Source organism: Amycolatopsis sp. NPDC006125, assembly GCF_040614195.1.
Classification (GTDB): domain Bacteria; phylum Actinomycetota; class Actinomycetes; order Mycobacteriales; family Pseudonocardiaceae; genus Amycolatopsis_E; species Amycolatopsis_E tucumanensis.
On sequence record NZ_JBEXTZ010000021.1, the window covers coordinates 56,043 to 97,108 of the forward strand.

Annotated in this window: 40 protein-coding genes (1 of these 40 only partly in view); 30 read left to right on the top strand and 10 right to left on the bottom strand. The window is 71.4% G+C overall.

Going from position 1 to position 41,066, the window contains the following annotated elements; genetic code table 11:
* From ABZ193_RS13505 to nuoN, 8 genes are all read left to right on the top strand, one after another.
* Positions 1-315, top strand: the end of a protein-coding gene (locus ABZ193_RS13505; protein ID WP_354710052.1) for an NADH-quinone oxidoreductase subunit G. 2,154 nt of this gene lie to the left of the window's left edge; 315 of the gene's 2,469 nt are visible here — the last part of the coding sequence; its start codon lies beyond the left edge, outside the window; it ends in the stop codon at positions 313-315.
* Positions 312-1,652 (top strand): NADH-quinone oxidoreductase subunit NuoH, encoded by a 1,341-nt coding sequence (nuoH, locus tag ABZ193_RS13510; RefSeq protein ID WP_020417421.1) that lies wholly within the window; start codon positions 312-314, stop codon positions 1,650-1,652. Before ABZ193_RS13505 ends, nuoH begins: the two co-directional genes overlap by 4 nt.
* Positions 1,639-2,205 carry an NADH-quinone oxidoreductase subunit NuoI gene (nuoI, locus tag ABZ193_RS13515; RefSeq protein ID WP_020417422.1) on the top strand — a complete coding sequence of 189 codons (567 nt, stop codon included), beginning with the start codon at positions 1,639-1,641 and terminating at the stop codon, positions 2,203-2,205. The genes nuoH and nuoI overlap by 14 nt, the downstream gene beginning before the upstream one ends.
* Positions 2,206-2,713: 508 nt before the next feature.
* Positions 2,714-3,511, top strand: a complete 798-nt coding sequence (locus ABZ193_RS13520) for an NADH-quinone oxidoreductase subunit J (RefSeq protein ID WP_354710053.1) — start codon at positions 2,714-2,716, stop codon at positions 3,509-3,511.
* The gene (gene nuoK / locus ABZ193_RS13525) at positions 3,508-3,807 is read left to right on the top strand and encodes an NADH-quinone oxidoreductase subunit NuoK (protein WP_094003768.1); all 300 of its coding nucleotides are present in this window, start codon (positions 3,508-3,510) and stop codon (positions 3,805-3,807) included. The genes ABZ193_RS13520 and nuoK overlap by 4 nt, the downstream gene beginning before the upstream one ends.
* Positions 3,808-3,817: 10 nt before the next feature.
* The gene (nuoL, locus tag ABZ193_RS13530) at positions 3,818-5,713 is read left to right on the top strand and encodes an NADH-quinone oxidoreductase subunit L (protein WP_191245418.1); all 1,896 of its coding nucleotides are present in this window, start codon (positions 3,818-3,820) and stop codon (positions 5,711-5,713) included.
* Positions 5,710-7,260, top strand: a complete 1,551-nt coding sequence (locus ABZ193_RS13535) for an NADH-quinone oxidoreductase subunit M (RefSeq protein WP_354710055.1) — start codon at positions 5,710-5,712, stop codon at positions 7,258-7,260. The genes nuoL and ABZ193_RS13535 overlap by 4 nt, the downstream gene beginning before the upstream one ends.
* Before the next feature lies 1 nt (position 7,261).
* A complete protein-coding gene (gene nuoN / locus ABZ193_RS13540; protein ID WP_020417427.1) occupies positions 7,262-8,824 on the top strand; it encodes an NADH-quinone oxidoreductase subunit NuoN in 1,563 nt (520 codons plus the stop codon).
* Between the two features lie 61 nt (positions 8,825-8,885).
* On the opposite strand, the gene ABZ193_RS13545 is transcribed toward nuoN, so the two are convergent.
* On the bottom strand, positions 8,886-9,089 hold the full coding sequence (locus ABZ193_RS13545) for a hypothetical protein (RefSeq protein WP_354710057.1): 204 nt from the start codon (positions 9,087-9,089) through the stop codon (positions 8,886-8,888).
* A 151-nt stretch (positions 9,090-9,240) separates the two neighbouring features.
* Positions 9,241-11,109 carry an MDR family MFS transporter gene (locus tag ABZ193_RS13550; protein ID WP_354710085.1) on the bottom strand — a complete coding sequence of 623 codons (1,869 nt, stop codon included), beginning with the start codon at positions 11,107-11,109 and terminating at the stop codon, positions 9,241-9,243.
* A gap of 220 nt (positions 11,110-11,329) precedes the next feature.
* On the opposite strand from ABZ193_RS13550, the gene ABZ193_RS13555 reads away from it, so the two are divergent.
* Entirely contained in the window at positions 11,330-12,349 is a 1,020-nt protein-coding gene (locus ABZ193_RS13555) for a polyprenyl synthetase family protein (protein ID WP_020417430.1), read from the top strand.
* 76 nt (positions 12,350-12,425) lie between these two features.
* Entirely contained in the window at positions 12,426-13,976 is a 1,551-nt protein-coding gene (locus ABZ193_RS13560; protein WP_354710059.1) for a hypothetical protein, read from the top strand.
* A 51-nt stretch (positions 13,977-14,027) separates the two neighbouring features.
* Here the strand turns inward: ABZ193_RS13560 and ABZ193_RS13565 are convergent, their stop codons facing one another.
* From ABZ193_RS13565 to ABZ193_RS13580, 4 genes are all read right to left on the bottom strand, one after another.
* A complete protein-coding gene (locus ABZ193_RS13565; RefSeq protein WP_237336213.1) occupies positions 14,028-15,092 on the bottom strand; it encodes a 2-oxoacid:ferredoxin oxidoreductase subunit beta in 1,065 nt (354 codons plus the stop codon).
* Complete coding sequence (locus ABZ193_RS13570) at positions 15,089-16,990, bottom strand: 2-oxoacid:acceptor oxidoreductase subunit alpha (RefSeq protein ID WP_237336212.1); 1,902 nt, start codon at positions 16,988-16,990, stop codon at positions 15,089-15,091. The genes ABZ193_RS13565 and ABZ193_RS13570 overlap by 4 nt, the downstream gene beginning before the upstream one ends.
* A gap of 148 nt (positions 16,991-17,138) precedes the next feature.
* Complete coding sequence (locus ABZ193_RS13575; protein WP_237336211.1) at positions 17,139-17,903, bottom strand: enoyl-CoA hydratase; 765 nt, start codon at positions 17,901-17,903, stop codon at positions 17,139-17,141.
* A gap of 8 nt (positions 17,904-17,911) precedes the next feature.
* Entirely contained in the window at positions 17,912-18,358 is a 447-nt protein-coding gene (locus ABZ193_RS13580) for an Lrp/AsnC family transcriptional regulator (RefSeq protein ID WP_020417436.1), read from the bottom strand.
* 73 nt (positions 18,359-18,431) lie between these two features.
* On the opposite strand from ABZ193_RS13580, the gene ddaH reads away from it, so the two are divergent.
* The 11 genes from ddaH (at position 18,432) to ABZ193_RS13635 (ending at position 29,471) form a co-directional block, all read left to right on the top strand.
* Entirely contained in the window at positions 18,432-19,262 is an 831-nt protein-coding gene (gene ddaH / locus ABZ193_RS13585; protein ID WP_235716088.1) for a dimethylargininase, read from the top strand.
* Positions 19,263-19,346: 84 nt separating this feature from the next.
* Positions 19,347-20,585 (top strand): class I SAM-dependent methyltransferase, encoded by a 1,239-nt coding sequence (locus ABZ193_RS13590; RefSeq protein ID WP_354710062.1) that lies wholly within the window; start codon positions 19,347-19,349, stop codon positions 20,583-20,585.
* Entirely contained in the window at positions 20,582-21,370 is a 789-nt protein-coding gene (locus tag ABZ193_RS13595) for a sugar phosphate nucleotidyltransferase (RefSeq protein WP_354710063.1), read from the top strand. Before ABZ193_RS13590 ends, ABZ193_RS13595 begins: the two co-directional genes overlap by 4 nt.
* Positions 21,367-22,008 (top strand): PIG-L deacetylase family protein, encoded by a 642-nt coding sequence (locus ABZ193_RS13600; protein WP_020417440.1) that lies wholly within the window; start codon positions 21,367-21,369, stop codon positions 22,006-22,008. Before ABZ193_RS13595 ends, ABZ193_RS13600 begins: the two co-directional genes overlap by 4 nt.
* Before the next feature lie 3 nt (positions 22,009-22,011).
* The gene (locus ABZ193_RS13605; RefSeq protein ID WP_237336209.1) at positions 22,012-23,034 is read left to right on the top strand and encodes an NAD(P)-dependent oxidoreductase; all 1,023 of its coding nucleotides are present in this window, start codon (positions 22,012-22,014) and stop codon (positions 23,032-23,034) included.
* Complete coding sequence (locus ABZ193_RS13610) at positions 23,034-24,287, top strand: DUF4910 domain-containing protein (RefSeq protein ID WP_354710065.1); 1,254 nt, start codon at positions 23,034-23,036, stop codon at positions 24,285-24,287. The genes ABZ193_RS13605 and ABZ193_RS13610 overlap by 1 nt, the downstream gene beginning before the upstream one ends.
* A 4-nt stretch (positions 24,288-24,291) precedes the next feature.
* Positions 24,292-25,578, top strand: a complete 1,287-nt coding sequence (locus ABZ193_RS13615; protein WP_237336207.1) for a hypothetical protein — start codon at positions 24,292-24,294, stop codon at positions 25,576-25,578.
* Complete coding sequence (locus ABZ193_RS13620; protein ID WP_354710067.1) at positions 25,575-26,432, top strand: glycosyltransferase family 2 protein; 858 nt, start codon at positions 25,575-25,577, stop codon at positions 26,430-26,432. Before ABZ193_RS13615 ends, ABZ193_RS13620 begins: the two co-directional genes overlap by 4 nt.
* Entirely contained in the window at positions 26,429-27,607 is a 1,179-nt protein-coding gene (locus tag ABZ193_RS13625) for a polysaccharide pyruvyl transferase family protein (RefSeq protein ID WP_354710069.1), read from the top strand. Before ABZ193_RS13620 ends, ABZ193_RS13625 begins: the two co-directional genes overlap by 4 nt.
* Positions 27,604-28,152: a dTDP-4-dehydrorhamnose 3,5-epimerase family protein gene (locus tag ABZ193_RS13630; protein WP_020417446.1), complete on the top strand. Its 549-nt coding sequence runs from the start codon at positions 27,604-27,606 to the stop codon at positions 28,150-28,152. The genes ABZ193_RS13625 and ABZ193_RS13630 overlap by 4 nt, the downstream gene beginning before the upstream one ends.
* A 5-nt stretch (positions 28,153-28,157) precedes the next feature.
* Positions 28,158-29,471, top strand: a complete 1,314-nt coding sequence (locus tag ABZ193_RS13635; protein ID WP_020417447.1) for a glutamate-1-semialdehyde 2,1-aminomutase — start codon at positions 28,158-28,160, stop codon at positions 29,469-29,471.
* Here ABZ193_RS13635 and ABZ193_RS13640 read toward each other — a convergent pair.
* A complete protein-coding gene (locus ABZ193_RS13640; RefSeq protein WP_354710072.1) occupies positions 29,443-30,111 on the bottom strand; it encodes a phosphatase PAP2 family protein in 669 nt (222 codons plus the stop codon). The two genes, ABZ193_RS13635 and ABZ193_RS13640, sit on opposite strands and share 29 nt — an antisense overlap.
* A gap of 98 nt (positions 30,112-30,209) precedes the next feature.
* On the opposite strand from ABZ193_RS13640, the gene ABZ193_RS13645 reads away from it, so the two are divergent.
* Genes ABZ193_RS13645 through ABZ193_RS13660 form a run of 4 tightly spaced genes read left to right on the top strand, consistent with a single transcriptional unit; the run spans position 30,210 to position 32,884 of the window.
* Positions 30,210-30,461, top strand: coding sequence for a PqqD family protein (locus ABZ193_RS13645; RefSeq protein ID WP_237336203.1), 252 nt, complete (start codon positions 30,210-30,212; stop codon positions 30,459-30,461).
* 34 nt (positions 30,462-30,495) lie between these two features.
* A complete protein-coding gene (locus ABZ193_RS13650; RefSeq protein WP_354710074.1) occupies positions 30,496-31,554 on the top strand; it encodes an asparagine synthase-related protein in 1,059 nt (352 codons plus the stop codon).
* Entirely contained in the window at positions 31,551-31,961 is a 411-nt protein-coding gene (locus tag ABZ193_RS13655; protein WP_235716089.1) for a lasso peptide biosynthesis B2 protein, read from the top strand. Before ABZ193_RS13650 ends, ABZ193_RS13655 begins: the two co-directional genes overlap by 4 nt.
* A gap of 5 nt (positions 31,962-31,966) precedes the next feature.
* Positions 31,967-32,884 (top strand): hypothetical protein, encoded by a 918-nt coding sequence (locus ABZ193_RS13660; RefSeq protein ID WP_039791374.1) that lies wholly within the window; start codon positions 31,967-31,969, stop codon positions 32,882-32,884.
* Here ABZ193_RS13660 and ABZ193_RS13665 read toward each other — a convergent pair.
* Entirely contained in the window at positions 32,867-34,645 is a 1,779-nt protein-coding gene (locus ABZ193_RS13665; protein ID WP_354710076.1) for an ATP-binding cassette domain-containing protein, read from the bottom strand. The two genes, ABZ193_RS13660 and ABZ193_RS13665, sit on opposite strands and share 18 nt — an antisense overlap.
* Before the next feature lie 168 nt (positions 34,646-34,813).
* Between ABZ193_RS13665 and ABZ193_RS13670 the strand changes: the two genes are divergently transcribed.
* From ABZ193_RS13670 to ABZ193_RS13690, 5 genes are all read left to right on the top strand, one after another.
* Positions 34,814-34,951 carry a lasso RiPP family leader peptide-containing protein gene (locus ABZ193_RS13670; protein ID WP_020417455.1) on the top strand — a complete coding sequence of 46 codons (138 nt, stop codon included), beginning with the start codon at positions 34,814-34,816 and terminating at the stop codon, positions 34,949-34,951.
* 44 nt (positions 34,952-34,995) lie between these two features.
* Positions 34,996-35,136, top strand: a complete 141-nt coding sequence (locus tag ABZ193_RS13675; RefSeq protein ID WP_017986482.1) for a hypothetical protein — start codon at positions 34,996-34,998, stop codon at positions 35,134-35,136.
* Between the two features lie 103 nt (positions 35,137-35,239).
* On the top strand, positions 35,240-36,355 hold the full coding sequence (locus tag ABZ193_RS13680; protein ID WP_354710078.1) for an asparagine synthase-related protein: 1,116 nt from the start codon (positions 35,240-35,242) through the stop codon (positions 36,353-36,355).
* A 393-nt stretch (positions 36,356-36,748) separates the two neighbouring features.
* Positions 36,749-37,600: a helix-turn-helix transcriptional regulator gene (locus ABZ193_RS13685; RefSeq protein ID WP_354710079.1), complete on the top strand. Its 852-nt coding sequence runs from the start codon at positions 36,749-36,751 to the stop codon at positions 37,598-37,600.
* Positions 37,597-38,523, top strand: coding sequence for a hypothetical protein (locus ABZ193_RS13690; RefSeq protein ID WP_354710080.1), 927 nt, complete (start codon positions 37,597-37,599; stop codon positions 38,521-38,523). The genes ABZ193_RS13685 and ABZ193_RS13690 overlap by 4 nt, the downstream gene beginning before the upstream one ends.
* 3 nt (positions 38,524-38,526) lie before the next feature.
* Here the strand turns inward: ABZ193_RS13690 and ABZ193_RS13695 are convergent, their stop codons facing one another.
* The gene (locus tag ABZ193_RS13695; RefSeq protein WP_354710081.1) at positions 38,527-39,654 is read right to left on the bottom strand and encodes a nucleotidyltransferase family protein; all 1,128 of its coding nucleotides are present in this window, start codon (positions 39,652-39,654) and stop codon (positions 38,527-38,529) included.
* Positions 39,655-39,665: 11 nt separating this feature from the next.
* The coding region (locus ABZ193_RS13700; RefSeq protein ID WP_354710082.1) for a right-handed parallel beta-helix repeat-containing protein at positions 39,666-41,066 on the bottom strand (1,401 nt) is incomplete at its 5' end.

Here is a 41,066-nt window from a genome sequence, read left to right on the forward strand (position 1 = left end):
GAGGTCGGGCCGGGGCAGGCGCGGCTGGCGAGCTGGCGGCAGCTGCTCGACGAGGGCTCGCTGCAGGTGGACGAGCCGCACCTGGCGGGCACCGCGCGGCGCGTGGTGGCCAGGGTGTCGGCGAAGACCGCGGCGGAGCTCGGTGACGAGGTGACCGTGTCGACCGAGCGGGGCGCGATCACGCTGCCCGTCGAGGTCGCCGACCTGCCTGACGACGTCGTGTGGCTGCCCGGCAACTCCGAGGGCTCGCGGCTGCGCAGAACGCTCGCCGCCGGGCACGGGGCGGTAGTCAACATCGAGGGAGCGCGGCGATGACACCGTTTTTCGCGCAGCAGGCCGCGGATCAGATGACGCGGGCCGAGCTGCTGGCGGACGACCCGTGGTGGCTGATCCTGCTCAAGACCGTCGTGGTGCTGCTGATCGGGCCGCTCCTGACGATCTTCCTCATCGTGTGGGAGCGCAAGGCGATCGGCCGGATGCAGAACCGGCCCGGCCCGAACCGCGTCGGCCCCGGCGGCTACTTCCAGTCGCTGGCGGACGCGATCAAGCTGCCGTTCAAGGAGCAGATCATCCCGGACGGCGCGGACCGGAAGGTGTATTTCCTGGCGCCGGTGCTGTCCGCGGTGCCCGCGTTGATCGCGCTGGCCGCGATCCCGTTCGGGCCGCGGGTGTCGATCTTCGGTGAGCAGACCGTGCTGCAGCTGGTCGATCTGCCGGTCGGCGTGCTGGTGATCCTGGCCTGCTCGTCGGTCGGCGTGTACGGGATCGTGCTGGCCGGGTGGTCGTCCGGGTCGCCGTACCCGCTGCTCGGCGGGCTGCGGTCGGCGGCGCAGGTGATCTCGTACGAGATCGCGATGGGCCTGTCGATCGTCGGGGTGGTGCTGTACTCGCAGTCGATGGCGACCGGCGCGATCGTCGACGCGCAGGCCCGCGGCTGGTACTTCTACCTGCTGCTGCCCAGTTTCGTGATCTACCTGATCTCGATGGTCGGCGAGACGAACCGGGCGCCGTTCGACCTGCCGGAGGCCGAGTCGGAGCTGGTCGGCGGGTTCCACACCGAGTACTCGTCGATGAAGTTCGCGATGTTCTTCCTCGCCGAGTACGTGAACATGGTGATCGTCTCGGCGTTCGCGACGACGTTGTTCCTCGGCGGCTGGATGTTCCCGTTCGTCGGGCTGGACTCGCCGCTGAACCAGGGGTGGCTGCCGCTGATCTGGTTCGCGGTGAAGCTGTTCGCGTTGCTGTTCGGGTTCATCTGGCTGCGCGGGACGCTGCCGCGGTTCCGGTACGACCAGTTCATGAAGCTGGGCTGGAAGGTCCTGGTGCCCGCCAACCTGGTGTGGATCGTGATCATCTCGTCGATCCGCGCGATCCGGAACAACGGTGGCCTGACGACGGGCCAGATCCTGATCGGCGGTGCGGTCGTGGTGGTGGTCGCGGTGGCGATCGCGTTGCTGGTGCCGGAGAAGAAGCAGGCCGACAGCGATTCGGTGCCGGTCACCGGCGGCGGTTTCCCGTTGCCGCCGCTGGATCTGCGCGTGCCCGAGGTGCCCGAGCGGGGCGCCGGGAAGCGCCGTCGCCGGGTGGCGGGACGTACTTCGGAGCCTGCCCAGGTGGGCGCCGGGAAGGAGGGTTCCGATGGGACTGTTTGACCCCATCAAGGGTTTCGGCGTCACTTTCGGCACGATGTTCAAGAAGGTGGCGACGGAGGAGTACCCGGAGATCGGCGCCCCCGCCGCGCCCCGGTACCACGGGCGGCACCAGCTCAACCGGCACCCGGACGGGCTGGAGAAGTGCGTCGGCTGCGAGTTGTGCGCGTGGGCCTGCCCGGCGGACGCGATCTTCGTCGAGGGCGGCGACAACACCGAGGACGCCCGGTACTCGCCCGGCGAGCGGTACGGCAAGGACTACCAGATCAACTACCTGAGGTGCATCGGCTGCGGCCTGTGCGTCGAAGCCTGCCCCACCCGCTCCCTGACGATGATCAACTTCTACGAAATGGCGGACGACGACCGCCAGAAGCTGATCTGGACCAAGGAGGACCTGCTGGCGCCGCTGCTGCCGGGCATGGAGCAACCCCCGCACCCGATGCGCCTGGGCGACGACGAGCAGGACTACTACGTGCACGGCCCCGAACTGGCCCGCGGCCGCGGCATCCCGACGGGCGAAACGGTGGAAACCTCCCGCGAGGAGGCAATCCAATGAGGACGCTGACGTTGCCGGCCTTCGGCGCGGTAGCCGCCCCCGGCGGGGCTCCGGCCGCGGCGGCCCGCTGCTCTGATCCCGCGATCGCGCTTGGTGGGACTCCGGCTGCGGTGGCCCGCTGCTCTGGTCCCGCGATCGCGCTTGGTGGGGCTCCGGCTGCGGTGGCCCGCTGCTCTGGTCCCGCGATCGCGCTTGGTGGGGCTCCGGCTGCGGTGGCCCGCGGCATTGATCCCGCGGCCGCGCTCGGTGGGGCTCCGGCTGCGGCAGCGCGAGGCGCTGCCCCGGTGGCGGGTTTTGGGTTCGGTTCGGTGGCTGCCGGTCGGGCTGCGGTTGCAGTGGCGCGAGGTGCCGCACCGTTGGCAGCTTTCAGGGTTGGTTCGGTGGCCGCGCTCGGTGGGGCCGCGGGTGCGGTGGCGCGAGGCGCTGCCCCGTTGGCGCCCGGTGCTACCGGGTTCGTTGCGCGCGGGTTCCGTCCGGCGGGCGGCGCTCGTCGAGGGGAGGTGCGGTGATGGTGCTGGCACAGGCCGCCGGGGCGGTGTCCACCGGGGAGGCCATCGCGTTCTGGATCCTCGGTCCGATCGCCCTGCTGGGCGCCCTCGGGCTGATCTTCGCCCGCAACGCCGTCCACTCGGCGCTCTTCCTGGCCCTCACGATGTTCTCGCTGGGCATCCTCTACATGGTCCAGCAGGCGCCGTTCCTCGGGTTCACCCAGATCATCGTCTACACCGGCGCGATCATGATGCTGTTCCTGTTCGTGCTGATGCTCGTCGGGCGGGAGAGTTCCGACTCGGTCGTCGAGGTGCTGCGCGGGCAGCGCCTGTGGGGCGGCATCCTCGGCATCGGCATCGCCGGTCTGATGGCCACCGCGCTCACCCGGGCGCTCGCCAACGTCACCCCGGCTCCCGCGCCGGACGGGACCGCCGGCGGGCTCGGACGCCTCATCTTCACCGACTACCTGTTCCCGTTCGAGCTCACCTCGGCGCTGCTGATCACCGCCGCGCTCGGGGCGATGGTGCTGGCCTTCACCGAGAAACGCGGCCGCCGCACGCAGAAGGAACTCGTCGAAGCCCGGTTCCGCGGCGAGTACGAACGCATCTCGCCCAAGCCGGGGCCCGGCGTGTTCGCCACGTCCCACTCGGTCACGACCCCCGCGATCCTGCCCGACGGCACGGTCGCGCCCGAGTCGCTGTCCACCATCATCGAGTCCACGCCCACGGCGCGGCTCGAAGCCGAGCGCAAGCAGGTCGAGGGCACCGAGCCGCAGCCCGACGCCCACGCGCTCGTCGGGAAGGGTGACGAGGAATGACCCCCACCTACTACCTGCTGCTGTCGGCCCTGCTGTTCGCCATCGGCGCGGTCGGCGTGCTGGTGCGGCGCAACGCCATCGTCGTGTTCATGTGCATCGAGCTGATGCTCAACGCCGTGAACCTCTCCCTGGTCACCTTCTCCCGCATCAACGGCGGGCTCGACGGCCAGGTCATGGCGTTCTTCGTGATGGTCGTCGCCGCCGCCGAGGTCGTCGTCGGCCTGGCGATCATCATGGCCATCTTCCGCACCCGCCGCTCGGCCTCGGTCGACGACACCAACCTGCTCAAGTACTAGGAGCTCGAGAGTGATCGCATCATCGTGGCTGCTGGTCGCGTTCCCGGCCCTCGGCGCGCTCGTCCTGCTGGCCGGGGGACGGCGCACCGACCGCTGGGGTCACCTCCTCGGGTGTGCGACGGTCATCGCGTCGTTCGTCTACGGCCTGGTGCTGTTCTTCGGCAGCGACGGGCACGTGACCGACACCAGGATGTTCACCTGGATCGGCGTCGGTGACCTCCAGATCGACTTCGGACTCCGCATCGACGCGCTCTCGCTCGTCTTCATCCTGCTGATCACCGGTGTGGGCGCGCTGATCCACATCTACTCGATCGGCTACATGGCGGAGGACCGCAACCGGCGGCGATTCTTCGGGTACCTGAACCTCTTCGTGGCCTCCATGCTGGTTCTGGTGCTGGGCAACAACTTCGTGACGCTCTACCTCGGCTGGGAGGGCGTCGGCCTGGCCTCGTACCTGCTCATCGGCTGGTACTCGGACCGCCCGTCCGCGGCGACCGCCGCGAAGAAGGCGTTCCTGATGAACCGCGTCGGCGACGTCGGCCTCGCGCTCGCGATCTTCCTGATGTTCAAGTACCTCGGCACGGTCACCTACGCGGGCGTGTTCGACCGCATCGGCGACGCCCCGCCCGCCGTGATCACCGCGATCGCGATCCTGCTGCTGCTCGGCGCGTGCGGTAAGTCCGGCCAGTTCCCGCTGCAGGCATGGCTCCCGGACGCGATGGAAGGCCCCACCCCGGTGTCGGCCCTCATCCACGCGGCCACCATGGTCACCGCCGGCGTGTACCTGGTGGCGCGCGCCAACCCGATCTACAACGAGACCGAGACGGGCAGGCTGATCGTCACCCTTGTCGGCGCGATAACCCTGCTGATCGGGTGCATCATCGGCTGCGCCTACGACGACATCAAGAAGGTGCTCGCGTACTCGACGGTCAGCCAGATCGGCTACATGATGCTCGCCGTCGGGCTCGGGCCGTTCGGCTACGCGCTCGGCATCATGCACCTCCTCACGCACGGCTTCTTCAAGGCCGGGCTGTTCCTCGGCGCCGGTTCGGTCATGCACGGCATGAACGACGAGGTCGACATGCGCAAGTTCGGCGGCCTGTACCGGCACATGCCGATCACGTTCGTCACGTTCGGGCTCGGCTACCTGGCGCTCATCGGGTTCCCCTTCCTGTCGGGCTACTTCTCCAAGGACGCGATCATCGAGGCCGCCTTCGGCCAGGAGGGCTGGCGCGGCTGGGTGTTCGGCCTCGCCGCCATGCTCGGCGCCGCGCTGACCGCCTTCTACATGACCCGCCTGATGCTGCTCACCTTCTTCGGCAAGGAACGCTGGCGGGACCTGCGCACCGCCGAGGGCAAGGAGTTCCACCCGCACGAGTCGCCGCCGGTGATGACCGCGCCGATGATCGTGCTGGCCATCGGCTCGCTCGGCGCCGGTGCGTTCTTCGCCCTCGGCGACCGCCTGTCCGAGTGGCTCGCCCCGGCGCTGGGTGAGCTCGGCGAGGCCGAGCACACCGCGATCCCGCACTCGCTGATCCCGTGGATCACGGTCGCCCTGTCCGCGCTCGGCGTGCTGCTCGCCTGGCTCGTCGTCGGGCGCCGGGACACCCCGGTCGAGCGGCCGGAGAACGTCTCCGCCGTCGTCAAGGCGGCCCGCAAGGACCTGTACGGCAACGCGGTCAACGAGGCACTGGTCGCGACCCCGGGCATGTGGCTCACCCGGTTCTCGGTCTACCTCGACAGCCGTGGCGTCGACGGCGCGGTCAACGGACTGGCCGCCGCCCTCGGTGGCGGATCCGGGCGATTGCGCAGACTGCAGACCGGCTTCGTCCGCTCGTACGCCCTGTCGATGCTGGCCGGCTCGTTCGTCCTCGTCGCCGCACTGCTGATGGTGAGGTTCTCATGACCTGGGTACTGGCCCTCATCCTCTGGCCGCTGGTCGGCGCGTGCGTCGTCACCGGGCTGCGCCGCAACGACCGGCTCGCCACCCTCGCCGCGGTGGCGTTCGCCCTCGTCGAGCTGGCGATGATCATCCCGACGTGGGCGACCTACGAACCGAACGGCGCCCGCCTGCAGCACACCAGCTCGATGGACTGGATCCCGAGCTTCGGCGTGCACATCTCCTTCGGCATCGACGGCATCGCGCTGGTGATGATCGCCGTGATCGCGTTCCTGGTGCCGATCGTCATCGGCGCACTGGGCACGGCGGACAAGCTGCCGCAGGACCGCAGCGCGGGTGGTTTCCTCGCGTTGATCCTGGTGCAGGAGGCCATCACCATCGCGGTGTTCGCCGCGACCGACGTGTTCCTGTTCTACGTGCTGTTCGAGATCATGCTGATCCCGATGTACTTCCTCATCGGCGGCTACGGCGGCGCGAACCGGCAGTACGCGGCGGTCAAGTTCTTCCTGTACTCCTTCCTCGGCGGTCTGATCATGCTGGCCTCGGCGATCGGGGCCTACTCGCTCGCCGCCGACGAGCTGGGCAACGGCACCTTCGACTGGGCGACGCTGGTCACGGTGGTCCGGGACGCGCCGGCGAGCACCCAGATCTGGCTGTTCCTCGGGTTCTTCCTGGCGTTCGCCATCAAGGCGCCGCTCGTGCCGTTCCACACCTGGCTGCCCGACGCCGCCGGCGAGGCGCCCATCGGCGTCGCCGTGCTGCTGGTCGGCGTGCTGGACAAGGTCGGCACGTTCGGTTTCCTGCGCTACTGCCTGCCGATGTTCCCGGAAGCCAGCAAGGACCTGGCGCCGCTGGTGCTGGTGCTGGCGGTGATCGGCGTGCTCTACGGCTCGATCCTCGCCGCCGGGCAACAGGACATGAAACGGTTCGTCGCCTACGTCTCGATCGCGCACTTCGGGTTCATCGCGCTGGGCATCTTCGCCTTCACCCAGCAGGCCGGGGTCGGCGCGGTGACCTACATGCTCAACCACAGCCTCGCGACCGGCATGCTGATCGTGGTGCTGGGCCTGGTGATCGCGCGCGGCGGCTCCACGCGGATCTCCGACTACGGCGGCATGTTCAAGCTGACGCCGCTGCTCGGCGGGATGCTGCTCATCGCCGGTCTGTCCACTTTGTCGCTCCCGGGTACCAACTCGTTCGTCAGTGAGTTCCTGGTGCTGCTGGGCGCTTTCGAGACCCAGCCGGTGTACGCGATCCTCGCCACCGTCGGCATGGTGCTCGCCGCGGCCTACGTGCTGTGGCTGTACCAGCGCCTGATGACCGGCCCGGTGCGGGGGACCGCGCTGGTCGGCGCCGGGGGCGGCCCGGGCACCGCGATCGCCCCCGAGCTGGGCGCCCGCAAGACGATCCGGGACCTGGGCGGCCGGGAGCTGGCGATCCTGGTGCCCATGGTGGTGCTGATCATCGGGCTCGGCTTCTACCCCCAACCCGTGCTGGACACGGTGACCCCGTCGGTCGACGCGACGCTTTCCGCACTCAACGGAGGCCAGTGAAATGCTCGGGATTCTGGCCCAGCAAGGGCAAATCTCCGCCCCGGAGATCGCGTACGACGCGATCCTGCCGGTGCTGATCGTGCTCGGCGCGGCGTGCGTCAGCGTGTTGTTCGAGGCGTTCCTGCCCCGGCACATGCGGTGGCCGTCGCAGGTGCTGCTCAGCCTGACCGGTCTGGCCGCCGCCGGTGTCGCGCTGGCCGTGTACGTCAGCGGTTCGCCGGTCAAGGGCCTGACCACCCTCAGCGGCGCCGTGTCGGTGGACAAGCCCGCCCTGTTCCTGTGGGGCACGCTCCTCGCTCTCGCGCTGCCCGCGATCCTGCTGATCGCGGACCGCTCGGTCGAGCCGGGTGGCGCCTTCGTCGCGCAGGCCGCGATCCGGCCGGGCACCGTGCAGGACCGGGCCCAGGTCGGCTCGACGGGCATGCAGACCGAGGTCTTCCCGCTGGCGTTGTTCGCGCTGGGCGGGATGATGACGTTCTGCGCGGCCAACGACCTGCTCACCATGTTCATCGCGCTCGAGGTGCTGAGCCTGCCGCTGTACCTGATGTGCGGCCTGGCCCGGCGCCGGCGCCTGCTGTCGCAAGAGGCGGCGGTCAAGTACTTCCTCCTCGGGGCCTTCTCGTCGGCGTTCTTCCTCTACGGTCTGGCGCTGCTCTACGGCTACGCGGGCTCGGTCAAGCTGGCCGACATCGCGGGCGCCGCGGCCGGCTCGGACCGGTCGGACATGCTGTTGTTCGCGGGCATGGGTCTCCTCGTGGTCGGGTTGCTGTTCAAGGGTTCGGTCGGCCCGTTCCACACCTGGACGCCGGACGTCTACCAGGGCGCGCCGACCCCAGTCACCGGGTTCATGGCGGCCTGCACCAAGGTCGCCGCGTTCGGCGGCATCCTGCGGGTGCTGACCGTCGGGTTCGAGTCGACCAGCTGGGAGTGGCGCGGCGTGCTGTGGGCCGTCGCGATCATCTCCATGGCGATCGGCGCCGTGCTCGGCCTGACCCAGACCGACGTCAAGCGCATGATCGCCTACTCGTCCGTCGCGCACGCCGGCTTCCTGCTCGTCGGCACGCTCGCGATGACCGATCAGGGCCTGTCCGGGACCCTGTTCTACCTGCTGGCCTATGGCTTCACGACGCTCGCCGCGTTCGGCGTGGTCTCGCTCGTGCGTGACGCCAAGGGCGAGGCCACGCACCTGTCGGCGTGGGCCGGCCTGGCCAAGCGGTCGCCCGTGCTGGCCGGGGTGTTCACCTTCCTCCTGCTCGCTCTGGCCGGGATCCCGCTCACCAGCGGGTTCGTCGGCAAGTTCGTCGTGTTCTCGGCGGCGCTGCGGGACGGCATGGCGCCGCTGGTGGTGATCGCGCTGGTGTTCAGCGCCGTCGCGGCGTTCTTCTACCTGCGGGTGGTCGTGCTGATGTACTTCTCCAAGCCGGCTCCCGAGGGCCCGACCGTGACGGTGCCGGGCGCGTTCACCACGGCGGCGATCACGCTCGGCGTGATCATCACCCTGCTGCTCGGCGTCGCCCCCGCCTTCGCCCTCGACTGGGCAGGAGCGGGCGCCTTCGCCTTCTGACGACCGCGCCACCGGAAGTGCCCTCCGCCCGCCAGGGCGGGGGGCACTTCCGCGTGCGGGGTCAGGTCGGATCGAGCGCGCGCACCACGTCGGGATAGGCACACGCGTGCCGGTGCACGTCGCCGCACCGGCAGGGCTGCTCGCGCGCCAGCCGCATCAGCTTGCGCAGGTGCCGCTGGGCGAGCCCGCGCTCGCGCGCCTCGCCCATGACGGGCCGGAGGGCCTGGTTGCGGGTGCGGCGGCCGGGGAGGGTCTGCTCGGTCATTTCTCGAGGCTCCTTTCGGGAGGGATGTCTCGAGCATGCCCGGTGTGGCGGCGGAGTGGGAAACAGAACGGGATTCTGTGGATGGCTGAGGGCGATGTGGACAAGTCGCGCCGTTTCGCCGGTGTGGCGCCGTTTTTGTCGGTCGGGTGTGCTAGCCGACCGGCGTCGCGTGCCTGTCCGGCGGTGTCAGCGCGCGGCTGTTGCTGATCAGCTGCGTCGCGATCTCGTCCACGCAGGCCGTGAAATCCCGGCCCGCCGCGGCCTCCGAGCCCGTCACGTTGTCCAGCACCCACAACCGCCACGCGCCGACCAGCCGGGCGAACGTGTCGCTGCCGTGCCCGGTGAACGTGAAGTGCCCGTCGGCCTCGGCGAGCTGCCCGGCCGCCACCAGCTGCCGCGCGGTGGGTTCGAAGATGCCCGCCGGAACACCTGTCTGCACGGCGATTTCCTGCAGGGTGGCGTCGCCGTCGTCGACGCTGTTGCGGTAGATCTGCGCGATCAGCCACGCCTGCGCGTAGCTCAGCGGCACGCCGGAGCGGGCCAGGATCTCCGGCCCCGGATCGGTCTTCTGCTTCGACCACACCGTCGCCACGACCTTCTCCAGCTCCTGCCGCGAATCCCCGGAGCCCGGCACCGCGAAGCCCTCGCCGACCCCGCTGTTGCCCGACGCCAGCGCCTTCGACGTGTCCCGCAGCGGAACCTCCTTGAGGAACAACGCGACCACCAGCGCGAGCAACCCGATCGGCGAGGCGATCAGGAACATCGTCCCGATGGCGTCCACATAGGACTCCGTGGACGGCTGCGGTGGCAGGTTGTTCGCGTAGATGGAGCCGAACACCGCGACCCCGAAGGAACTCCCCAGTGTGCGCAGGAAACTCACGCCGGACGTCGCCACCCCGAGGTCGGCGTAGTCCGCGGTGTTCTGCACGACGATCGTGGGCACCTGCATGGTGCAGCCGAGCCCGAGGCCCAGCACGACCATGTACGCCGAGGTGACCCAGAAGCTCGTGGTGGCATCCAGGTGCGACAGCAGGTACAGGCCCAGCGCCAGCACGAGCGAACCGGCGATCGGGAAGGCCCGGTACCGCCCGGTGCGGCTGATCACCATGCCGCTGACCAGCGAGGTGATCATGATCCCGACCACCAGCGGCAGCATGCGCAGCCCGGACTCGGTCGCGCTCGCGCCCTGCACGCGCTGCAGGTACGTCGGCAGGTAGGTGATGCCGCCGAGCATCGCGAACCCGACGACGAAGCTCAGGATGCCCGCCACCGAGAACACCCGGCCGCGGAACAGCCGCATCGGCAGCATCGGCTCCGCGGCCCGCAGCTCGACCAGCACGAACGCCACCAGCAGCACGACCGAGCCGACGGCCATCGTGATGATCACCGGCGACGCCCAGGGGTACTCGGTGCCGCCCCAGCTGGTCACCAGGGTCAGCCCGGTCGAGGCGAGCGCGATGAGGACGATGCCGAGGTAGTCGATGCGGGGTTTAACCGCCGCCTTGACCGTGGGCAGCGCGAACACCGCCACGAGGACCACCAGCACCCCGAGCGGCACGTTCACGTAGAACGCCCACCGCCAGCTCAGGTGGTCCACGAACAGGCCGCCGAGCAGCGGACCGGCCACCGTCGAGACGCCGAACACCGCACCGATCGCGCCCTGGTACTTGCCGCGTTCGCGCAGCGGCACGACGTCGGCGATGACCGCGGCCGAGGTCACCATCAACCCGCCCGCGCCGAGGCCCTGGAGCGCGCGGAACGCGACGAGCATGGCCATCGAGTCGGCCCACCCGCACAGGAACGACCCGGCGAGGAACAGGACCACGCTGGCCAGGAACGCCCGCTTGCGCCCGTACAGGTCGCCGAACTTGCCGATCAGCACCGTCATGATCGTCTCGGCGAGCAGGTACGACGTGACCACCCACGACAGGTGGTTCGCGCCGCCGAGGTCCGCCACGATGGTGGGCAGGGCGGTGGACACGATCGTCTGGTCCAGCGCCGCAAGCAGCATCCCGAGCATGATCGCCGCGACGATGGTGTTCTGCGCCCTCCTGCTGGTCACCTCGCGAACGTTAGTGCTGGTCAGAAGGGCCTGCGGGGCAGCTCACCCGATGGTGTGGGCACCCGTTGTCACGCGCATCACCAGGGTGGTTCGCAGAGGGCCCACGAACACCCCGGGTGCAGCCATTACGCTGGTGAGGACCGGTCAGTGAAGTGCGGAGAGGGCGGACAACGTGTCAGTGCGGCACCGGGGTAGCACGATCGAGGAGCTGCGCGGGAGCGTGGGCCTGCGGATCGCCGACGAGCAGCTGCTGCGCACGCTGGCCGCTGGACTGGACGACGTCGAGAAGCTGCTGCGCGACACCGCGCGCAGCGAGGTGCAGGCCGTCCACGACGCCGCGTCGCACCTGGTCGAGGCGGGTGGCAAACGTTTTCGCCCGCTGATGACCCTGCTGGCGGGTGAGTTCGGCGAGGGCAACCACTCCGACGTCGTGATCGCCGCGGCGGCCGTCGAGCTGGTCCACCTGGCCACGCTGTACCACGACGACGTGATGGACGAGGCGACGATGCGGCGCGGCGCGCCCAGCGTCAACGCCCGCTGGACCAACAGCATCGCGATCCTCACCGGCGACTTCCTGTTCGCGCACGCCTCCCGGCTGGTGTCCGACCTGGGCACCGACGCCGCCCGCATCCTCGCCGAGACGTTCAGCGAACTGGTCACCGGTCAGATGCGGGAGACCGTCGGGCCGGGCGAGGGTGAGGACCCGGTCGACCACTACCTCACCGTCATCGCGCAGAAGACCGGCTCGCTGATCGCCACCTCAGGCCGGTTCGGCGCGATGGTCTCCGGCGCCAAGCCGGACGCGATCCGGGCGATGCAGCGGTTCGGCGAGATCATCGGCACCGCGTTCCAGATCTCCGACGACATCATCGACATCGCCTCGCCGTCGCACGAGTCCGGCAAGACGCCGGGCACCGACCTGCGGGAAGGCGTGCGCACGCTGCCGATGCTGTACGCGCTGGCCGACCCGGACACCGACCCGCGGCTGGTCGAGCTGCTGGCGGGCCCGATCACCGACGACGAGCTGGTCGAGGAGGCCCTGACCCTGCTGCGGGCGTCCACCGGGCTGGACCGCGCCATGGTCACCCTGTCGGACTACGCTCAGCGGGCGAGGACGGAGCTGGCCCCCCTGCCGGCCGGGCCCGCGAGGGACGCGTGCGAGTCCGTCGCGGACTACCTCGTCGCGCGGACCAGGTAGATCGCGCGTCATGCGTGAGCCGCTGCGGCGTCACTGTGAGTGGTAACCGCGCGGTAGGAAAGGAAGGGCAGCACGGATGTCCATTTTCGGACAGGTCTGGCTGTGGAGCGCGGCGGCATTCGTGGTCGGGGTGCTGCTGACCTGGTTGTTCCTGGCCCGGCCCGCTCAGGCGAGAAGCCGGCACCTGGAGCGCAGACTCCTCGCCGCGCAGAGCGCGCCCGCCGCGCAGCCGACCCGCACGATCGAGCGGGACCCGGTGTCCGCGCCGGTCGCGCGGAAGGAACCGATCGCCGCGGAGACGCCCGAGGCGGAGGAGCAGCACGCCACGCCGTCCTGGCTGGAGCGCGACAGCCTCGCCGGACGGTCACCCGGGTACCAGCCGGGCTCCGAGATCGACGACGACTCGCTGTTCGAGCCGGAGGAGCCGCAGGCCGAGGCGACGACGGTCTTCGACGCGTTCGGCCGCGAGCGGGACGACGCCGCCGAGCGGGGCGCGCTGCACGTGGGCGACGCGGGGCTCGGCCGGGAGCAGGTCGCGGGGTACGGGCGCGAAGAGGCTGAGCGCGGCGCGCTGTTCGAGCCGGCCGAGGCCGGGTACGAGCGGGAGTCGCGCCACGGGCAGGGCGATGCTGCCTACGGGCGCGAAGAGGCTGAGCGGGGCGCGCTGTTCGAGCCGGCCGAGGCCGGGTACGAGCAGGAGTCGCGCCATGGGCAGGCCGACGCCGCTGGGTATGTGGCTGAGCAGGACCAGGCCGGGGCCGAGCGGGAGCCGCGCCACGGGCAGGGCGGCCAGGTTGCTGCACAGGATGACGCCGGGGCTGGGCGGAAGCCGCGCCATGGGCAAGAGGAGCCGCCTGCCGGCCGGGGGTCGCTGTTCGAGCAGGACCAGGCTGGGCAGGCCGCGTTCGGGCAGGACCAGGCTGGGCAGGCCGCGTTCGAGCAGGAGCGGCCTGCCGGGTCGTTGTTCCAGCGGGACGAGTCGCCCGCGGAGGCGACCACGTTGTTCCAGCCGGATCCGGCCCTTCGGGGTGAGGAGCGCCAGGCGGTCCGGGGTGAGGAGCGCGGGGCGCTGTTCGGGCGGGAGCGGGCTCCGGAGCCGGAGCGCGGGTCGCTGTTCGACCCCGACCACGCGCCCGAACCGGCGCGCGCGGAGGAGTCGGCCTTCACGCCGTTCGCCGCGCCGGAGCCCGAGCCGCCGGCCTACGCGTTCGAGGACCAGCCGCAGCCCCCGGCCGAGGAGACGGCCACCGAGACCACCCAGGTCCTGCCCAAGCGGCAGCCGCGGCGGTCGGCGCACGCCTTCGACCCGCCGAAGCCGGTCCAGCCGTCCATGCGGACCGTCGAGCGGCGCGAGCCCCGGCCCGAGGAGGGCGGCCGCAGCGGCTCCCTGTTCGAGCCGACCCCGCGCACGCGCGCGGACGGTTCGGTGCCGCCGGGCCCGTTCGGCCCCGGCTCGGCGATGCCGCGGCCCGGCGGTGGGAAGCCGTCCGAGGAGTTCACGGTCAAGGCCAGCGTCACCGCGCTGCGCTACTGCACCGAGGACTCGCCGCAGTACGACCGCATGATCGCCGAGGTGTGGTTCCGCACCGCCGACGACGCCGAGCGGGTCGGATTCCGGCCGCTCTGAACCAACAAAGAAGCCCCGCACGAACGATTCGTGCGGGGCTTCTTCGTGCGGTCAGTCGACCGTCCACGTGTCCTTGCCGGTCAGCAGCGCCTGCAGGTCGGCCGGCTTCGCGGAGCGGGCCTGCTCGACCTGGGCGCGAGCCTGGTCGTCGTACGTGGGACGGGAAACCTGGCGGAAGATGCCCGTCGGCGTGTGGTTGAGGTGCTGGTCGCCGATCCGCGACAACCCGAACGCGTACGCGGTGTCCTCGATCGCCGGGTCGTGGACGATCAGCTCGGACTCGCCGACCTCCGCCACCTTGGCGATCTCGAAGCCGCCCCAGCGGTTCGGCACCACGCCGTACTCGCCCTCCGGGCCGAAGCGGATCGGCTCGCCGGCCCGCAACGGGATGATCCGGTGCGCGGCCTCGTCCTTGTCCTTGAGCACGTCGAACGCGCCGTCGTTGAAGATCGGGCAGTTCTGGTAGATCTCCACCAGCGCCGAGCCGCGGTGCTGGGCCGCCGCGGTGAGCACCTCGGTCAGGCCCTTCTTGTCGGAGTCCAGCGCCCGGCCGACGAAGGAGGCCTCCGCGCCCAGCGCCAGCGAGATCGGGTTGAACGGCGTGTCCACCGAGCCCATCGGGGTCGACTTGGTGATCGTGCCCGGGTCCGAGGTCGGCGAGTACTGGCCCTTCGTCAGGCCGTAGATCCGGTTGTTGAACAGCAGGATCTTGATGTTGACGTTGCGGCGCAACGCGTGGATCAGGTGGTTGCCGCCGATGGACAGCGCGTCGCCGTCGCCGGTGACCACCCACACCGACAGGTCCGGCCGCGTGGTCGCCAGACCGGTCGCGATCGCCGGCGCGCGGCCGTGGATCGAGTGCATCCCGTAGGTGTTGAGGTAGTACGGGAACCGCGACGAGCAGCCGATGCCGGAGACGAACACGATGTTCTCGCGCTTCAACCCGAGCGTGGGCAGGAACGACTGCACCGTGTTGAGCACGACGTAGTCCCCGCAGCCCGGGCACCAGCGCACTTCCTGGTCGGACTTGAAGTCCTTCGCCTTCTGGGTCTCGTCCGTGGTCGGCACCAGGTCCAGACCGCCCACGGTGGGCAGGCCCAAGTCGGTGGCGGTCATCGGGTCAGCGCTCCTTCGATGATGTCGGTGAAGACGTGCTGGAGTTCCTCGGCCTTGAACGGCAGGCCGGCGACCTTCGTGTAGGAGTGCACGTCCACGAGGTACTTGGCGCGCAGCAGCAGGGCGAGCTGCCCCAGGTTCATCTCCGGCACCACGACCTTGTCGTACCGGGCCAGGACCTCGCCCAGGTTCTTCGGGAACGGGTTCAGGTGCCGCAGGTGCGCCTGTGCGATTGGCATGCCCTGCTTGCGCACGCGGCGGGCCGCGGCGCCGATCGGGCCGAACGTCGAACCCCAGCCCAGCGCCAGCACCCGCGCCTCGCCGGACGGGTCGTCGACCTCCAGGTCCGGCACGTCGACGCCGTCGATCTTGGCCTGCCGCAGCCGGACCATGTGGTCGTGGTTGTCCGGGTCGTAGGAGATGTTGCCCTTGCCGTCCTGCTTCTCCAGACCACCGATGCGGTGCTCCAGACCCGGCGTGCCGGGCACGGCCCACGCGCGGGCCAGCGTCTCCGGGTCGCGCACGTACGGCCAGAACTCGCCGGACCCGTCGGCCGCGTTCGGCTCCGAGGCGAACTCCACCGACAGGTCAGGCAGGTCCTCGACGTTCGGGATCAGCCACGGCTCCGAGCCGTTGGCGTTCGCGCCGTCGGACAGGATCATCACCGGCGTCCGGTACTTCAACGCGATCCGCACCGCCTCGATGGCCGCCGCGAAGCAGTCGCCGGGGGACTGCGGCGCGATGACCGGCAGCGGCGATTCGCTGTTGCGGCCGAACATCGCCTGCAGCAGGTCGGCCTGCTCGGTCTTGGTCGGCAGACCGGTCGACGGGCCGCCGCGCTGCACGTCGATCACGACCAGCGGCAGCTCCAGCATCACGCCGAGGCCGATGGTCTCCGACTTCAGCGCCACCCCCGGCCCGGACGTCGAGGTCACGCCGAGCGCGCCGCCGTAGGAGGCGCCCAGCGCGGCGCCGATGCCGGCGATCTCGTCCTCGGCCTGGAAGGTCAGCACGCCGAAGTTCTTGTGCCGGGACAGCTCGTGCAGGATGTCCGACGCCGGCGTGATCGGGTACGTGCCCAGCAGGACCGGCAGCCCGGCGCGCTGCCCGGCGGCCACGATGCCGTACGCCAGTGCCGTGTTGCCGGTGATCTGCCGGTAGGTGCCCTTGTCCAGCTTCGCCGGCGCCACCTCGTAGGTGGTGGCGAACGATTCGGTGGTCTCGCCGTAGTTCCAGCCCGCGCGGAAGGCCAGGATGTTGGCCTCGGCGATGTCCGGCTTCTTGGCGAACTTCTCGCGCAGGAACGCCTCGGTGCCCTCGGTCGGCCGGTGGTACATCCACGACAGCAGCCCGAGCGCGAACATGTTCTTGCACCGCTCGGCGTCCTTCTTGCCGAGGCCCGTGCCCTCCAGCGCGCCCTGGGTCAGGGTCGACATGGCGACCCGGTGCACCTGGAACGCCGACAGCGTGTCGTCCTCCAGCGGGTCGCTGTCGTAGCCGACCTTGGTCAGGTTGCGCTTGGTGAACTCATCGGTGTTGACGATGATCGTGCCGCCATTGGGCACGTCACGCAGGTTCGCCTTGAGCGCGGCGGGGTTCATCACGACGAGGACGTCCGGCCGGTCGCCGGGGGTCAGGATGTCGTAGTCGGCGAAGTGCACCTGGAACGACGAGACGCCCGGGATGGTGCCCTGTGGCGCCCGGATCTCGGCGGGGAAGTTCGGCAGGGTGGCCAGGTCGTTGCCGAAGGCCGCGGCCTCCGAGGTGAAGCGGTCGCCGGTGAGCTGCATACCGTCGCCGGAGTCACCCGCGAACCGGATGACCACGCGGTCCAGCTTGGCGACTTCAGTGGGCCGGCTCGCCGACAGCACACCGTTGCCGTTCGTGCTCGTGCTCATGGGTCAGAGAATCCCTCTCTCCCGACAGGCTGCGTCCTCGTCGACACGTGGCCGGTGGGCACACTTCCGCCGATACCTCCACCTTACTTGTCGTTCTGTGACGAGAATCGGCGGTGTGATACCGGTTACCTGTAACTTACGGTAGCGTCTACTTCCGCGTGGTGATCGTGGCCTGCATCGAAGCGAGCCGTTCTGCGAAGTCGGGGGAATTCAGGGACTTCAGCTGCGGCTCGATCTCGGTGTCCACTGCGCGGGAATGCTCGGCCATGGTCGAGGTTTGCCGCATCGACAGCTTGGTCGCGAGCACGACCTCGCGCGGTGCGTTCGCCGCCGGTTCCGCCAGTTCCAATGCCGCCTCCAGCAGGTCGTCGTGGTCGCCGTCCACGGTGCGCAACACCAGCCCGGCCGCCTCCGCCGCCGCGGCGTCGAGGGACTGGCCGAACAAGGTCATCGCCCGTGCCCGCTGGATACCCACCGCGCGCTGCAACATCCAGGTGAAACCGCCGCCGGGGTGCAGGCCGAGTTCGAGGAACCGCGGGATGAACTTCGCGCGCGGGCCGGCGAGGCGGACGTCCGCGGCCAGCGCGAGGTTCAGCCCGGCGCCGACGGCCGCGCCGCCGACCGCCGCGATCGTCGGCAATGGCGACCGCGCCACCGCGAGGAAGCCCTCGTACACCGCGCGCAGGCCCTCCTCCTGCGCACTGCCCAGCGTCGTGAGGTCGGCTCCGGCGCAGAACGCGGGCGGGGTGCCGGTGACGACCAGCGCGTGCACGCCCTGGTCCTGCTCGGCTTCGGCCACGGCCTGGGCGAGGTCGGTGGAAAGCGCCAGGGTCAGCGAGTTCCGCCGCTGCGGGGCGTCGACGGTGATCACCGCGACCCTGCCGCGCCGCTCGGTCACGATGCGTTCGGTCATGCCCGCCATCATGTCGCGGGGTTGGGCGGGCGCTCAAGGAGCCGGGACAGCACGACGGTGGACACCGTGCGGTCGACGATCTCCAGCCCGCGCAGCCGCTCCAGTGCCGTTTCGAGCTGGTGGATGTCGGCGGCGCGCAGGTGCACGATGGCGTCCGCCGCACCGGTCACCGTGTAGGCGGCGACGACCTCGGGCAGCGGTTCCAGCCGCGCGCGGATGCGAGCCGGGGAGATGTTGCCGCGGCAGTGCACCTCGACGAACGCCTCGGTGCCCCGGCCCAGCGCCTCCGGGTCGACGACCGCGGTGAAGCCGCGCAGCACCCCGGTTTCCAGCAGCCGGTCCACGCGGCGTTTGACCGCCGGCGCGGACAGCCCGACGACCTTCCCGATCTCGGCGTAGCTGGCGCGCGCGTTCGTCACGAGGCACGAAACGATCTGCTGGTCGAGCGAGTTCACACGCAATGTTTAGCAGGTGGATGAGCAAGAAACAGCGATTGATTGTCCCTGAATCGAGACATACCGTGATCTCATGACGACTCGGGTTCCGACCACCCGCCGGTACCTCATGTGCCCGCCCCGGTTCTTCGCCGTCGACTACGCGATCAACCCCTGGATGGACCCGACGCGACCGGTCAGCGCCGAGCGGGCGATGACGCAGTGGCGCGAGCTGCGGGACACCTACCGCCGCCTCGGCCACACCGTCGAGGAGATCGAGCCGCAGCCGGGGCTGCCGGACATGGTCTTCGCCGCGAACTCCGGGACCGTGATCGACGGCCGGGTGCTCGGCGCCCGCTTCCGCGCCCCGCAGCGCGCCGCCGAGGCCGAGCACTTCCGCCGCTGGTTCACCGAGCACGGCTACCGCGACGTCGTCATGCCGTCCTACGTCAACGAGGCCGAGGGCGACTTCGCGTGGACCGGGCGGATGCTGCTCGCCGGCACCGGGTTCCGCACCGACCCCGCCGCGCACGCCGAAGCGCAGGAGGTGCTCGGGGTGCCGGTGTTGTCCCTGCGGCTGACCGACCCGCGCTACTACCACCTCGACACCGCGTTGTTCGTGCTGAGCGAGGCCACGGACACGACGCCGGCCCACATCGCCTACTACCCGGAGGCGTTCTCGGCCGGCTCGCGCCGCGTCCTGGCGCGCCTGTTCCCGGACGCCGTGCTCGCCACCGCGGCGGACGCGGAGTGCTTCGGTCTCAACGGCGTCTCCGACGGGCGCAACGTCGTGCTGCCGCTGGAAGCCACGGACCTCGCCGAGCGGCTCGTGGTGCGCGGCTACGAACCGGTGCTCGTCGACATCTCCGAACTGCGCAAGGCGGGCGGCGGTCCGAAGTGCTGCACGCTGGAGATCCGCAAGTAGTTCCCGTGTCTCATTTCGAGATCGGTGGGCGGAACCGGCCGCGGTGTCTGTAACAGGTCCTTCTCGTCTCCCGAATCAGGGGGCATGACCACCTGCCGACTCTGTGGCTCGACCCGGCTGGCGAGTGTCGTCGATCTCGGTGCGACTCCGCCGTGTGAGCTGTTCCTGACCGAAGCCCAACTCGACGAGTCGGAAAATACCTTTCCGTTGCACCTGCGGGTGTGCACGGATTGCTGGCTCGCGCAGATCCCGCCGTTGATCACGCCGGAGGAGACATTCACCGAATACGCGTATTTCTCGTCGTATTCGGAATCCTGGGTGGACCACGCGGGCAGGTTCGTCGCGGGCGCGGTGGACCGGCTGGGCCTGGACGGCGACTCGTTCGTCGTCGAGGTCGCCAGCAACGACGGGTATCTGCTCAAACACGTTGTGGCACAGGGTATCCGGTGCCTCGGCGTGGAGCCTTCGGTGAACGTCGGCCAAGCCGCCAGGGACGCGGGCGTGCCGACCCTGACCGCGTTCCTCGGGCCGGTGACCGGCGCGGCGGTGCGGGCCGAGCACGGGCCGGCGGATCTCGTGGTGGCGAACAACGTCTACGCGCACATCCCGGACGTCATCGGCTTCACGAAGGGCGTGCGAGCGCTGGTCGCCGACGACGGCTGGGTGTCCATCGAGGTGCAGCACCTGCTGACGCTCATCGAGAAGACCCAGTACGACACGATCTACCACGAGCACTTCCAGTACTACACGGTGGCTTCGGCGCAGCGGGCGCTCGCGTCCGGCGGACTGTCCCTTGTGGACGTGGAGCTGCTGCCGACGCACGGCGGGTCGATCCGGCTGTGGGCCCGGCCCGCGGAGACCGCCGGTGAGCCGAGCCGGCGCATGGTCGACGTCCTGGCCAGGGAAAAAGCCGCCGGGCTGCACGAGCTCTCCGGCTACACCGAGTTCGCGGCCCGGGTCGCCAAGGTGCGCCGCGACCTGCTGCGCTTCCTCGTCGACGCGGCCGACGACGGCCGGACCGTGGTCGGCTACGGCGCGCCGGGCAAGGGCAACACGCTGCTCAACCACTGCGGCATCCGGCCGGACCTGCTCGCCTACACGGTCGACCGCAACCCGTACAAGCACGGCCGGTTCACGCCCGGCACGCGCATCCCGATCCTGCCGCCGGAGCGCATCGCCGCGGACCGGCCCGACTACGTACTGGTCCTGCCGTGGAACCTGCGGGACGAACTGACCCAGCAGCTGTCCTACGTCGGGGAGTGGGGCGGCAAGCTCGTCTTCCCCATCCCCCGCCTGGAAATCGTCGAGGTGAACCCAACGTGAAGGTCGTCCTGTTCTGCGGCGGGTACGGGATGCGGATGCGCAACGGCACCGCCTCCGACGTGCCCAAGCCCATGGCCATGGTCGGTCCCCGGCCCCTGATCTGGCACGTCATGCGCTACTACGCGCACTTCGGGCACACCGAGTTCATCCTGTGCCTCGGCTACGGCGCCCACCACATCAAGGACTTCTTCCTCAACTACGAGGAGACCACGTCCAACGACTTCGTGCTGCGCGGCGGCAAGGCGGAACTGCTGTCCACGGACATCGCCGACTGGACGATCTCGTTCGTGCAGACCGGGATCGAGTCGCCGATCGGGGAACGGCTGCGCCGCGTGCGGAAGCACCTCGACGGTGACGAGATGTTCCTCGCCAACTACGCCGACGTGCTCACCGACGCGCCGCTGCCGTCGATGATCGAGCGGTTCGCGAAGTCCGACGCGGGCGCGTCGATGATGGTCGTGCCGCCGCAGTCGTCGTTCCACTGCGTGGAGATGGACGAGGGCGGCCTGGTCGGTTCGATCACCGCGGTGAGCGAGATGCCGCTGTGGGAGAACGGCGGGTACTTCGTGCTGCGCCAGGAGGTGTTCGACCACATCCCGGAGAACGGCGACCTGGTCGCCGACGGGTGCGCCGAACTGGCCAAGCGCGGCCGCCTGCTGGCCTACCCCTACCGCGGCTTCTGGAAGCCGACGGACACCGTCAAGGAGCGCTACGCGCTCGACGAGGCCTACACGCGCGGGGTGCGCCCGTGGGCGCTGTGGGAGAAGGACCGAGTGCCGGCGTGATCGGACTGGTTCCGGAGCGGCTCGAGCGGATCGTGGTGCTCGGCGCCCACTGCGACGACATCGCGATCGGCGCGGGCGGCACGCTGCTCACGCTGAGCCGCCCCGGACTGCGGGTGGACGCCCTGGTGCTCTCCGGTGGCGGCACCGAGCGCGAGGACGAGGAACGGGCCGCGCTCGCGGCGTTCTGCCCCGGCGCGGATCTCGGCGTCACCGTGCTGAAGCTGCCGGACGGCCGGCTGCCCGCGCACTGGGACGAGGCCAAGAACGCGCTCGAGGAGCTGCGGGCGCGCACCGATCCGGACCTGATCCTCGCGCCCCGCACCGGCGACGCGCACCAGGACCACCGCGGCCTGGCCGAGCTCGTGACCACCGCGTTCCGCGGTCACCTCACCCTCGGCTACGAGATCGTCAAGTGGGACGGCGACCTGACCACGCCGTCGGCCTACGTCCCGCTGCGGGACGAACTCGCCGAGAAAAAAGTCGAATTGCTGCAACAGCACTACGCCTCGCAGCGACATCGTCCTTGGTACGACCGGGAGGCGTTCCTCGGGCTGGCCCGCATTCGGGGGATCGAGTGCCAGGCGCGGTACGCGGAGGCCTTCCACGTCAGGAAGCTGTGTCTCCGGCTGGAGGGTTGAGTCATGCGTGTGCTGCTGACCGGGCACAAGGGGTATCTGGGCACGGTGATGGCGCCGGTGCTCGCCGCCGCCGGCCACGAGGTGACCGGGCTCGACTCCGGTCTGTTCGACGAGTGCGTGCTCGGCCCGGCGCCGCAGGACCCGCCTGGGCACCGGGTGGACCTGCGGGACGTGACGCCGGAACAGGTGTCCGGTGTGGACGCCGTGATCCACCTGGCGGCGCTGTCCAACGACCCGCTGGGCGCGCTCGCGCCCGAGCTGACCTACGAGATCAACCACAAGGCGGCCGTCCGGCTGGCGCGGCTGGCCAAGGACGCCGGGGTGTCCCGCTTCCTGTACGCGTCGACGTGCTCGGTGTACGGCGCCTCCGGCGGCGCGGATCTGGTCAACGAGGACGCGCCGCTGCGGCCGGTGACGCCGTACGCGGAGTCGAAGGTGCTGGTCGAGGACGACCTGCACGAGCTGGCCGACGACGACTTCTCCCCGGTGTACCTGCGCAACGCCACCGCGTTCGGCTTCTCTCCGCGGCTGCGCGCGGACATCGTGCTGAACAACCTGGTCGGGCACGCGTGCCTGTCCGGCGAGGTGCTGGTGCTCTCCGACGGCACGCCGTGGCGGCCGCTGGTGCACGCGAAGGACATCGCGCGGGCCTTCGCCGCCGCGCTCGTCGCGCCCCGGGAAGCCGTGCACGACAAGGCGTTCAACATCGGCACCGAGCGGAACAACGTGACCGTCGCGGAGATCGCCGAGCAGGTCGTCGAGGCCGTGCCCGGCTCGCGGCTGCGGATCACCGGCGAGGCCGGCGCCGACCCGCGCTCCTACCGGGTCGACTTCTCCCGGTTCCGCGCCGCGATCCCCGGCTTCGCCTGCGAGTGGTCGGTCAAGGACGGCGCGGTCGAGCTGGTCGAGGCCTACCAGCGGCACGGGCTCACCCACCGCTCGTTCGAGCAGAGCTTCACCCGGCTCGCCCGGCTCAAGCAGCACCGCGAGGCCGGTGCGGTCGACGACACCCTGCGGTTCGTGTGATGCGTGACGGGGCCTGGATGCACGCGCTGGTGGAGCGGTTGTACCCGCTCTGCCGCAGCATCACGGGCGACGGCGTCCGGGCCACGCTGGACGTCATCGGGGAGCACGTCCCGCTGGAGCGGCACGAGGTGCCCACAGGCACGCAGGTCTTCGACTGGACCGTGCCGCAGGAGTGGAACATCCGGGACGCCTGGATCGCCGACGCCGACGGCAAGCGCGTGGTCGACTTCGCCGAGTCGAACCTGCACGTGGTCGGCTACAGCGTGCCGGTGTCGGCGACGATGAGCCTGGCGGAGCTGCGGCCGCACCTGCACACCCTGCCGGACCGCCCGTCCTGGGTCCCGTACCGCACCAGCTACTACTCGCCGGCGTGGGGTTTCTGCCTCGCGCAGGAGACGCTGGACGCGCTGCCGGAGGGCGACTACGAGGTCCGGATCGACTCCACGCTGGCCGACGGGCACCTCAGCTACGGCGAGCACGTGGTGCCGGGGCAGGTCGCCGACGAGGTGATCGTGTCCTGCCACATCTGCCACCCGTCGCTGGCCAACGACAACCTGGCCGGCGTGGCGGTCGCGATCGCGCTAGCCAAGGCGCTGGTGAACCCCTGGTACACCTACCGGTTCCTGTTCATGCCGGGCACGATCGGCGCGATCACCTGGCTGGCGCGCAACGACGTCGCCCGGGTCAAGCACGGGGTCGTGCTCGCCTGCGCGGGCGACCGGGGCGACCTGACGTACAAGCGGTCGCGGCGCGGGGACGCGGAGATCGACCGGGTGCTGGCGCACGTGCTGCGCGACCGTCCACACCGGATCTTGGACTTCTCGCCGTACGGCTACGACGAGCGGCAGTTCTGCTCGCCGGGGTTCGACCTCGGCGTCGGCTCCCTCACTCGCACCCCATACGCCGGCTATCCCGAGTACCACACCTCGGCGGACAACCCGGACTTCGTGTCACCGGTGGCGATGGAGGACACGCTCGCCGTGCTGCGCGAGGCGTTCGCCGTGCTGGACCGCAACCGCCGCTACACGAACCTGAGCCCGTACGGCGAGCCGCAGCTGGGCAAGCGCGGGCTCTACGACTCGCTCGGCGGCCGCAGCGACGCCAAGCAGGCCCAGATGGCGATGCTGTGGGTGCTGAACCTCTCCGACGGCGACCACGACCTGCTCGACATCACCCGCCGGTCCGGCCTGGACTTCGCCGCGGTCGCCGCGGCCGCCGACGCCCTGCGGGACGCCGGCCTGGTGGCGGGGTGATCGCATGACCACCACCGGCCGCCACCGCAAACCCGCCGCGAAGCCCTCCGGGCTGCGCGCGATGGCCGGGCGGCTGTCCTGGGGCCTCGGCGACCAGGCCGTGTCGAGCCTGACGAACTTCGCCGTCGGCATCTACGTCGCGCGCGAGCTGGGCGTCACCGCGTTCGGCATCTTCAGCCTCGCCTGGGTCACCTATGGCGTGCTGATCAACATCTCGCGTGGCCTGGCGACCGATCCGCTGATGGTGCGCTTCAGCGGCGTGGACACCGGCGTGTGGCGGGCAGCGGTGGCCCGGTCGTCGGCGACCGCGCTGGCCGTGGGCGCGCTGGCCGGCCTGCTGAGCGTGGTGTTCGGGATCGTGGTGGGTGGGAGCCTCGGGCCCGCGTTCGTCGCGCTCGGCGTCATCCTGCCCGCGCTGCTGCTGCAGGACAGCTGGCGGTTCGCGTTCTTCGCCTCCGGCGAGGGGCGGAAGGCGTTCGTCAACGACGCGCTGTGGGGCGTCGCGATGATCCCCGCGATGGTGCTGGCCGACCTGCACGGCAGCGTCGTCGCGTTCCTGCTGGCCTGGGGCGGCGCGGCCGCGGTCGCCGCAGGCTACGGTTACCTGCAGACGGGTTTGCGGCCGAGCCTCGACGGGGTCCGGTCGTGGCTGCACGACCAGCGTGACCTCGGCCCGCGCTACCTGGTGGAGAACGTCAGCAACAGCGGTGGCTCGCAGATCCGCATGTACGGCCTCGGCGCGATCGCCGGGGTGGCGGCGGTCGGCACCGTGCGCGGCGGGGAGCTGCTGCTCGGGCCGTTCGTCGCGGTCCTGATGGGACTGGCGTTCGTCGCGGTGCCCGAGGCCGCCAGGGTGGTGCGCCGCAACGTGCGGCGGCTGCCGACGTTCGCCCTGCTCCTCGGCGGGAGCCAGGCGCTCGGCGCGCTGCTGTGGGGCGGCGCGCTGCTGCTCGTGCTGAACGACCGGCTCGGCGAGCTCGTGCTCGGCGACGTCTGGCACACCGCCGAGGCGCTGATCATTCCGGCCACCCTGTCCGTCTTCAACGCGAGCTTCATCGGCGGCGCCGCGACCGGCCTGCGGGCGCTCGGCGCGGCCAAGCGCAGCATGCGGTGCCAGCTCGTCGCGTCCGCGCTCTACGTGATCGGCGGCCTGTCCGGCGCGGCGATCGGCGGCGCCGTCGGGTCCGGCTGGGGCGTCGCGTGCGCCACCTTCGCCGGCGCGTTCGTGTGGTGGAGCCAGTTGCACGTCGCCGTCCGCGAGCACGTTCCCGAGGAAGCGAGGACCCCATGACGACCGCACCGAGGCTGAGCGTCGGCCTGCCCGTCTACAACGGGGAGAACTACGTCGCCGAAGCCATCGACAACCTGCTCGCCCAGACCTTCACCGACTTCGAGCTGATCATCTCCGACAACGCCTCCACCGACGGCACCCAGGAGATCTGCGAGAAGTACGCCGCGAAGGACGAGCGGATCCGCTACCTGCGGCAGCCGCGCAACATCGGCGCCGCGCCCAACCACAACTTCGTGGTGCAGGCCGCGCGGGGTGAGTTCGTCAAGTGGGCGGCGCACGACGACCTGTTCGCGCCGGAGCTGCTGGCGAAGTGCGTCCAGGCGCTCGACCGGCACCCGGAAGCGGTGCTCGCGCACTCGTACATGGCGATCGTGGACGAGCGGGGCGAGGTCATCGAGAACTACGACTACGGCCTGGACACCGATTCGCCGGACGCGGCGGTCCGGTTCCGCAGCCTGATGTTCACCGAGGGCGGCGACGACTTCTACGGCGTGATCCGCACCTCGGTGATGCGGCGGATCGCGCCGCACGACAGCTACCACAACGCCGGACGGAAGCTGGTCGGCGAGCTCGCCCTGCACGGCACGTTCGTGCAGGTCCCGGAGGTCATGTTCTTCCGCCGCGAGCACCCCGGCCGCGGCGACAACCTGGGCTCGGTGCAGAAGGTGTGCGCGAACCTGGACCCGCGCCGGACGGGGCAGTCGAAGGCGCGGCTGTTCGCCGAGTACCTGGCCGGGTACGTCACCGCGATCCGCCGCGCGCCGTTGTCGTCGAGCGAGCGGATGCGCTGCTACGGCGTCCTCGGCGAGTGGCTCGGCGGCAAGCCGCTGCGGAAGGCAGGTCTGCTTTCGTGACGCGCATCGGGTTCTTCGGCATCCTCGGTTCGGGCAACCTGGGCAACGACGGATCGCTCGACGCCGTATTGAGTTACGTGCGAGAGCGATATCCGGACGCCGAGCTGGGCTTCCTGGCGATGGGCCCCGAGCAGCTCACCGCGCGGTACGGCGCGCCGGCGACGCACCTGCAGTGGTACGAGCCGCACGCGGGTGACGCGACCGGGCTGCCGGCCGCGGGGCTGAAGGTGCTCGGCAAGCTGCTGGACCCGTTCCGGACCTGGGCCTGGGTGCGGAACTACGACGTGGTGATCGTGCCCGGAATGGGCGTGCTGGAGGCCACGCTGCCGCTGCGGCCGTGGGCGCTGCCGTACTCGCTGTTCTGGCTCGGCGTCACCGCGCGGCTCACCGGGACCCGGGTCGCGCTCGTCAGCGTCGGCGCCGACGTGGTGCGCAAACGCGCCACCCGGTGGGTCATCACGCGCGCCGCGCGGCTGGCGCACTACCGCTCTTACCGGGACGAGCACTCCCGCCAGGCCATGGCGCGCATGGGCGTCGACGTGAGTTCGGACGCCGTCTTCCCCGACCTCGCGTTCGGGCTGGCCGATCCGGAGCCGCGGCCCTCGACCGGCGTCGTCGGTGTCGGGGTGATGGCCTTCCGCGGCGGCAACGACGACCGGGCCCGCGCGGACGAGATCAACCGCGCCTACCTGGACACCGTGAAGCGGTTCGTGCGGCTGCTGGCCGACGAGGGCCGTCCGATCCGGTTGTTCACCGGCGACGTCGCCGACGACGAGGTGCTCGCGGAGGTCATCGCCGCCGCGCCGGGCGCGGACATCGCCGCCGAGCCGCTGACCTCGCTGCAGGACCTCATGCGTCAGATGGCCGAGGTCGACGTCGTCGTCGCCACCCGCTACCACAACGTGTTGTGCGCGCTGAAGACCGCGAAGCCGACGCTCTCGCTGGGCTACGCGCGCAAGAACGACGTGCTCATGTCGGCGATGGGCCTGGGCGAGTTCTGCCAGTCCGCGCGGGAGCCCGACTTCGACCGGCTCGTGGCGCAGTTCCGCGAACTGGAGGACCGGCGCGAGGAGCTGACCGCGATCCTCAAGGAACGCAATCGTGTGATGAGCGAGCGGCTGGAGCGCCAGTTCGCCATCATGTCCGAATCCGTCGTCGAAGGGAGCCGGACGTGAAGGCCGTTCCGGTAGCCGGCATCGCCGGGGCCTGGTTGTTCGAACCGACACCGCACGTGGACGCGCGCGGGTTCTTCTCGCGCACGTTCGACCGCGAGGTCGTCGCGTCCGTCGGCATCGACCCGGACGGCTTCGCGCAGGACAGCCTGTCCCGGTCGGTCAAGGGCGTGATCCGCGGCATGCACCTGCGCTCCGGCGCCGGCGAGTCCAAACTGGTCCGCTGCTCCTACGGCGAGGTGTTCGACGTCGTGGTCGACCTGCGGCCGGACTCGCCGACCTTCCGCAACACCGAGTACTTCCGGCTCTCCGGCGACACCCAGGTCACCGTGTACGTGCCGGCCGGCTGCGCGCACGGCTTCCAGGCGCTCACCGAACCCGCCGACGTCTCCTACCGCATCGACCGGCCGCACGACCCGTCCGAGGACGTCACCATCGCCTTCGACGACCCCGACCTGGCCATCCCGTGGCCGCTGCCGGTGACCCTGACCTCCGACCGCGACCGAAGCGCGCCCTCGCTCGCCGAAGTCCTGAGAACCCTGAGGTGACAGTCATGGACGCGCAGATCCTGCCCCGCTCCACCGAGGTCAACGAGCGCCTGCACCAGCTCGTCCCCGGCGGCGCGCACACCTACGCCAAGGGGGAGGACCAGTACCCCGAAGGGCTGGCGCCGGTGATCTCGCACGGCCGCGGCGCGCACGTGTGGGACATCGACGGCAACTCCTACATCGAGTACGGCTCCGGCCTGCGCTCGGTGAGCCTCGGGCACGCCCACCCGCGGGTGGTCGAGGCCGTGCGGCGCGAGCTGGACCGCGGCAGCAACTTCGTGCGGCCGTCCGTCGTCGAGCTGTCCGCGGCGGAGAAGTTCCTGGCGACCGTGCCGACCGCGGAGATGGTCAAGTTCGCCAAGAACGGCTCGGACGTCACCACCGCGGCGGTGCGGCTGGCGCGCGCGGCGACCGGGCGCCCGGTGGTCGCGATCTGCGCCGACCACCCGTTCTTCTCCACCGACGACTGGTTCATCGGCACCACCGGCATGCCGGCCGGGATCCCGCCGCAGATCACCGGGCTGACCGTGCGCTTCCCGTACGGCGACCTGGCCGCGACCGAGGAGATCCTGCGCAACCACGACGTCGCCTGCCTGATCATGGAGGCCGCGACCGGGGTCGAGCCGCAGCCGGGGTACCTGGAGGGGATGCGCGCGCTGGCCGACCGGTACGGCGTGGTGCTGGTCTTCGACGAGATGATCACCGGTTTCCGCTGGTCGGAGGCGGGCGCGCAGGGCTACTACGGGGTGACGCCGGACCTGTCCACGTTCGGCAAGGCGCTGGGCAACGGGTTCGCGGTGTCCGCGCTGGCCGGCAAGCGGGAGCTGATGGAGCTGGGCGGGCTGCGGCACTCACGCGAGCGGGTGTTCCTGCTGTCCACCACGCACGGCGCGGAGACGCACTCGCTGGCCGCCGCGATGGCCGTGATGGACACCTACGTCGAGGAGGGCATCTCGGCCCGGCTGCACGCACTCGGCGAGCGGCTCGCGTCCGGCGTCCGGGACGTGGCGGCGGCGATGGGCGTCGGCGAGCACGTCGTGGTGCGCGGCCGGGCGAGCAACCTGGTGTTCGGCACGCTCGACGAGCAGCTGCGGCCGTCCCAGCCGTACCGGACGCTGTTCCTGCGCCAGCTGGTCGCCGGTGGCGTGCTCGGGCCGTCGTTCGTGGTGAGCAGCGCGCTGACCGAGGCCGACATCGACCGGACGGTGGACGTGGTGGCGCAGGCCTGCGCCGTCTACCGGAAGGCGCTGGACGTCGAGGACCCGACGCCGTGGATCGGCGGGCGGTCGGTCAAGCCGGTGTTCCGGCCCTACGCCTGACGCGGTCGAGGAGCCACGCCGTCACGGGCACGACGACGAGCGCGACGCAGAAGCCGCCGAGCGTGTCCGTCGGGTAGTGCACGACCATGCCGAACTGCGCCCAGGCCTCGGCGGCGCCCGCGGTGACCGCGGCGTAGAGCACCACCGCCGTGGCCGCGGGCGGGCGCAGCCGCAGCCGGTCGGCCAGGACGAACGCGAACACCAGGACCATCGCCGTCACCACCGCGGTGTGCCCGCTGGGGAACGACAGGTGCGGGCCGTTGATCGTCCGCCCCACCACGGGTTTCAGCAGCGTCGTCACGGCCACCGACAGACCGGGCCCGAGCACGGCGAGCAGCGCGGTGCGCCGGTGCCCGAGCACCAGGCACAGCGTGACCAGCGCGGCCACCAGCAGGCCCGCGCCCACCGGTTCGCCCGCGAAGTCCAGGCCCTTGGCGGTCACCCGCTCCGCCGACGGGTACGGGATCGCGCCGCCCGAGGCCTCCAGGATCCAGCGGTCGAGAGCGCTCGCCGAGCCGGCGCCCGCGACGCGGACGGCCAGCACCGCGACGGCCACCGCGGCCGGGATCGCGAGCACCAGCAGCGGGCGCCGCACGGCGTCGGGCAGGGCGGTTCGCGTCGGCAGCACGGCGGTGGTCACCGTTGGGAGTCGGTCCCGCGGCGGGGTTCGTTTCGCCGTAACGGGGGAATGATCATCGGCGACTGGCAGGTGAAGCCGCCAGTTCCGGGAGGGCCGCCATGCGCGTACGGGCATCCGACATCTCGGCTCGCACCATCGGTGACGAGACGATCGTGCTCAGCCTGTCGACCTCGAAGTACTTCACCATCACCGGTGTCGGCACGCGACTGTTCGAACTGCTCGCCGAGGACCGCTCGCTCGACGACCTGGTCGGCGCGATCACCAGCGAGTACGACATCGACGCGGACACCGCGCGCCGCGACATCGAGGCGTTCCTCGGCCGGCTCCGCGATGCCGAGCTCCTCCACTGAGGCGCCGCCGCGACTGTCCACAATGGACGTCGCGGTGGGACGCCCGCTCGGATCCGCGCCGTTCCCGCTCGGCTCGCCGATGGACCCGGTGCTCGCGCTGCGGAAGGCGTTGCGCCCCGCGTTGCTGCGTGAGCCGTGCGTCATCGCCTTCTCCGGTGGGCGGGACTCCTCGGTGCTGCTGGCGGTCGCCGCGGACCTCGCCGCGCGCGAAGGGCTCGCGCCGCCGATCGCGCTCACCTTCCGCTACCCTGGCGACCCGGCCGCGGACGAGTCGGCCTGGCAGGAGTCGGTGATCCGGCACGTCGGCGTCGAAAGCTGGGTGCGCCGCGACATCGGCGACGAGCTGGACCTGATCGGGCCGCTCGTGCAGCCGGTGCTGCGTGCCCGCGGCCCGGTCTACCCGGCCGCGCTGGGCAACACGGTGCTGCTCGCGTCGCACGCGCCCGGCGGCAGCCTGGTGACCGGCAACGCCGGGGACGAGGTGCTCGGCGGGCACCGGCTCGGGACCCTGCGCGCGGTGGCGCGCCGTCGCGGCCGCGGGATGACCGGGGCGGACTGGGCGCGGTTCGCGGTGTGCGCGGCGCCCGGGTTCGCCCGCCGCGAGGTGGCCCGCCGCTCCGTCCCGATGCCGTGGCTGCGGCCGGACCTGCGGCGCGTGGTCTGGCGCGAGGCCGCGGACCGCCCGTTGCGGTGGGAGACCAGCGTGCGGACCGCCCTGGCGACCCGGGCCTACGCGGTGGGTTTCCGGACGCGGGCCGACGCCGCGGCGGAGTACGACTGCGAGCTGGTCGAGCCGTTCGCCGACCCGTCGTTCGTGGCGTCCTACGCGGCCGGGCGGCCGATGACCCGCGCTGCGGGCACCCGGCTGGTCGCGGACGGGCTGCTGCCGGAGGCGGTTCTCCAGCGGCGGGACAAGGCGCGGTTCAACGCGTCCCGGTTCGGGCCGCGGTCGCGGGAGTTCGCGCGGAACTGGGACGGCAGCGGCGTCGACGGCTCGCTGGTCGACCCGGACGCGCTGCGGGCCGCGTGGCTCGCCGACGAGCCGCCCGCGTCCACGGCGATGCTGCTGCAACAGGCCTGGCTGGCGACATGAGGAGGCGGCGGCTGGCGTGGGAGGTGCTGCGGGCGCTCCCGCCGATGGTGCGGATCGAGCTCAGCCTGCGGCGCGCCGACCTGCGGGAGACCTGCCGTCGCCTCGGTGTGCGGTGCGACCTGACCAGCGCCGCGCCGCCCGCAGACGAGTCGCCCGTGCTGCCGCGGTGGTCGCGCGCGCCGATCCGGGCCTCGTACTTCGTGGTGTCGCGGTGGCCCGCCGGGGACACCTGCCTGCGGCAGTGCCTGCTGATCGGCCACCGGTTGCGGGCACTGGAGCCGGTGCTGCGGATCGGCGTGCGGCGCGAGGCGGACGGCCGGTTCTCCGCGCACTCCTGGCTGGAGATCGACGGCAAGGCGCTCGACCCCACGGCGGGTCGGTACGCGGTACTCGGATCGGCGGGGTGACCACGATGGACTTCACGTACCGGGCGCACGGGCTGACCGTGTGGAGCGACGTCGAGCTGGCGCTGCCCGCCGGGGACGGCGGCGAGCCGGACCTGGTGCTGCGGCGGGGCGCCGACCGGGAGGTGCCACGCGCGGAGCTGCCCGGGCGGTGTCTGGCCGAGCTGGCGAAACCGGACGGGCGGGTGTTCTACACGCTCGCCACGGACGGCGACCGGACGGTGCTGCGGTATCCGGGACTGTGCGAGTTCGCCGGCGATCCGTTGCTGCGTGAGGTGACCTACCACCTGGACCCGGCGGCCGACCACGGGTTGCTGACCGTGCTCGCGACGGGCGCGCTGCTGGCCGTGCACCTGACGCTGAACTCGCACCTCGTGCTGCACGCGAGCGCGGTGCGCGTGGACGGGCGGGCCCTGGCGTTCGTGGGCGCGTCCGGGATGGGGAAGTCCACGCTGGCCGCGGCCCTGTGCGGGCACGGGTGCGATCTGGTGGCCGACGACGTGCTGCGGGTGGACCCCGGCGGGCTCGTGCACCCGGGGAGCACGGAGAACCGGCTGCGCATGGCGGCGCGGGGCCTCGCGGACGGAGCGGCCGCGGCGGACGTGCGGCCGACCGCGGACGGGCGGCTGGCCCTGCGGTCGCCGGTGACCGCGGACGCGTTGCCGCTGGCGGCGTGCGTGATCCCGCGGCCGAGCCGGTCCGCTGTGGACGTTTCCGTCGAGCGGCTCACCGGGACGCGGGCGTTCCTGCGGATGAGCCAGTTCCCGCGCGTGCTCGGCTGGCGCGATCCGGCCGTGATGGACTTCGCGTTCCAGGGGCTGGCCGACCTGGTCGCGCAGGTCCCGGTGTTCGAGGCGACCGTGCCGTGGGGACCGCCGTTCCGCGACGAGGTGCTCACGGACCTGCTGTCAGCGGTAAGCAGCTGACTGGAGCCGGTACAGCTCGGCGTACTGGCCGGCGCGTGCCATCAGCTCGTCGTGCGTGCCGCACTCCACCACGCGGCCCGCGTCCAGCACGTAGATCCGGTCGGCCATGCGGGTGCTGGAAAAGCGGTGCGAGATCAGCAGCGCGGCGCGTCCGCCCAGCATCGCGCGGACGTCGGTGAACAGCTCGTGCTCCGCGCGCGGGTCGAGCGCCGCGGCGGGTTCGTCCAGCACCACCAGCGACGTGTCCCGGTAGAGCGCCCGCGCCAGCGCCACCCGCTGCCACTGCCCGCCGGACAGGTCGAAACCCTCGTCCAGGTCCCGGCCGAGCATCGTGTCCAGGCCGTGCGGCAGCTCGCGCGTCACCCCGAGGACACCCGCGCGCCGGGCCGCGTCGTGCACCGACTCCTCGTCGCCCGGCCGGTCGCCGTCGCTGATCGTGATGTTGTCGCGCAGCGTCATCTGGTACCGCACGAAGTCCTGGAAGATCACCGTGACCGAGGCGCGGATGTCGGCGGGCTGGGCGTCCGCGCCGTCCCAGCGGCGGGTGCCGAGGTCCGGGTCGTACAGCCCGGCGACGATCTTGGCCAGCGTCGTCTTGCCGGACCCGTTCTCGCCGACCAGCGCGACCACCTCGCCCGCGCCGATCTCGATGTCCACCGCGTCGACCGCGGGCCGCTCCTGCTCGGGGTAGCGGAAGCTGATGTCCCGCAACACGACTCCCTGCCGCAGGGGCCGCTTCTGCCCGGCGGCGGTCGACGGCGGGGCGGACGCGACGAACCGCTCCAGGTCGGCCAGGAACGGCGCCGATTCGAGCAGCCCGCCGATCGAGGTGAACAGCGTGCCGAGCTGGCTGCTCAGCAACCGCACCGCGATCGCGGCGGCGCCCGCGGCGGGCAGGTCGATCCGGCCGCTGCGCACCAGGCCGATGATCGCCAGCAACGCGGCCGTCAGCGACAGCGCGACGCCGATCGTGGTGAGACCGGCGATCAGCTGCCGCCGCCGGACCTGTTGCCGCAGCTGAACGTTGATACCGGCGTTCAGCTCGCGGTGGCGCTCCCGCAGCGGCTTCGTCGAGTGGAACGCACGCAGCTCCGCCGCGTACGGGCGCTGGGTGAGCAGCTGCCGCAGGTAGTTGCGGCGGCGGAACAGCGGGGTCAGCCGGTGGGCGAACGCGAACTCGGTGCGGCTGGCCCACCGCGCGAGCAGCACCGCGGGCAGCCCGGCGGCGAGCAGGATCGGCACCAGCAGCGGTTCGACGCCGATCAGCACCGCCGACATCGTGACCACGCCCAGCAGACTGCCGGTCAGGCCGAGCAGCGCGGTGGTCACCGCGAACGGGCGGGTGAGCGCGTTCTGCTGGACGCGCTCCAGCGACGTGGCAAAGCCGGCGGACTCGTAGGTCACCAGGTCCGCGCGCGCCGTGGTGTCCAGCACCCGGTCCCACACCCGCTGCGACACGCGCTCGCCGAGCAGCCGGTGCTGCTGGGTCTGCAGGGCGCCGACCGAACCGGTCAGCGCCGTCATCAACGCCAGCGTCAGCAACGAAACGGTGAGGCCGAAGCGCGCGCGCTCCGGTTGCAGCAACGCGTCGAAGGTCAGTTTGCTCGCCGCGACCACGCCGAGCGCACCGACGGCGCCGATGATCTGGTAGACCGCCGCCGTCACGGTGCCGAACCGGTCGGCCGCCGCGACCTCGCGCGCGGCGGCCGCGATCAGCCGTGGCGTGGCCGCCGAAGCCCGCGCGATGCGTGTGATCCCCACCGTCGAATCGTACCGCCGGGAAAACGTATTCCAGGAATTGTCCGGGTACCGGTTGGACAACGTCACCAGCACATTCGGCGAGTGGTTGTAACGGTCTGCCGCATTCAGGCGAATCCCGGTCGAGGTCCTTGGGCTCTGTCACGTCGACGATTAACGGAAAGGAGTGACATGAAGAAAGAGTACGCCGCCCCCGGCATCGAGGACATCGGCTCGTTGTCCGAGCTCACGCTCGGTCAGTCGTCGGGAAGCCGGCTCGACGCCGATTTCGCCGCGGGCACCCTCTTCGGAGATCTGACGTTTTCGTGACCCCGGTTTTCCCGTTCCTGCCAGTGGCGGGGGGAGGTGAACACATGCGCGAGCCCTACACCACTCCGGAAATCACCCTGTTGGGTTCGGTGACGGACTTGACACAGGCGAACCTGTTTGGTTCTTCGCCGGACAACCTCACGTGGGCGATCCCGATTCTCGGCGACAACGACGCCTACTCGTGATGCGTTGCCCGGTCACGGGGCCGGCGGTCGCCCGCCGGTCCCGTGACCACCTGTCCCCGTCCGCCGACTGTCCGGAAGTGAGCACCCGGTGGCGCTGTATACAATGGACCGACTGGAGATCGCGGGTGGCTGGATCAACGGGTACGACCTCCTCCCGCTGCCGCTGGGCGATCCCGGCGAGCCGCGGCGGGTGCTGGACCGGATCCTGCTCGGCCACCTGAGCCGCACGCCGTGCCTGGTCGCCTTCTCCGGCGGCCGGGACTCCTCCGCGCTGCTGGCCGCGGCGGTGGCGCTGGCGCGGCGCGAAGGGCTGCCGCTGCCGGTGCCGATCACGTTGCGTTATCCGGCCGCGCCGGAGTCGGACGAGACCGCGTGGCAGGACGCCGTGCTCACGCACCTCGGGGTCACCGAACGGATCGTGCTGACCGTGGACGACGAGCACGACCCGGTCGGGCCCATCGCGACCGCGGTGCTGCGGCGGCACGGGCTGGTGTGGCCGCCGAACTTCGCGCCGACCTGGCGGATGATGGACGCGGCCCGCGGCGGGGTGCTGCTGACCGGCGAGGGCGGCGACGAGGTGTTCGGGCTGAAGCGGATCACGCCGTTGACGAAGGTGCTCAAGGCGCGGGGCCGGGTGCGGGCGAGCGTGTTCCCGGACGCGGTGCGCGCGCTGGCCCCGGCGCGGGTGCGGCGGCGGGCGGCGCTGCGCAACCGGCACCAGCGGCCGTGGCTGCGGCCTGCCGCGGCCGAGTTGCTCGCCGAACGGGACGCGGCGGACGCGGCGGCGTACGAGCTGCACGCCGGCCGCCACGCTTGGCAGTTCACGACGCGGCGGTGCGCGCGGCTGGGCTACCAGAGCGTGCGCGCGCTGGGGTCCGAACTGGACTGCCGGTACGTGCAGACGTTCGCGGAGCCGGACTTCGTGGCGGCGATCGCGCGGGCCGCCGGGTTCTGGGGGTGGAGCGGGAGGACGGCCACGATGCGCGACGTGTTCGGCGACCTGCTGCCCCGGGAGGTCCTGGAACGCACGACGAAGGCGACCTTCACCGGCGCGGTGTTCACGGAACGGACGAGGGCGTTCGCCCGGGAGTGGACCGGCCGCGGGGTGGACCACGACTTGGTGGACGCGCAGGCGCTGCGGGACGGATGGCTGTCGGCGAAGCCGCACGCGGCGTCGATGACGGTGCTGCAGCAGGCCTGGCTCGCGGCGGCTCGGTAGGTGGTGCCGGTGGGTTGTTGTGCGGGGCGGCGCGGTTTGGTGGGACGGTGGGGCGGCAGGGTTGGCTGGCGGCGGTCCGGTAGGTGGTGCCGGTGGGTTGTTGTGCGGGGCGGCGCGGCTTGGCGGGACGGTGGGGCGGCAGGGTTGGCTGGCGGCGGTCCGGTAGGTGGTTCGGCGGTGGGTTGCTGCGCGGGGGCGGCGCGGCGCGGCTTGGCGGGACGGTGCTGCAGCGGGCCTGCCTGGCCACCGCTCGGTAGGAGTCCGGCGGTTCCTGGTTGTCGGCACTAGGCCGCGGATCGTGTCGCCGCCGCAGCGGGCGCGGCTGGCCACCGCCCGTTGGGTGGTATCCGCAAGTCCTGGTTGTCCCCACCCCACGCGGATCATGCTGGGGACGTGGAACGGAACGAACTCGCGGACTTCCTCCGGCGTCGCCGGGCGGTGCTCCAGCCTGGGGACGTCGGGGTGCCCGCCGGCGGGCGGCGCCGGACGCCGGGGCTCCGCCGCTTCGAGGTCGCCCAGCTCGCCGGCATGTCGCCGGACTACTACGCCCGCCTGGAGCAGGGCCGCGGCCCGCGACCATCAGTCTCCGTGCTCACCGCGCTGACGCGCGCCCTGCGGCTGACCGTCGACGAACGCGACCACCTCTTCCGGCTCGCCGGCCACCAGGCCCCGCCGCGCACCGGCGGTGACGAGCACGTCAGCCGCGGCCTCCTCCGGCTCCTGGACGGGCTCACCGGCCTCCCCGCGCTGATCGCCACCGACCTGAACGTCGTGCTCGCCCAGAACGCCATGGCGGACGCGCTGCTCGGCGAGCAGACCCGCTTCCGGGGCCTGGCCCGCAGCTGCACCTACCGGTGGTTCACCGACCCGGCGATGCGCGAGCGCCACCCCGTCGAGGACCACGACCACGAAAGCCACGCGCAGGTCGAGGACCTGCGCGCCACCCTGGCCGCCCGCCCGGACGATCCGGCGGCACGCGAACTGATCGAGGCGCTCCGGGCGGAGAGCGCCGAGTTCGCCGGGCTCTGGGCGCGGCACGACGTCGCCGTCCGCCGCAGCGACCGCAAGCGCATCCGGCACCCGGTGATCGGGCTCGTCGAGCTGGACTTCGACGTGCTGGCCACGGCCCGCCAGGACCAGCGCTTGATCGTCTACTCACCCGCGCCGGGCAGCGCCGCGGTCTCCCAGCTGGAGCTGCTGGCCGTGCTCGGCCAGGAGACCTTCACCACCGGAGGAGAAGCATGACGCCCCACCGGATCACCGCCCTCTTCGCCGCCGCCCTGCTCGCCGCGGGTGTCCCGGCCACCGCGGACGCCGGCACCCGCCTGGCCGACGTTCGCGTCCTCGCCCACTTCGACCGGGCCGCGGGGCAGGCCGCCGAGAGCATCGCCCCGGAACCCGGCGGCGGTGCGGTCGTCGGCATGATCCCCGCCCGCCAGGTGGTGCGGGTCGCGCCGGACGGGACCGTCCGGGTGCTCGTCACGATGCCGCTCCCGCCGAACGGCGGCGGCACCACGCCGGTCGTCGGGACCCCCGTGGTCACCGGGGTGGCCCGCTCGGACCGCGGCGACGTGTACTTCCTCTACTCCGCCGGACAGGGCGGGCTGACCGGGATCTGGCAGATTCGCGCCGGGACGCCACGGCTCGTCGTGCCGCTGCCCGCCGACACCATGCCGAACGCCCTGGTCATCGACGGCGACCGCTTCCTGGTGACCGATTCCGCGGGCGGGCGCATCTGGCAGGCCCCGCTGCGTGGTGGCGCGGCCTCCGTGTGGTCGGCCGACCCGGCTCTGGCGCCCCACGGCTTCTTCGGCGCGAACGGCCTGAAGGTCCACGACGGCGCCGTGTGGGCGAGCAACTCCGACCGGGGCACGATCGTCCGCATCCCGCTGACCGGCGGCCCCGCCGAGGTCCGGGCCACCGGGCTCGCGGGCATCGACGACTTCGACTTCACCGGCCGCGGCGACGAGATCCTCGCGGCGATCAACCAGGACAGCAAGCTCGTGCGGGTGGCTCCGGACGGCGCCGCGGAGACCCTCCTCGACGCCGGGGACGGCATGCAGGGCACCACGGCGGTCGTCGTGCGGGGGAGCCGGGTCTACGTGACCAACGGCGCCAACCTGGTGGGCGACGACTCGAACCTGCTGGTCGCCCGGCTGCGGCGCTGACCCTCAGCGCGTCCCGGTCGGCGAGCCCTTCCGCACCTCGCGCAGCGCGTAGGTGAAGCGGCTCAACGGGTTCCGGTGCCGGTCCGCCGTGTAGTCCGCGTCCGGGAAGACCAGCGCGCGCAGGTAGGCCGGCTTGTCGCGCCAAGGCAGGACCCGCAGGGTGGCCACGGCCTGCGCCGCGAACGTCTTGTCCGGCGTCGTGTGCAACCCCAGCCACGACTCGTCCCGCGGCGACGGCACGTAGGCCACCGCCCAGCGCGCCAGCGGGCCGGGAACCTTGATTCCCAGCAGGCGCACCGTGTCGGCCACCGCGGCGGCGACCACGGCCTCCGCGCCCCACGACCCGGCCAGCGCCAGCACCGGCCCCGGATCCACCACCCGCAGCATCTCCGCCACGTCCCGCAGCGACCCGAGCCGCAGCGGCCAGTCGCCGAGGGCCGCGTGGTAGCAGGCGTGCAGGAACCGGTTCGGCGGCGACAGCGCCCGCACCGCTCGGCCGCCGATGGCGAACTCCTGCCCGGTGTCCCACACCGCGTCCAGGTCGACCCGCCGCCCCCACGGCCCGAGGACGAAGGTGCGGTGCAGGTCCAGCTCGTACCCGGCGGGCGGGCGCAACGTCATGCCCTTGTCGAATCGCCGGTCGAACCCCGGCCGCGGCTCGGCGAGCGTGCGCCGGAACCCGGCCGTCCCCAGCACAGCGACGGTCCGGTCGATGTCCGCCGCGCGCACCATCACGTCCAGGTCGTTGAAGGACCGCAGCGCCGGATCGGGGTAGTCCAGGTGCGCCACCGCCGTGCCCTTGAGCACCCGCGCCTCGATGCCCGCCCCGTCGAGCAGGTCCAGGATCCGCAGCAGCTCGTGCTCCAGCACCAGCACGCGCATCTGGTTGGTGGCGTGCGCGGACTTCACCTCGCGTGCCTGCTCGCCGGTGGCCGGGAACGCGCCCGCGGTGATCGCCGCGGTCAGCAGCCCGGTCATCCGGTGCTTCCGCGCCGCCGCGAGCAGCCTCGGCCACTCCTCGGTGGCCACCGGTTCCGCCGGGAACGCCCGGTCACTCCCCGGCAGGCGGTACCCCGCCACGGCGAGCAGCGCCGCCGGGTACTCGCTCTCCGCGCACAACCTGCGTCCCATCCGCCCTCCGCTCATCCGAACGTGCTGCCCGCGTCCTGGTGGTACGGCGCCCCGGTCCACTGCGGGACCGGCACCGTCGTGCTCATGTCCGGGACCGTGAACCGCCACGGCCCGGTGTAGGTGTTGTCGTGCCAGCGGTTGCCCGCCGCGAACACGATGTGCCGCTGGATCACGTCGCCCTGGTACGGCGACCACTCCGGTGAGCTGCCGTAGTTGGACAGCAGCGCCATCCGCCCGCAGAACTCGACCGGGCATCCGCCGTCGACCGCGGCCGGGTCGAACCGGAAGGTGTTGCCGTGGATCTCCAGGTCCGAGGTCCACCAGCGGCAGTCGGTGTACAGCGGCTCGCGGGCGATCGCGGGCGGCGAGCAGGCCGAGGTGTTCTCCGGGCCGACGATCAACGTGCAGTCGGCGGTGGTCGACGCGGACGAGTTGCAGAACCGGTCCGCGTTGGCCCAGGCCACGACGCCGCCCCAGTTGTTCTCCAGCAGGTTCCCGGTGACCTCGATCTTCGCGGTGCGGGCCGGGATCCGGGCGTCGCCGTCGGTCTCGGACAGGTAGATCGCGCCGGTCGGGAACGGGTCGCGCTCGCCGGCGAACTCGCGGCCGGTTCGCCACGCGTTGTCCCGCAACGTGTTGCCGCGGATCACCGCGTTGTAGGAGATCTCGTAGAAGATGCCGGTGCCGTCGTTGTCCTCGATGAGGTTGCCCTCGATGAGGAAGTCGTTGTTGTTCGTGTCGGCCCACACGGCGGTGCCGTGGTTGCCGTGGATCCAGTTGTCGCGCACGTCGGCGCCGTTGACCGCCCAGAACTTCATCGCGCCGGTGCAGCCGCAGCCGGGCAGCTGCGCCTCCCAGTCCTCGGTGTTGTTGCCGGTGAACTCGTTGCCCTCGACGACGAGATCGGTGATGCGGTTGCCGGACTGGTAGGCGTTCAGGCCGTACTGGCCGTTGTCCGCCAGGCAGTTCCCGGCGATGCGGTTGCGCGCGCCCGCCATCAGCGCCGCGCCGCGGTTGCGGGTCAGGGTGTTGTGCTCGACGGTCCAGCCGTCGCCGGAGTCGTGGTTCACCACGCCCTCGTCGCGGGGCGCGACGAAGTTGCGGATCGTCAGGTGCCGGATCGTGACGCCGGTGGCGCGGCCGGTGATGGCGTACCGGTTGTCGCGGTTGCCGTCCAGCACCGCGCCGGGCCCGCCGAGCAGCGTCGCGCCCGCGCCGGGGCTGATCTGCGAGTACTCGCCGGGCGCGAGCGTGTGGACCCCGGGCGCGAACCAGTACGTCGCGCCCGGCGTGCTGAAGTCGAAGCCCGCGTTGCTGCCTGCCGGGACGACCACCGCGCCGGGCGGTGGCGAAGCCGGCCCGGCCAGCGCCGGGCTGCCGCAGACCGCGGCGGGGGGCGCGGGGGGAGCGGC

Coding starts and splice junctions, on each gene's coding strand:
- nuoH (WP_020417421.1), top strand. CDS start 312: ATGACACCGTTTTTCGCGCAGCAGGCCGCGGATCAGATGACGCGGGCC.
- nuoI (WP_020417422.1), top strand. CDS start 1,639: ATGGGACTGTTTGACCCCATCAAGGGTTTCGGCGTCACTTTCGGCACG.
- ABZ193_RS13520 (WP_354710053.1), top strand. CDS start 2,714: ATGGTGCTGGCACAGGCCGCCGGGGCGGTGTCCACCGGGGAGGCCATC.
- nuoK (WP_094003768.1), top strand. CDS start 3,508: ATGACCCCCACCTACTACCTGCTGCTGTCGGCCCTGCTGTTCGCCATC.
- ABZ193_RS13535 (WP_354710055.1), top strand. CDS start 5,710: ATGACCTGGGTACTGGCCCTCATCCTCTGGCCGCTGGTCGGCGCGTGC.
- nuoN (WP_020417427.1), top strand. CDS start 7,262: ATGCTCGGGATTCTGGCCCAGCAAGGGCAAATCTCCGCCCCGGAGATC.
- ABZ193_RS13545 (WP_354710057.1), bottom strand. CDS start 9,089: ATGACCGAGCAGACCCTCCCCGGCCGCCGCACCCGCAACCAGGCCCTC.
- ABZ193_RS13550 (WP_354710085.1), bottom strand. CDS start 11,109: ATGCTCGGGATGCTGCTTGCGGCGCTGGACCAGACGATCGTGTCCACC.
- ABZ193_RS13560 (WP_354710059.1), top strand. CDS start 12,426: ATGTCCATTTTCGGACAGGTCTGGCTGTGGAGCGCGGCGGCATTCGTG.
- ABZ193_RS13565 (WP_237336213.1), bottom strand. CDS start 15,092: ATGACCGCCACCGACTTGGGCCTGCCCACCGTGGGCGGTCTGGACCTG.
- ABZ193_RS13570 (WP_237336212.1), bottom strand. CDS start 16,990: ATGAGCACGAGCACGAACGGCAACGGTGTGCTGTCGGCGAGCCGGCCC.
- ABZ193_RS13575 (WP_237336211.1), bottom strand. CDS start 17,903: ATGACCGAACGCATCGTGACCGAGCGGCGCGGCAGGGTCGCGGTGATC.
- ddaH (WP_235716088.1), top strand. CDS start 18,432: ATGACGACTCGGGTTCCGACCACCCGCCGGTACCTCATGTGCCCGCCC.
- ABZ193_RS13590 (WP_354710062.1), top strand. CDS start 19,347: ATGACCACCTGCCGACTCTGTGGCTCGACCCGGCTGGCGAGTGTCGTC.
- ABZ193_RS13605 (WP_237336209.1), top strand. CDS start 22,012: ATGCGTGTGCTGCTGACCGGGCACAAGGGGTATCTGGGCACGGTGATG.
- ABZ193_RS13610 (WP_354710065.1), top strand. CDS start 23,034: ATGCGTGACGGGGCCTGGATGCACGCGCTGGTGGAGCGGTTGTACCCG.
- ABZ193_RS13615 (WP_237336207.1), top strand. CDS start 24,292: ATGACCACCACCGGCCGCCACCGCAAACCCGCCGCGAAGCCCTCCGGG.
- ABZ193_RS13620 (WP_354710067.1), top strand. CDS start 25,575: ATGACGACCGCACCGAGGCTGAGCGTCGGCCTGCCCGTCTACAACGGG.
- ABZ193_RS13635 (WP_020417447.1), top strand. CDS start 28,158: ATGGACGCGCAGATCCTGCCCCGCTCCACCGAGGTCAACGAGCGCCTG.
- ABZ193_RS13645 (WP_237336203.1), top strand. CDS start 30,210: ATGCGCGTACGGGCATCCGACATCTCGGCTCGCACCATCGGTGACGAG.
- ABZ193_RS13655 (WP_235716089.1), top strand. CDS start 31,551: ATGAGGAGGCGGCGGCTGGCGTGGGAGGTGCTGCGGGCGCTCCCGCCG.
- ABZ193_RS13660 (WP_039791374.1), top strand. CDS start 31,967: ATGGACTTCACGTACCGGGCGCACGGGCTGACCGTGTGGAGCGACGTC.
- ABZ193_RS13670 (WP_020417455.1), top strand. CDS start 34,814: ATGAAGAAAGAGTACGCCGCCCCCGGCATCGAGGACATCGGCTCGTTG.
- ABZ193_RS13675 (WP_017986482.1), top strand. CDS start 34,996: ATGCGCGAGCCCTACACCACTCCGGAAATCACCCTGTTGGGTTCGGTG.
- ABZ193_RS13680 (WP_354710078.1), top strand. CDS start 35,240: ATGGACCGACTGGAGATCGCGGGTGGCTGGATCAACGGGTACGACCTC.
- ABZ193_RS13690 (WP_354710080.1), top strand. CDS start 37,597: ATGACGCCCCACCGGATCACCGCCCTCTTCGCCGCCGCCCTGCTCGCC.
- ABZ193_RS13695 (WP_354710081.1), bottom strand. CDS start 39,654: ATGGGACGCAGGTTGTGCGCGGAGAGCGAGTACCCGGCGGCGCTGCTC.